A 51,430-nucleotide genomic window follows, 5' to 3' on the forward strand; every position below is an offset into this window, starting at 1 on the left:
TCTTCGACGGCGCCAGCGCCCGCGCGGGGATCGGCGCCGACCATCTGACCGGGCTCATCGCACCCACGGTGACCACCCTGCTCGATGCGGCAGACATGCGCTGATCCGCCCCGTCTTCGACCAGGATCGGCGACCGAAACGTTCAGATCCCCGCTTCCCCGCAATCGGCGGGAAGCCCGATGGCCGGAAGCCTCGTTCCTGCCTGGGCCTTCGACAAGCAGATCGGCAAGGTCAACCAGCTCGACGGCTGACACCCGCCACCTGCAAACCCGATCGCGCCGTTCATACCGGGGAGAGACCCATGTCCGACACCCCGCACTCCGCCGCCACTACCTGCCGCGCGCCGGCGATCCGCCCTGGAACGCGGTGACGTCGGCGCCGCGGCCGCGTGCCTGAGCGCGGACGTCGTGCTCGTCCCGCCGCTCGCCGAACAGTTCCACCGCGAGGGACCCGACCAGCTGCGAGACTTCCTGGCCCCCGCGTACACGGCGGTCGAGGGTATCCGCCTCCACACCCAGACCGCCGAGGACAACCCCTACACGGTGCTCCACAACGCGCGGACAGCGCCCAGCCGTTCGAGGAGGCGCAGCTGCTGCGACTCGACCACGAGGCGCACATCAAGGAGATCACGCTCTTCGGGCGTCCGATGCCGGCCCTCACCGCGATGATGATCACCCTGGGGCGGGACCTCACCCTCCGGCAGGGCCGCCGTGGCCTCGCAGCGCTCCTGCGCGCCCGCGCCGCGCCGGCGCACGCGCTGGTCACCTTCGGGAACCGCAGCGTGGTCCCGCCGCCCAGGCCGCGAGCGCGGCGGACCTGACAGGACCAGCTGCGAGCACGGCCACCAGTGATTCGATATCGATGATCCAGCGGCGGATCTCTGACTCGCCCGGGGCGATGACTCCGGCTCCGGAATCCCTCCTTTGATGCAACCAGGAAAGTAGGAGAAGGATGTCGACACGCTCACGCGCAAGTCACGGGGAGAAAGGTCTCATACGGCACAGGACTGGCCGTGTGGCCATCGCTGCCGCAGCTCTGGCAATGTGCGCGTTGCTTCAAGGTTGTGCCGGCCGACTACAGACGATTCCACGGGACACTTGTCGATGACACATCCAGCCCTGTGGAAAGACAAGGCGCAAACCTTCATGAAGTGGCTCAACGCCAACTGAGCCATGCTCCAAAGCGTGCCGATCGCGTTCGCTGCGCGGTCGAGTTCGCCAGGCCGTCGCAGGATGTGTGCGTTGTGGCAAACCGGATCTCATTCGAAGCAAGCGGCGCGGGTGATCGTTCGGACGGAGGTGCCGGTGTGGTCGTGGGCATGAAGCAACGGGCCCCTTTGCAGTGCCTGGCTGTTGAGGCCGGTCACGAGCAAGGAGACCCGTTGCCCGACCCGGCCCGGCCATAAACTCCTCCCGCCCCGCCGCGGTGAAACCAACGGTGATGCGGGAGCCGATCATGCCGTTGGCGCCGAACAGGAGGATCTTCCCGTAGGTGCTCCGTTTCCGGGGGTCTTCGCGGCAAAGGGCCGGTCACGGGCCGGCAGGCGTGGCGACCGTGCCGCGCGTGGAGTCGGCGAGCAGCTTGGTCACCAGCTCGCGCAGGATCAGCCGCTCGACGGCGGTGAGGGGTCCCATCAGGCCGGCGGTCATCTGCGGGACGTGTGCGGCGAGGGCACGCTCCAACAGGTCGTTGCCGTTCTCGGTGGCCTCCAGGAGGGAGGCCCTGCGGTCATGGACACCGAGCAGCAGGAGATCGTGGCGCGGCTGTGGGAGCGGCGGCAAACCGATCAGGAGCTGGACCCGCTCCATACAGCTGACTCGTAGTTGAAGCCCGGGGAGACTTCCACGTCCAGGCTGCTGGAGGCGCCCTTGGGCAGGTCGAACGCGTAGGTGCCGACGGAATTCTTGCGGGGCAGCAGGGTGCCGGTCAGTCCGTTGATGCCCTTGGCGCTGTCGAAGATCGACTCAGCGGAGCGCCCGCTGGCGTCCTTGGCCTGAATGGAGAGGAGATCAAGGTCGACTCTCTTGTCGGATCCGTTGGTCACGGTGACGTCGACGACCGCGGCTTTGTCGCCGGGTGTGTAGCCGGCAGCGCTGTCGGAGGGGGCGAACGGACGGGGGGCGGATACTTGCACCTGGAGGCCGTCCTGGTAGCGCTGCGTGGCGTTGAACCGGAGTGCCCCGCTGTTGGGTGTCGTGGTCCCCAGCGAGGTGGCCGTGCTCGAGGCGGGGGCGGTGGGAGCAGCGGTCTTGGTCGGGCCGATCTCCTTGGAGATGTCGTCGAAGACGTCCGCGAGGATCACAATGCCGATGATCGACATGACGATGGCGAGGCCGCCGAGGATGGCGCCGGTGATCGACATGCGTCGGTTGGTGGCGTAGCCCAGTTTGGCGCGGCGGGCGCCGACGATCCCGAGGATCAGGGCCACCGTGCCCAAGATGCCCGCCATCCAGAACAGGAGTGGGATGAGCCCGGAGACGAGACCGATGATCCCGAGGATCAAGGCCGCGATGCCCAGGCCGTTGCGCGGCGCCGTCGAAGCCGGCCTCCCCTGACCCGAGGGATCCGGGGTACTCCGACCGGGGGCATCCGGCGGAGGAGGAGACGGCGGAGGCGGTGTTCCGTTACGCGGGGGCCATTTCGGCTGGTTCGAATCTGACATCGCGGATCACCCTGCTCGTGTGGAGGAAGTTCAGCTGTGTCGGTCTGGTGCGGTGGCAGGTGAGAGGACGAGGATGCCGTTTTCCTCTGCCACTGGGACGGTGTGTCCTCGTTGGACGAGAAGCCCCCCCGCAGCCTCAACCATCGCCCCCACACGTGAAAGGCGACGCGCGGCGGTGGCCCGGTCGACATGGAACGCTCTGGCGAGAGGACGCCGGTGGTGGTCGGCGTGCTGGCAGCCGTCGCTCATGGCGCTGCCGAGCGGCTGGTGAGGTCGGTCAGCCTGGCGGGGCACCGCCGCCTTCGGTCTGTTCGCGCGCCACCGGACTCCGCCGAGTTGTTGGTCCGCACGTGACCGCAGTCGGCATCTCCGCATTTCGAATAATCGCTCACATATTCTGAATTGCCGCACATATGATTCACCACTCGAACGGGTGGCATGAGAAATGGTTTTCAGCCTGCAGAGGGCGGTTAACCTCTCCAGGAATCGATCACATTCCGTCCGGAGGGCGGATCTCAGGGCGGAGGGTAAGTGGCGGGTCGTCACGTGCCGGGAGTGCTGGGCAGGGCCCTCGTCGCTGCGGCGGTGCTGGGGATCTCGTGGGCGACGGTGGGTGGCGACGTACTCACACGCGCGGGCGAAAGGTGTGTGCGAGAGCGCGGTGCGCTGACCGTGGACGACCTGCCTGCCGGATCGTCCGTGCTCGACTGCGCGGCCGTCGGACGCCTCCTCACCCACCAGGGCGCCGGCGTCACGGTCCCCGAGCCGGGGATGAAGGTCACCGTCGACTCACTGGCGGTGGACGGCTCCCGGCACGGCTTCAGCCTCGAGGTCGGTGCCGACGGTACGGTCTCCTACGACCTGCCGGACGATGCCGGATCGGAGGAGCATGCGCACGCCGCCGGCCCTGCCGCTGTCTCCCGTGCCGCGTGCGCCGACGGCGCCTACGCACTCTCCGGCCACAAGGAGTACGGCACCTATGACTGGTGGCTCGGCGACGACGCTCTGCCCGGCAAGCTCTCCGTCGCCGAGGCCCGCCGCGCCTTCGAGGGCGCCATCGGGACCATCACCGGCACCCGCAACAAGTGCGGGTTCGGTGACGTGGTCGGGGCGCGGTCCAAGTACCACGGACGGACCCACCACGAGGCCGACGTCGACCAGCAGGCCCGCTGCACGGCCCGGGACCACGTGAGCGTCTGGGACGCCGGGGCCCTCAGTCCCGGTGTCGTCGCGACGACCTGCTCGTGGAGCCGCTCGGTGAAGGGCGGCGGCCCGGACTGGCTGAAGGAGGCCGACGTCCGCTTCAACACCCGCCACTACACCTTCACGAACCATCCCCCCGGTGACTGCAAGAACACGTACGACATCAGCAGCGTCGCCACCCACGAGGCGGGCCATGTATTCGGTCTGGCCCACGTCGGCTCCGGCCACGAGGGGCAGACCATGTTCACAAATTCGTTTGCGTGCAGCACGAGCGCCCGCAGCCTGGGGCGCGGAGACGTACTCGGATTGCGCGCCCTGTACTGAACTGCGCTCGGACCGACGCAGCCGGGTGTCAGGAAATCCATGGCATGGTTTCGATCCTGGTCCGGTCGCTGCATCGCGCATCCGAATCGATCAACGTGGCGGGCCGGGCTACTTCCTGCGGTGCGTCCTCAGACGTACAGCGAGGTGGCGGCGCCGGTAGCCGGCGATGGCCGTCAGGAGACCGGTGTAGGCGCGCTGTTCGTCCCCGTCGTCCTCGCCTGGGCGGTGATCTCTTCGATCCGGGCGTCGGGCACAGATGAAGGCCGCTCTCAACGACACTGGCCACCCGGTCCTCAAGGACCGGACGCTGCACCGCCGGCACCTGGACCCGGCCATACAGGGCACCGGCACCGGCACCGGCACCGCGAACCCCACCAACGACGAGCAGTTGCTCGTCCACCCCAAGGGCACGTGGTTCGACCGTCCCACCGCCCGCACCAAGATCCCCCATCTGTTCCTGGCCGGAGACTACGTGCAGGTGCCCGTCGACCTCGCGACGAGTGAGGGCGCCAACACCTCCGGGGGTCTGGCCGCCGACGCCCTTCTGGACGCCGGGAGGAAGTGCGGAGAGTTCGGCGGCGTCCGTGGACAGCGCGTGCACACGCGCCTCGGCGGGAGAGGGCTCGGGGAAGCTTGCCGCCCAGGCGCTCCACTATGCTCTGGTGCCGGTCGGGGAGGGGAACAGGATGGGTGCTGCGGTGGTCGAACCGGCGGTCGCAAAGCGGTCGCGGTCTGTGAAGCGTGCGGCACAGGCGGCCGGGGTCGGGCTGGTCGCGGTGGCCACGTTCGCGCTCGTGACGCGGCTGTTTCTGAACTCCAGTGCCTGCCAGGACGCGCCGGGCTATGGCTGCCTCGGCTACGCCCTCCTGTGGTCCTACCTCCTGCCTGTCCTGAACTTTCTGCTTACCTGGCCCGCCCTGCGCGTCCTGGCGGTCCGGCCGGCCTGGCTCACCGCTCTGCTCGGCACCGGCATCGGCTGGTACCTGGTCCGCGGCGTCGACACGGCCCGGTGGCTGCCCGATGGCACGCCATACGTCCAAGTCGCTTTGTGCACGGTCGCGTTCGCCGTGGCGGCTTGGTTCACCCAGTCACGCAGGCCGCTGGGGCCGCGAGCGGCCGTGGCCCTGGCCTTGGTCCTGTTGGTGCCACTCGACTCGCTGGCCACCACCGCGCTCGCCCGGAACAAGCAGAACAGCGAACTGGCCGACGCGGGTGTCCCCCTGCTAGGGCCACAACTACCCGCGGGCTACCACCTGAACGGCGCCGGCACCACCGGATCGACAGCCGCACACGAGGTGACCTTCTACTACCGGATTTCACCCGACAGCCTGGGCCAGGGCGCGAACACCACGGACGGACTCCATCAGGAGATCCAGGTGACCGTCGGCCCCATACAGCCGGGTTTCACCCCACCCTCCCACTGCGCCGCACTCACCAACGTCTACCCGGTGCCGTCACCCGCCTGCACTCCGGTGGCTCCCAGGGTGTGGCGGTGGTCGAACTACGACCACGTCCGGTACTTCACACGGGTCGGTGACGCCGTCGCTGTCCTCCAAGCCCGCACGCCCCCGGTGAGCAGCGCTGTTCTCCGAGAGCTCGCCATCACCATGCGAGTCCGCCCGCCCTCGTACTTCACGAGCGGCTGAGCAAAGGTCCCACCGGTGCTGCCGCGGTCGGCGGCTTGGCGGGCCGGAACGTCGGCACCCTCCCGGTCCCCGGCCTCCCCCGTATCTCCGCCGGGTTGTATGGGGTAACGATGTTGCCGCGGTCGGCGGCCTGGCGGGCCAGGACCACGGCATCCTCCTGCTGGAGCAGGGCTCACACCTCGTGGACCGCCGTTCGCGGCCGTTGCCGATCGGCAGGGCCTGCGACTGCCCGTCCGTGGCGGGGACGGGCATACCTCAGCGTCTTGCGCGTGAGCGTCGGCCGCTGGTCTGCCGCCGACACGTCGGTCCCGGCACCAACGGCCTGTCCGGCAGCGGTTCTGCCGGTCAGCTGAGTGATCAGCGGTGCAGGGCTGAGGGTGCTGCCGAACTTGAGGATGCTTCGTCGCTGCGGTTGGGATTCACTGCTCACAGAGAGATCCCGGGCTCATTCATCGGGTCTTTTCACGGAGGGAGCAGAAGCCACAAGCGGATGGATCTGGCCGCCGTCCGCTCCGGGACACCGACGACACTGTGGACACCGCCGCCCGCTCGGTCGGCCACAGGTCGGTTTTCACGTTCAGCCGGGCCTTTCGGCGCGCCCGCGGCCAGGCCCCCGGGCAATACCGCCACTCAACCCGTCGGCACTCCAGGAATCGGCACAGGCAGAGCGGCCATCAGCCGTCGATCGGGGGGAGGGGATCGTCGACGAGGCTTGTCGCCAGCCACTGCTCGACGGCGGTGATGTGAACAGTCGCGGCGGCGACTGCAAGCAGCGCATCGCGTGCCTGGAGCGCGCGGAGGATCTCCTCGTGGTCCTGGTGGGCACTGTCCAGCGCGGCACGGGTCCGGCTGCCTCGAACAATGCGTACCCGCTGGGTGCGAGTGGAGAGCACTTGCAAAAGCATGGAGAGCACCGGGTTGCCGACGGCTTCGACGATGCGCAGGTGGAAGGCGATGTCGTGGGCGACGAACTCGTCGACAGTGTCGGCGGAGCGGCACTGGTCGAGGATGTCGCGGAGTTCCTGGAGGTCGTGAGGTTGCAGCACGGACGCGGCCAGTCCGGTCGCCTGGGATTCGAGCAGTCTGCGGACCTGGAGCAGTTGCAGGGCGGTACGCCCCTGGGAGACGTCGGCGGCGAAGGACAGGGTTTCGAGGAGGAGGTGAGGCTCCAGGCTGGAGACGTAGGTGCCGTCGCCCTGCCGGGTGACCAGGATCCGCATGGCGGTCAGCGCCCTGACCGCCTCGCGCAGTGAACTGCGCGACAGGCCGAGCTGGCCGGCGAGTATGTCCTCCTTGGGCAGGCGGGAGCCAGGCGCCAGTTCCCCGGCGACGATCATCGCCTTGATCTTGTCCATCGCCTCGTCTGTCAGTGCCACGAAGGTGCCTCTCTGTGCGGGGAGGGGTAGCGGACTGCCACAGCTCCGCCTGGCCCTCCTCCGGGCGCCACGCGGAGCCGCCGCGAGCCTACGTCTACTCCTGCTTTTCGCCGGAGGCGAAGCGGGAGATGATCAGAGCGACGATGATAATCGCGCCGTTGAGGAACTGGTTCCACAGCGGAGGCACGCCGGCCAGCGTCATGACGTTGACGACGAGCTGAAGGGTGAGGACACCGGTCAGGGCACCGAAGACGGAGCCCCTGCCACCGTTGAGGCTCACCCCGCCGATGACGGTCGCGGCGAAGACCTGGAAGATCCAGCCGCTGCCCTGGGTGGCGGAGATCGAACCGTAGTGGCCGCTGTAGAGGATGCCGGCGAACGCGGCGAGCACGCTGCCGATGATGAGGACGATCCACACGATCCGGTCGACGCGGATGCCGGCGGTGCGGGCGGCCTCCGAGTTGCCGCCGATCGCGTACAGCGCCCGGCCGTGCCGGAGCCACGCCAGCGCGCCACCGCCCGCCGCGAACAGGATCGCGCAGACCCAGATGGCGGCCGGGGCACCCAGCCATGAGGCCTTGCCCAGGTAGGTGAACGAGGACGGCAGCTCCACGATGGACTGGCCCTCGGAGAGGGCCACCTGGAGTCCGCGCAGCATGGTCAGGGCGCCGAGGGTGACGATGAACCCGTTGAGGCGCAGCTTGAGGATGAGGAAGCCGTTGACGGCGCCGATCGCCGCGCCGACCAGGAGGCAGAGCGGGACCGCCATCCATTCGGGGAACAGCCCGAGCCCCATGAACCGGCCGCCGCTGGCGGGCAGTACGAGCCAGACGGCGATGACGGGCGCCACGCCGATGGTGGACTCCAGGGACAGATCCATCCGTCCGCTGATCAGGATGAACGTCGTGGCGAGGACCAGCAGGCTCAGTTCTGTGGACTGCTGCAGCACGCCGATGAGGTTGTCGGTGGTGAGGAAGGCCGGCGAGACGATGAACCCGATCAGCATCAGGACGAGGATGGCCGGGACCAGGGACAGTTCACGGAAGCGGCCCAGGTCGACCCGGCGACGGGCGGTGTCCGCGACGGCCGGCTCCGCCGCACTCGCTGCGGGCTCGGTGAGATCAGTGGTGGCGGACATGACTACCTTCCGTACTCGTCGGTTCGGTACCGGATGCGGTGGATGCGGTGGTGGCGCCGACGCCTTCCATGGCGGCGACGACGTGTTCGTCCTTCCAGCCGCGGTCGAACTCGGCGACCACCCGGCCGTGGAACATGACGACGACCCGGTCGCACACCCTGAGGTCGTCGAGTTCGTCGGAGACGATCAGCGCGGCCTTGCCGCCGTCGGCGATCTCCCGGATCCTGCCGAGCAGGAACTCCTTGGACTTGACGTCCACGCCGTTGGTGGGCCGGATGGCCACCAGGACATGGGGGTCGGTGGCGAGGGCGCGCGCGACGACGACCTTTTGCTGATTGCCGCCCGAGAGGGCGGAGACCGGGGTGGCGGCTCCGGGGGTCTTGATGTCGAGATCCCGGATCATGCGCTGGGCGAAGGTCCTGGTCCGGGAGGGCAGGACGGTGCCGAACGGGCCGAGCTGGTCGGTGACGGTCAGGGTGGCGTTCTCCGCCACACTGCGGTTGTTGACCAGCCCCTGGCTGTGGCGGTCCTCGGGGACCAGACCGACCCCGGCGGCGAGGGCGGACGGCACGCTGCCGGTCCGCACGGTCCTCCCGGCGACGGAGATCCTGCCGTCCTCGGCCCGGTGGAGTCCGGCGACCGCCTCCCCCACCTGCACGTTGCCGCTGGCCGCCGCTCCGGCGAGTCCGACCACCTCACCGGAGCGGACCGACAGGGACAGGCCCTGGCAGACACCGGACAGTGTGAGGTCGTCGATCGCGACCAGCTCCGCGGAGCCGGTCCGCACCACGGGAGGCCGGCTCACAACGGCGCTTCCCGAGGAGGCGGACTCGCCCGTCATGGCCTCCACCAGTTCCTGGTGGCCGAGCTCGGCCACCGGCGCGGTGAGGACGTGGGCCGCGTCACGGTAGACGGTGACCGTGCTGCAGAGGTCGTAGACCTCTTGCAGGTGGTGGGAGATGAAGAGGAAGGCGACCCCCTGGTTCTGGAGGCCTCGGAGCTTGTCGAAGAGACGGTCGATGCCGCGGGCGTCGAGCTTGGCGGTCGGCTCGTCGAGGATGATGAAGCGGGCGCCGAAGGACAGCGCCCGTGCGATCTCGACGAACTGCCGCTGCTCGACCGTGAGGTCCTTCGCCCGCGCGGCGGGGTTGACGGCCACGCCGTACTCACCGAGCAACTCCTCGGCCCGTGCGCGGAGTTGCTTCCAGCGGATGGGCTGCACCGCGCCGGCGCTCTGCCGGTTCAGGAAGAGGTTCTCGGCGACGGTCAGGTCACCGATGATCGTCGAGCGCTGGTAGACGCAGGCGACGCGGGAGCGCCAGGCGTCGATGTCGCCGACGGCCGGCGCCGCCTCGCCGGAGAAGCGCAGCGAACCGGTGTCGGGCCGCTGCAGGCCGGTGAGGATGGACACGAGCGTCGACTTGCCGGCGCCGTTGCGTCCGACCAGGGCGTGCGACTCGCCCGCAGTGATGCTGATCCGTGCGTCGCGCAGGGCGACGGTCGCGCCGAACCGTTTGCTGATGCCGGTCGCCTCGGCCACCGGGGCCGGATGCTGGGGGCCGGTCGCCCGGGCGGTCGCGGTGTCCGCCATGGTGGATACCGTCCTTCGTGTGCGGAGGGGGGCCGGAGAGTGCGGGGTGTGAAGCGGTGTGGGCAGGGGGGACCGTCCGTGGCTCCACACCGAGGCCGTGCGCCGTCGGCGGTCAGCCGACGTTGTTGCCCCACAGGGACTTGTCGTCCACGTTCTCCTTGGTCACCAACGGGGCGGGCAGCTGATCCTCCAGCCCGTTCGGGATCTTGACGATGGTGGAGCCGTGGTCGGTCGCACCCGGCTTGAAGGTCTTGCCCTCGGCCGCGGCCTGGGCGTAGTACAGGGCGTACTTGGCGTACAGGTCTGCGGGCTGGGAGATCGTGGCGTCGATCTGGCCCTTGCGGATGGCGTCGAACTCCTGCGGGATGCCGTCGTTGGAGATGATCGTGATGTGGCCCTTCTGGCCGGCCGGCTTGAGCAGCTTCTTCTGTTCCAGCAGCGCCAGGGTGGGCTGCAGGAAGACACCGCCGGCCTGCATGTAGATGCCGTTCAGGTCCGGGTGCTGGGCCAGGAGCGACTGCAGCTTGGCGGAGGCCACGTCGCCCTTCCAGTCGGTGGGCAGCTCGAAGACCTTGATCTTCGGGAACTTCGTCTTCATGCACTGCGCGAAGGCCTCGGACCGGTCGCGTCCGTTGATGGAGTCCAGGGCGCCCTGCAACTCGGCGACCTTGCCCTCGCCGCCCAGCTGCTTGCCGAGGTACTCGCAGGCATTGGTGCCGTACGCCTTGTTGTCGGCGCGGACCACCATGTAGACGTCGCCCTTGTCGGGTCGGGTGTCGACACTGACCACCGGGATCTTCTTGGCCGACAGGGTGTCGAGCGTGGAGGCGACGGCACCGGTGTCCTGGGGGGCCATGACGACGGCGTCGGCCCCGGTGTTCTGGAACACCTGGACGTTGGCCACCAGCTTGGTGACGTCGTTCTGCGAGTTGCTCCGGGGCAGTGCGTTGACGCCGTCGGACTTGATGTCCTTCTCCAGGTACTGCGCGTAGGAATTCCAGAAGTCGGAGTCGGAACGCGGCAGGTCTATACCGATGGCCGCCTTGTCACTGCCTGAGCCGACCGAGTCGGAACCTTCGCGGTTGCACGCGGTGGCGAGTGACATCGCCGCGAGGACAGCGGTGACGGCTGCGGCGGCGGAACGGGGGCGAGTGAGCTTCATGACCGTGTTCTCTCTTCGGGCAGGGCGGGGAGCCGCCGGGCGACGGTGCAAAGTGGCGTACTCGCCTGCGGGGAAGGGCGAGGCCGCCGGCCGGGCACGCTGCGGATCCGGGACAGGGCACGTGCCGGATCACGTCAGAAGGGGGCGTGAGTGGGGGCAGCCGGAGGGATGGGAGGCCTGACGGCAGCACGGTGCGAGTCGGACGCATGCACCGGAAGATGCAGGCCATTCCTCCGATGTATCTCGGACGACCAGGACGTTACGACGACGTTGCCAGCATTGACAAGAGTGCGCGGTGGCAGATTTGCGCGATGCCCGGTCAGGGAACGTGACCGGCCCGCCCCGGGACCCCGGATCGTCCGCCACAGCAGCTCCTCACCTGGCTTTATATCCCATCTCGGAGGTTCGGGGACCAGAACGACAACAGCTCACAATTCGGCAACGAAGCCACTCGGGACCACGCGGCGCGGTCCGGCGGGACACGCGCGAACGCGGTGGCCGACCCTACGAAACCAGGAGGTCCGCCAGGCACACCCCTCTCTCAACAGGGAATACGGCCGCATGACTGCACCCGCGGATTCATCAGAGAAAGGAGCCGCTTCCAGTCCCCCTTTACGGGCATAGCAGCGCATACCTGCCATCCGCATGGAGTGGATCCATCCGCCGCGACAAAATACATCCGATGTCTCCATTGCCAGTCGGCCCTCCTGTGTCTACAGTCGCCGTGCGGCCATACCTCCGATGACTGCACGGTCGAAACCCTCCAGATCCAGTGCGCTGATGGCGCCGCGGCCGGTATGACCGCTCACCCCCTCACGAACCACCCAGGCAAGGGAGTTGCCCAGTGAAACTGCTACGAGTCGGCGCGCTCGGCGAGGAGCGGCCCGCTGTCCGCACCGACGACGGCAGGCTGCTGGATCTGTCCTCTGTGGCCTCCGACATCGACGGCGCCTTCTTCGCCGGCGACGGTGTCGACCGGGCCCGTGCGGCGGTCACGGAGGGCACGCTGCCCGAACTGAACGCGGACGGCCTGCGGATCGGCGCACCCATCGCCCGCCCCGGCAAGATCGTCTGCGTCGGCCTGAACTACCGCGACCACGCCGCCGAGACCGGCACGCCGATCCCGCCTCGGCCGGTGGTGTTCATGAAGGACCCGGGCACGGTCGTAGGCCCGTACGACCAGGTGCTGATCCCCCGCGGCTCGGTGAAAACGGACTGGGAGGTCGAACTGGCGGTCGTCATCGGTCGTCGGGCGCGCTACCTCGACGGGCCGGCCGCCGCGCGGGCCGTGATCGCCGGCTACGCGGTCAGCCATGACGTCTCGGAGCGCGAGTTCCAGTTGGAGTACTCGCCGCAGTGGGACCTGGGCAAGTCGTGCGAGACCTTCAATCCCCTCGGTCCCTGGCTGGTCACGGCCGACGAGGCCGGCGACCCGCAGGATCTCGGACTGCACCTGAGCGTCAACGGCGTGAAGCGGCAGGACGGCCACACCAGCGACATGATCTTCCCGGTCGACCACATCGTGTCGTACCTGAGCCAGTACATGGTTCTGGAACCGGGCGACGTGATCAACACCGGTACGCCCGCGGGCGTGGCCCTCGGCCTGCCCGGCACCCCGTATCTACGCCCCGGCGACACCGTCGAACTGTCCGTCGACGGACTCGGCGGCCAGCGCCAGACCTTCGGCCAAGCGTGAAAGGCACTTCCTTGACTGCAACCCCCGCCCGGATCACCGCGGTCGACACCTACGACGTCCGCTTCCCGACCTCACGGGAACTGGACGGCTCGGACGCGATGAACCCGGACCCCGACTACTCCGCCGCCTACGTGGTGCTGTGCACCGACGCCGGCGACGGGCTCGAAGGCCATGGCTTCACGTTCACCATCGGACGCGGCAACGACGTGCAGGTCGCCGCGATCAACGCACTGCGGCCCCACGTGGTGGGGCGTTCCGTGGCGGAGCTGTGCGCCGACCCCGGCGCACTCAGCCGCGACCTGATCGGCGACAGCCAACTGCGCTGGCTCGGCCCCGAGAAGGGCGTGATGCACATGGCGATCGGCGCCGTGGTGAACGCCGTGTGGGACCTGGCCGCCAAGCAGGAGGGCAAGCCGCTGTGGGAGCTGCTCGCCCATGCCGCCCCTGAGTGGCTGGTCTCCCAGGTCGACTTCCGCTACATCGCCGACGCCCTCACCCCCGAGGATGCCCTCACCCTCCTGCGCGAGGGCCGCACCGGCCTCGCCGAGCGTGAGGCGACCCTGCGGGAGCGTGGCTACCCCGGCTACACCACTTCTCCGGGCTGGCTCGGCTACTCCGACGACAAACTCACCCGGCTGGCCAAGCAGGCCGTCGCCGACGGCTTCACCCAGATCAAGCTCAAGGTCGGCGCCGACCTGGCCGACGACATCCGCCGACTGCGCACGGCCCGAGCCGCTGTCGGCGACGGTATCCGCATCGCCATCGACGCCAACCAGCGGTGGAACGTGCAGGAGGCGATCGACTGGACGAAGGCGCTGGCCGAGTTCGATCCATACTGGATAGAGGAGCCGACCAGCCCCGACGACATCCTCGGACACGCCACCGTGCGCCGGGCCGTCGCCCCCGTGAAGGTCGCCACCGGCGAGCACGTGCAGAACCGCATCGTCTTCAAGCAGCTCCTCCAGGCCGGCGCCATCGACGTCCTCCAGATCGACGCTGCCCGCGTCGGCGGGGTCAACGAGAACCTGGCCATCCTCCTGCTCGCCGCGAAGTTCGGGGTGCCCGTGTGCCCTCACGCAGGCGGAGTGGGCCTGTGTGAGCTGGTGCAGCACCTGTCGATGTTCGACTACCTGGCGCTGTCCGGCACCACCGAGAACCGGGTCATCGAGTACGTCGACCACCTGCACGAGCACTTCACCGCCCCCGTGGTGATCCGTGACGGCCACTACGCCGCGCCGCTCGCTCCCGGCTTCTCCGCGACGATGCGGGCGCAGTCCATCGCCGAGTACCGCTACCCGGACGGAAGGTTCTGGGTCGCCGACCGCGCCGCACTGTCCAGCCTCTCCGGAAAGGCGGATGTGGCATGACCGACCTGTCAGGACTCAGGGCCGTCGTCACCGGAGGTGCGTCCGGCATCGGGCTGGCCACCACGCTGATGCTGGTCGAACGGGGAGCGACGGTAGCTGTGCTCGACCTCGATCCCTCCGGGGTGCCGCGTCCGGTGCTCGCCCTCGAGGCCGATGTCAGCGACGACACCTCGGTAGGCGCCGCCATGGAAGCCGCCGCCACCGGGCTCGGCGGTCTGGACATCCTCGTCAACAACGCCGGAATCGGCGCCCAGGGCACCGTGGAGGACAACCCCGACGAGCAATGGCACCGCGTCCTGGACGTCAACCTCATGGGCGTGGTGCGCACCACCCGGGCCGCCCTGCCCCACCTGCGGCGGTCCGCGCACGCGTCGGTCGTCACCACGTGCTCCATCGCGGCCACCGCGGGACTGCCGCAGCGTGCCCTCTACTCCGCCAGCAAGGGCGCCGTCCTGTCCCTCACCCTGGCCATGGCCGCCGACCACGTCCGCGAGGGCATCCGCGTCAACTGCGTCAACCCCGGCACCGCCGACACACCCTGGGTGACCCGGCTGCTCGATGCCGCGGACGACCCCGAGGCCGAGCGCGCCGCCCTCAACTCCCGCCAGCCCATGGGCCGTCTGGTCACCGCGCAAGAGGTGGCCGCCGCCATCGTCTACCTCGCGAGCCCCGCCGCAGCATCCGTCACCGGCACCGCACTCGCGGTGGACGGCGGCATGCAGGGGCTGCGGTTGCGCCCGGCGGCCCGGTCGTGAGGACCGCGACGCTCGGCGGCAGCACGGTCCGGGTCACGCAACTGGCTTTGGGGTGCGCCGGCTTGGGCAACCTCTACCATCCGGTCACCGACGAGGCCGCCCTCGCCACCGTGGAAGCGGCCTGGGACGCCGGAATCCGCACCTTCGACACCGCACCCCACTACGGGCTCGGGCTGTCGGAGCGACGACTGGGCGCCGCGCTGCGTGGCCGTCCCCGGGACACGTACACCGTCTCCACCAAGGTGGGCAGACTGCTCGCGCCGAACCCGGAGGGCGGCCTTGGCGATGACCTCGCCCACGGCTTCGCCGTGCCGGCCACCCATCGTCGGGTCTGGGACTTCAGCGCCGACGGGGTCCTACGCTCCCTGGAAGCGAGCCTGGAGCGCCTCGGCCTCGACCGGGTCGACATCGTTCTCCTGCACGACCCCGACGACCACGCCGAGCAGGCTCTGCGCGAGGCGTACCCGGCGCTGGAACGACTGCGCGCCGAAGGCGTGGTCGGGGCCATCGGCGTCGGTATGAACCAGTCGGCCCTGCCCGCCCGCTTTCTGCGTGAGACCGACATCGACGTGGTGCTGCTCGCCGGCCGCTACACCCTGTTGGACCAGGACGGCCTCGCCGACGTGCTGCCGGAGGCCGCCGCCCGGGGCCGGAGCGTGATCATCGGCGGCGTCTTCAACTCCGGCCTGCTCACCGATCCGCGACCGGGTGCCACGTACGACTACGCCCCGGCGCCCCGGCCGGTGCTCGACCGCGCGCTGCGCCTGCTGACGGTGGCAGAACGCCACGGTGTTCCGCTACGCGCCGCCGCCCTGCGCTTCCCCTCCGGCCACCCGGCGGTCGCGAGCGTCCTGACCGGCGCCCGTACCCCCGAAGAGGTACGCGACACCGTGGAGCAGCTGCGGCGCCCGATCCCGGACACCGTATGGGAGGAGTTGCGCGCCGAAGAGCTGCTGGCCCCGGGCACCCCCGTCCCCGTAGCCAGGCCGTCGAAGGAGCCGTCATGAGGATCGCCGTGCACACCAGGGTCCGTGCCGAGCGGGTCGAGGAGTACGAAGCCGCGCACCGTGAGGTCCCCGAGGAGTTGGTCGCGGCCATCCGTACCGCAGGGGTGAGCGAGTGGACGATCTGGCGCAGCGGCAGCGACCTGTTCCACGTTCTGGATGTCGAGGACTACGGGGCGATGATCGCCGCACTGGAGAAACTGCCGGTCAACATCGCCTGGCAAGCTCGGATGGCCGAACTGCTGGAGGTCGTGCACGACTACTCCGCACAGGGCGCGGACGCCTCGCTGCCGGTGGTGTGGCAGCTGTGACCTCGTCCCGGCCCGAGCAGGGCATCGTCGATGCCCACCACCACGTCTGGGACTTGTCAGTCCGCGACCAGGACTGGATCACCGGCCCGGAACTCGCCCCCCTTCGGCGCGACTTCACCCTCGCCGACCTGAGGCCGAAGGCCCGCGCCGCCGAGGTCACCGCCACCGTGCTGGTGCAGACGATCACCGTGGCGGAGGAGACTCCTGAGTTCTTGGTCCTGGCCGCGAGCAGCGACCTGGTCTGCGGTGTCGTCGGCTGGACCGACCTGACCGCACCCGACGTAGCCGATGCTCTGGCCGGTCTGCGCGAAGGCCCCGGCGGCGAATACCTGGTCGGCATCCGCCACCAGGTGCAGGGCGAGCCCGACCCCCGCTGGCTTGTGCGCCCCGACGTCCTGCGCGGTCTGACCGCGGTCGCCGAAGCGGGGCTCGTCTACGACCTCGTCGTGAAGCCCCACCAGCTCGGGGCAGCGGCCGAAGCCGCGGCACGCCTGCCGGAACTCGTATTCGCCCTCGACCACCTCGGCAAGCCGCCCATCGCGTACGGCGAGCTCGAACCCTGGGCCGAGGAGATCCGAAGGTTCGCCGCTCTCCCCAACACCGTCTGCAAACTCTCCGGCCTCGTCACCGAAGCCGACTGGGGTTCCTGGACCACGCAGGATCTCAAGCCGTACGCCGACACCGTCCTGGACGCCTTCGGCCCCGACCGGCTGATGTTCGGCTCCGACTGGCCCGTCTGCCGACTCGCCGCCGACTACGCCGAAGTCATCGCCACCGCCCGGAAGTTGACGGACCGGCTCGCCCCCGCGGAACGCCATCAGGTCTTCACCGGCACCGCCACGCGGACCTACGGCCTGACCGTCACGGGACCCCCAGGCCTTCAGGAAACCCCATGCGCATAGCTCTCTTCATCACCTGTTTCAACGACACCATGTTCCCGAGCACCGGCCGGGCGGTGACCGCACTGCTGGAACGCCTCGGTCACACCGTCGAGTTCCCGCAGGGCCAGACCTGCTGCGGCCAGATGCACTTCAACACCGGCTACCACCCCGAGACCCTGCCCATGGTGCGCCGTTTCGCCGACGTCTTCGCGGGCTACGACGCCGTGGTCGCTCCGTCCGGCTCCTGCGCCGGTATGGTGCGCGACCACCACCGTGCCGTGGCCGCCCGGTACGGGGACCACGGTCTCACCGAGGCGGTCGAGCGAGTGGTGCCGACGGTGTACGAGCTGTCGGAACTCCTCGTCGACGTCCTCGGTGTCACCGACGTCGGGGCGTACTTCCCGCACCGGGTCACCTACCACCCGACCTGCCACTCGCTGCGCATGCTGCGCGTCGGCGACCGGCCGCTCAGGCTGCTGCGCGCGGTGAAGGGCATCGACCTCGTCGAACTGCCCGCCGCCGACTCCTGCTGCGGCTTCGGAGGCACCTTCGCGCTGAAGAACGCGGACGTCTCCAACGCCATGCTGGCCGACAAGATGCGCCATGTCCTGGACACCGGAGCCGAGTTCCTCTGCGCCGGCGACAACTCCTGTCTGACGCACATCGGCGGCGGCCTGTCCCGGCTCCGTACCGGCGTCGGGACACTGCACCTGGCCGAGATCCTGGCCTCCACGGAAGGGGACGCGCCGTGAGCGGTGCCGACAACGTCGTATGGCTGGGCACACCGGCCTTTCCCGAGGCGGCGCGCACCGCGCTCGCCGACACCCGGATGCGGGCGAACCTGCGCCGGGCGACCGGCACCATCCGCGAGAAGCGGCTGGCCGTCGCCGCCGAACTGGAGGACTGGGAGGACCTGCGGGAGACGGCCGCGGCGATCAAACGCCACACCCTGCGCCACCTCGACCACCATCTCCTGCGGCTGGAGAAGGCGGTGACCGCCGCGGGCGGCACCGTGCACTGGGCGGCGGACGCCGCCGAGGCCAACCGCATCGTCTCGTACCTGGTGAAGGCGACCGGAGAGAGCGAGGTCGTCAAGGTCAAGTCGATGGCCACCCAGGAGATCGGGCTCAACGAGGCCCTCGCCGAAGCGGGCATCCGCGCCTACGAGAGCGATCTCGCCGAACTCATCGTGCAGTTGGACGGCGACCGCCCCTCACACATCCTTGTGCCGGCCATCCACCGGGGCCGCTCCGAGATCCGGGAGATCTTCCGGCGGGAGATGGGCGCGTGGGGCAGAGCGGCCCCCGAGGGACTCACCGACGACCCACGCGACCTTGCCGAAGCGGCCCGGCTCCACCTCCGGGAGAAGTTCCTCCGTGCCAAGGTCGCCGTCTCCGGCGCCAACTTCGCCGCCGCCGACACCGGCACGATCGCGGTCGTGGAGTCGGAGGGCAACGGACGCATGTGCCTGACGCTGCCGGAGACCCTCATCACCGTCATGGGCATCGAGAAGGTCCTGCCGTCCTTCGCCGACCTGGACGTCTTCCTCCAGCTCCTGCCCCGCTCCTCCACGGGCGAGCGGATGAACCCGTACACCTCGCTGTGGACCGGTGTCACCGAGGGCGACGGGCCCCAGGACTTCCACCTGGTGCTGCTCGACAACGGCCGTACGGCGACCCTGGCCGACGAGGTGGGCCGCCAGGCGCTGAACTGCATCCGCTGCTCGGCCTGCCTGAACGTCTGCCCGGTGTACGAGCGCACCGGAGGCCATGCCTACGGTTCGGTCTACCCCGGGCCGATCGGCGCCGTCCTCACCCCCCAGCTCGTCGGCATCGAGAACGCGGCCTCGCTGCCCTTCGCGTCGACCCTGTGCGGCGCCTGCTACGACGCCTGCCCGGTGAAGATCAACATCCCCGAGGTGCTGGTGCATCTGCGCGCCGAGGCCGTGCAAGCCAAACGCCGGTCCCGGGTGCTGCCCACTCCGGAGGCGCTGGCCATGAAGGCCGCCGGCGCGGTGCTCTCCTCCCCGAAACGCCTGGCAACCGCACAGATGCTGGCCGCCCTCGGGGCCCGCGTAGTGGCCCGCGACGGCCGGATCGGCTTCCTGCCGGGTCCGTTCGCCCGCTGGTCCGCGACCCGGGACACGCCTGCGCCGGCCCGGGAATCACTGCGCGCCTGGTGGCGCCGTACGAAGACGACACCCCGAGACGCAGGCCATGGGACGACGGAAGGGAAGGGACCACGATGAGCGACCGCGAGACAGTCCTCAGCGCGGTGAGGAAGGCTCTGGGAGATGTACCGGGTTCCGAGAGCCCCGACGACGTACCCCTCCCTCACGGCCTTCGTGCCGACCATGCGGGGCCGGACATCGTCGCGCTGTTCACCGAGCGCGCCGCCGAGTACCGCGCCACGGTGGTCCGTGTGCCGGCGGCCGGTGCCGCAGCCGCCGCCGGGCGCGCGCTGGCACGCACCGGAGCGCGGTCGGTGGTCCTGCCGCCGGGTCTCCCCGAGGACCTCGTCCCCGACGGGCCCTGGTCGCGGCTGGCGGACCTCCCGCCGCTGACGGTGGAGCAACTCGACGCGGCGGACTCCGTGATCACGATCGTGACCACCGCCATCGCCGTCACCGGCACGTTGGCCCTCGACCACGGCCCCGGCCAGGGCCGCAGGGCCCTGACCTTGCTGCCGGACCAGCACATCTGTGTGGTCCGGGCGAGCCAGATAGTCCCCGACGTGCCCGAGGCGCTGAGCCTCCTGGACGCGTACCGGCCGCTGACGCTCATCTCCGGCCCCTCGGCCACCAGCGACATCGAACTGGAGCGGGTGGAAGGCGTGCACGGGCCGCGCGTCCTGGACATCGTCGTGATCGAGGACGCGTAGCAGGCCCGCCGGCGGACAGCCCGAAGCCGGGCGGGTGAGCGGGGATGCCGACCGTCGGCAGAAGCCGCCCGGCCCACGTGCGCGGCGGCGCTTGTTCAGCGCCGCCGCGTCTGATGTGACCGCTCAGCTCTGTTCTTGAGCCGCTTGTGCAGCCTCCGAGCGTTTCTGGGCACGCCCAGGCCGGCGCACCGGGCACGGTGAGCTTGTTCCGCAGTGACGGACAGCACCGGTGTGGTGGTCAGGCTGCGAGCACGGCCTCGTACTCGGCAGGCGCAGGGCGGAGGCGCGCGAGCTGACGCGGACGGAATTCAACACGAGCCGCCCGGCAGGTGACGGTGCGTCACCGCTCGGCGAGCCCGGGTTGGGGCTCGAGCTTTTGGGCCAGGGCCAGCGGCTGGGCCGCATAGGTGATGCGGACGACGCCATCCTCGTGCCGGGCCGTTTCGCCTCGCACGCCGAAGACGTCGTGGAGGACGGCCGGGGTCAGGACGTCCAGGACGGGTCCGGCGGCCACCACCGCGCCCTCGTGGGGCACGACCAGGTGATCGCAGAGCCGGGCAGCCAGGTCGAGGTCGTGCAGGAAAATGATCGCGTGAGCGAGCGTCAGCATGGGTACCCGCGCCGAACGCTCGCGCGCCGGCCGCAGGCGCGGCCGGTGGGGCGGCGTGGCGGGCCGGGCGATCGCCAGCCGCAGCGGAGCGGCCGGCCATCCCTCTACCGCCCGCAGGACACGGAACGCGGCCCGCTCGCCGTGAGCCAGCCACAGGCCGCTCAGCAGGGCGGCCAGGGGGCGTGTGCGGCGAGCATGCCGAGTGACGACGTGCCGGCGTGAATGATCGCCTTCGACGGCACCGCCGACCGAACCGTGGGCTGACAGGCCGGGCCCGGCCTGTCAGCCGCCGGGCACAGCGGAGTCGTCGTGGCTCACGATGCCGACCGACCGGGCCGCTTCGCTGCCCGCATACCCGGCGCCGGTGACTGCCCAGCCCCCTTCCGCTCCGCATCCAGGTCTCGTCCGGCTGCCCGCAGTGTGCTGAGGACCGCGGTCACCTCGCGTACGGACTTCTCGGGAATCACCGACCCGATACGCAGTTCCAGCTCTTCCTCGAAGACCTTCAACGCCCCGTCCACCAGCTTCCGCCCCGCAGATGTCAACTCCACGATCGAGGAACGGCGGTCGTTCGGGTTGGCCCGCCGCTCGCACAGGCCCGCCGCCTCCAGGCGGTCGACGACTTTGCTCGTGCCGCCCACCGTGATCGAGAACGCCTCCGCGATGTCCTGGATCCGCCGCCCGGGCCTCCGCAGCAGCAGGTGCAGTACCTCGAACAAGGTCAGCGGCAGGTCGTACTCGGCCCGCAACCGCCCCTCGATGCCATTCCACAGTTCGATCTCCAGCGAGACCAGCTCCCGGTACAGCAGCTTCAGTTCAGCGTCAGCCATCATTCATCTTCCGAAGAATTATGTTCCAAGGGCTGTTAATTGTATGCCGCTGCGGTGGCCACCTACTGTCGCCCGAACAGGCCGCGCCGGGGCACGACGCCTCTCAGCACATGGGCCCGCGCAACGTCGGCGACGAGTCACCGGCGCCGTGGCGCCGCTTTGGGCGCCGACGGGGCCGGACCGGCCAAGACATCAGCCGGGTCGTCGTCGGCAGAGGCCATGCTTGCCCACCGAGAGTCCGCGTCGGCAGCGTTGAAGCCATGGCGGTCAGAGAGCTACTGGCACCGGCGGCTGTTCTCCATCGCGGCCTGGTGCGGGGAGCCGATCAGCGCCTCGACCTCGGCCTCGAGTCGCGCGGACCCCTGGGCGTTCGCAGCTCACCCCGCTGCTGCCCGGTACCGGCGATGACCGCGCCGTCACGGACGGGCGGCGCGTGGCGACGATCCTGGTGTTGCTCCCGCCCGACCCGTATGGGCATGCGTCCGCAAGGGCCCCGGTCCCCTATTCATCCGATCTATCGGACGTTTCGCATCCTGTGTCTCAGCTGCTTGATCCCGAGGCTTGAGCGTTTCATCAGCTGTTATCTCGGGATTTCTGTCGTTCCTCTAGACAGCCCATGCACTGAAGCGCCTTAATAGGTCCGATGTCACTCCGGCGAGACACACGGCGTGTGGCTGGGCTCTCTTCTGCTCGCCGCCTGAGGGTGACCAGTCCCTCCGTTCAGCCCGGTTGTTGCGCCGCAGCACCCTGCGTTGTCCGGTGAAGAGTTAGGAAGGCACGTTGTCAGAGCCCGTCAACCGTCGAAGAAGCGCTCGCCGGCATGGCGGTCCGCCGAGGGCGGACTTCGTCCTCCGTCCGTGCCCTCTCCGTGCAGGAGCTCCTGATGCCCGACGCGCCGTAGTGCTTGTGCCGGCCGCCTTCCTGAGTGTGTTCCCACTGCTCATCACCAAATTGCGCGCCCAGGCCGCTCCGTTACGTGACCCACGCATCCCGGTTTCACCGACACCGCCGACCACACCTGCCATGCAGCTTCCGGCGCCTGCCCTCAAGCGGTACGACGTCCCGCGACGCGCCCCTTTTCGAGGCGACGTCGGCGCGAACCGGCCAGGGGCACCTGGCAGCTGGCAGCTCTGACCTGCACCTTTACCGCTCAACGCCGAGGCGATTACGCCTCCCACAACAGCCCGGTCGCCAACTTGGGCGGTCACCGCCCACTTGATACCCGCTCAGCCGGCTGGTTCCAGCGGAGCACCATTTCACAGCCACTTCGACAATCCCTGCATGCCCCGGCACCCAGGCCGACGTCGACTGCCACCTGGGATGTCGTCACCGCAATCAATGCCATCGATCCACAGGAGTGTGCCATGTCCTCATCAGGAATGAAGCGCCGTACGTTTCTCGGCGCCGCGGGTGCGGCGACCGCCGCGACCGCCCTGCCGATCGTCCCCGGCTTCTCCGGCCTTCTGTCGCAGGCGGCCGCCGCGGACACACAGACCAACCTGAGCAAGATGGTCGACATGCGGTTCGGCATGTTCAACCACTTCAGCCTGGGCACGTTCACGAACCAGGAGTGGGCCGAACCCAACCAGAGCCCCACCATCTTCGCTCCCCCGAGCGTCAACTGCGCACAGTGGGCCGACGCGGCGGTCGCCGCGAAGATGAGTTACGGCATCCTGACCACCAAGCACCACGACGGCTTCGCCCTGTGGCCGAGCGCCTATGGCACCCAGAACGTCGCGAACAGCTCCTACAAGCACGATGTCGTCCAGGCGTACTGCGACGCCTTCCGGGCAAAGGGGCTGAAGGTCGGCTTCTACTACTCGATCTGGGACCGCACCTTCGGCGTCGAGGCATGGGAGAGCCGGCACAAGGTCACCGGGCTCGAAATCACCGATGCCATCCAGCCCGGCGACATGACCTTCATGCTCGGTCAGATCACCGAGTTGCTCACCAACTACGGCACCATCGACATGTTCATGACCGACGGTTACGCATGGCAGATGGGGCAGCAGGCCGTCTCCTACCAGAAAATCCGTTCGCTGGTGAAGCAACTGCAGCCGGACTGCGTCATGATCGACATCGGCGGAGTGACCGAGCCCTTCCTCAGCGACGCGATCTTCTTCGAGGAGCCGCTGGGCATCACGGCGCCGGCGGGCAACACCTACGCCGGTATGCAGGGGCAGACCATCAGCAACGGCTGGTTCTGGCACCCCTCCACCCCGACCGAGGGCCTCATGAGCAAGGCCGCGATCCTGTCGCACCTGACCGACCTGGAACCGAAGTACACCTCGTTCATCCTCAATTGCCCGCCCAACCGCAACGGCCTGCTGGACACCAACGTCGTCAACCGGCTCGCCGAAGTGGGTGCTGCCTGGAGCCCGAACACCTCCCGGCCACCGCTGCCCACTCAGCCACTGCGCGCCGAGTACCCGGTCACACCGGTCAACGCGTACGCGACCGCCTTCCGCACCGGCGAGGGACCGCTCAACGCCATCGACGGACTCAGCGACGTCCGCTACGAAACCTGTTGGTCGACCTGGAGCCTGCCGCTGCCACAGTCGATCACCATCGACCTCGGCGGGGTGTGGAGCAACGTCTCCACCCTGGAGTACCTGCCCAAGCAGTGGAACCGCAGCAACTCCACCGACGGCGACATCACCTCGTACACCATCCACACCAGCACCGATGGCGTCACCTTCACCCAGGTCGCCACCGGCACGTGGGCCGGCAACGGCAAGTACAAGGTGGTCGAGTGGCCCAACCGGAACGTGGGCTTCGTACGGATCCAGGTCAATGCGGCCACCGGCGGTTACGCCAACATCGGCGGCGTCAGGATCGGAGGCCGCTCGGTCAAACCGGCGCTGGTATCCACCACACTCCCCGGTGACGGCACCGTCTACCGGCTGGTCGCCAGGCACAGCGGCAAGGTCGCCGACGTGGAGGGCGCGCGCACCGCCAACGGCACCAACGTCGACCAGTGGCCATGGCTCAACCAGGCGAACCAGAAGTGGACCTTCACGAGCACCGGCGACGGCTACTACAAGATCAAGGGTGTGGGCAGCGGCAAGCTTCTGGAGGTCGCGGGTCTCTCTCGCGCGGACGGCGGCAACGTCGGCATCTGGGGAGACGCCAGTGCCCCCCAGCAGCACTGGGCCGTCACGCCCACCGGTGACGGAAACTACTTCCTCATCAACCGCTACAGCGGGCTTTCCCTCGGCGTCGACGAGGGCAGCACCAGCGACGGGGCCAATATCGAGCAGCAGCCGTACGCGTCACAGACGCGGCAGCAATGGCAGATCATCCCGTCCTGACCTGCCCTGCCCTGCCCTGCCCTCCGTCTCTCTCCTCCTCTACGACCTGCTGTCGAGGAGGAGAGGCGAGGGTCGCCTGCGGCTGAACAGCCCGTCAAATGGACTACGAAACCCGCAGCCAAGCCGCTGTCAGCGGTTGAAGGACGTTTCTTGGCCGAGGGCTTCCCAGACGTGACCGGCCGCATCTCGAAGCACCCTGGTGGCCGCTGACCGAGCGGTGCCGCTTCTTCCACGCGGTGATCATCCATGGGGTGGTCTCCTGGGTGGTGCGGTCGCGGTGACACTGATCGGCGATGCCGCGGGCGCCGACCATGGCGGGGCTCGGTGCGCCGGCGGCCTCGGCGTGGAGGCGAGGCGCCTTGGTGATCAGTGCTGCGGTGTGCGCGATCGCGCTGGTGGGTGTACGGAGAGCCCGTCGTCGCCGCCTGCCGGTCATTGCCCCGGGATGGGGCAACTCCCTCGGGACGGGCCTGGAGCCGTCACTCTGGGCCCGGCCTGCCGCGAGCGATCGAAGGGCACGGTCGACGTGCTGGTCCGGGTCGCCGCCGGGCGCCCGGGAAACCTGGACAATCCATTCCTTGTGGCACACCAAAAGAATCATATACATTACTTGGAAGCAACTTCTGAGGATTGATTCTATGGGTGCCGGGTCGCTGGCGAGCCCGCAGATGCCATTGGAGCGAGAAACCGATGACGCACAGCAGCGCGGGCGATGCAGTAGCCGGGCCGACCGAGGCCGAGGACGCGGGCACGGGGGACTCTCCCCTGGCGATCCAGGTGCGCGGGGCAAACGTCCACAACCTCAGGGACATCGACGTGACGGTGCCACTGCGCCGACTCGTCGCGGTGGCAGGCGTGTCCGGCTCCGGCAAGTCCTCGCTGGCAATGGGGGTCCTGTACGCAGAGGGGTCACGCCGGTATCTGGAGGCGCTCTCCACGTACACCCGCCGGCGCATGGCGCAGGCACCGCGCGCGGCGGTGGACGGTGTCGAGCATGTGCCCGCGGCGCTCGCGCTGCGGCAGCGGCCCGGTGTCCCCGGGGTGCGCAGCACCTTCGGTACGTCGACCGAGCTACTGAACGTCCTGCGCCTGTTGTTCTCCCGCCTGGGAGCACACCTGTGCCCCAACGGCCACCGGCAGGACCCGACCATCGACGTCGCCGCAGGGCTCACCCTGACCTGCGCCAGGTGCGAGGTGACGTTCTACCCGCCAGGCGCGGAGTCGCTGGCCTTCAACTCGGACGGCGCGTGCCCTCGGTGCAGCGGTACCGGCATGGTGCGCGAGGTCGACGAAGCGGCCCTCGTCCCCGACCCGCAGCGCACGATCGCGGAGGGGGCGGTGGCGCCGTGGTCGATGTTCGGGCTTTCGGTGATGCCGCAGGTTGTTGCGGAGTTCGGAGTGCGCTCCGATGTGCCGTACACGGAGCTGACGGCCCGCGAGCGGGATATCGTCATGCACGGCCCCGCCGAGAAGCGGCACATCAGCGTGCGGTCCAAGAACGGCAAGCTCTTCGAGCTGGACTTCACTTATCGCAACGCCCGCCGGGCGGTCGAGGAGGCCTTGAACAACGCCACGACCGAGCGCGGCCTGAACCGGGTGAACAAGTTCATCAGCGCCCAGACCTGCCCTGACTGCGGTGGCACTCGGCTCAGCGAGCAGGCCCGCGCCACCCTTGTCGACGGCATCAATCTTGCCGAGGCCGCCGCGAAGACCCTTGACGACCTCCTCGTGTGGGCCCGTGTGCTCGCTGACACCCTGCCACCGGAGATGCGACCGATGGCCCAAAACATCGTCGCCACTCTGCTGGAGGCCGCCCGCCGCCTGGTCGAACTCGGCCTGGGCTACCTCACCTTGGACAGGGCCGGCTCAACCCTGTCGACCGGTGAACGGCAGCGTGTCCAGCTGGCCCGCGCGGTGCGCAACCAGACCACTGGAGTGCTCTACGTCCTGGACGAGCCCTCCATCGGCCTGCATCCCTCGAACGTGGACGGCCTGCTCGGCGTGATGCGCGATCTTCTGCGCGACGGCAACTCCGTCGTGCTCGTCGACCACGACGTCCAGGTCCTGCGTGAAGCCGACTGGCTCATCGAAATCGGCCCCGGCTCAGGCACCGAAGGCGGCACCGTCCTGGCCGTCGGCGACGTCAGCGCCCTCGGCAACGACCCCGGCTCCCTGATCGGCGGATTCCTCGTCGGCCGCGAACCCGCCCTCGTGCGCGACCGAGCCGACCGCGATGCGATGTTCGACCAGGGCCGCATCCACCTGGACACCCGCCCCTTGCACACCGTGCACGCCCTGAACGTCGACGTCCCCCAAGGGCGTCTGACCGCCGTGACCGGCCTGTCCGGATCGGGCAAGACCACGTTGATCCTCGACAGCCTCGTCCCCGCCCTCCGGGCGCAAGCCGCCGGCCGCCCGCTGCCCGGCCATGTCTCACAGGTGGACGCGCAGGGGATCACCCGGGTGAACGTGGTCGACGCCACCCCCGTCGGCGTCAACGTCCGCTCCACCGTCGCAACCTACAGCGGCGTCCTGGACGACCTGCGTCGTGCCTACGCCGCCACCGGCTCAGCCGGACAACACGGCCTGACCGCAGCGGACTTCTCGTACAACACCGGCTCCCTGCGCTGTCCCCGCTGCGAAGGCACCGGCCAGATCTCCCTGGACGTGCAGTTCCTCCCCGACGTCGATATCGCCTGCCCGGCGTGCGACGGCGCCCGCTACGCTCCCGAAGCCGCCGACATCCTCCGTCCGACCCCCAGCGACCCTGACGGCGGGATCAGCCTGCCCGACCTGCTCGCTCTGACCGTGCGGCAGGCCATCGAGCAGGTCGGAGACATCCGGCGGGTGCGTACCCGGCTCCAGGCCCTCATCGACCTCGGCCTCGGCTACCTCACCCTCGGCGAGGACACCCCTGCCCTGTCCGGCGGAGAGGCCCAGCGGCTGAAGCTCGCCACCGAACTCACCCGCAACCAGTCCGACGCCCTCTTCGTCCTCGACGAACCCAGCGTCGGACTCCACCCCCTCGACATCCGCACCCTCCTGGACCTCCTCCAGCGTCTGGTCGACAACGGCGCCACCGTCATCGTCATCGAGCACGACCTCGACATGATCACCAACGCCGACCATGTCATCGACATGGGCCCCGGAGGCGGTGCCGCCGGGGGCACCGTCGTCGCCACCGGGACCCCCGACGACATCACACAGCACCCGCACAGCGTCACCGGCCGCTACCTCGGCAAGCACCTCACCTGACGATGTGCGTCCGTGCACAGGTCCCGGGTGCGCGACGGTCAAGAGAGGGCGACATCACCTGGTTGTGGAGGACAACCCCTCCCCGCCGGTGCGGGGGAAACATCATGTCGTTGAATCAGGTGATGCGAGAGCTATGCGCAGGGTGTTTCCTGAGCAGCCGGGGAGCCGGTGACGGTCAGGCCGTAGGTCCGCAGGGCGGTTCTGGTGAAGACCTCTCGGCGTTCGGCAGGATGGATTGCTGCCGTCAACTCCTGCGCGACGGAGACGACTTCGGCGTAGGTGGCGGCCAGCCGGCAGACGGGCCAGTCGGAGCCGAACATCAGCCGGCGTGGTCCGAAGGCATCCAGCACTGTGTCCGCGTACGGCCGGAGGTCCTCGACGCTCCACTGGCCCCAGTCGGCCTCGGTCACCATGCCGGAGAGTTTGCAGACCGTGTTGGGCAGCGAGGCCAGCAGGCGCACCGCGTCCGCCCACGGCCGCAGCTCGCCCAAGGCGATGGGGGGCTTGCCCGCATGATCGAGTACGAAGGTGAGGCCGGGAAGCAGTCGGGCCGTTTCATGGGCGGCCGCAAGCTGGTGGGGTCTGACAACCAGGTCGTACACGAGCCCTGCCTCGGCCACCGCGGCGAGCCCACGCAGCACGTCCGGCCGCACCAGCCAGCGAGGGTCGGATTCGCCCTGCACCTGGTGGCGGATGCCCACCAGGTGCTCGCCACCCGGCCCTTCCCGCAGCGCCGCGAGCGCGCGGGCGACATCCGGGGAGGTCAGGTCGGTCCAGCCCACGACGCCGGCCACCAGTTCGCTGTCCCGGGCCAGGGCCAGGAACTCGGGCGTTTCCTCCGGTACACCGATCGTCTGGACCAGGACCGTCGCGGTGACGCCGGCTGCCCGGGCCTCCGGCTCCAGGTCGGCGAGCGGGAAGTCGCGGCGCAGCGGGGCGAGTTCCCGTCCGGTGATCCAGTCCTGATCACGGAGGGAGAGGTCCCACACGTGGTGGTGTGCGTCGATGACGCCCTCAGTGTTCGCCTGCATGTCCATGGCGGTCACCTCCACAACTCCTCCTTCGGCCGATCGGCTTCGTCGAGGGGTGCGGCGGCAGGGACGGGGACGTGCGGGGGCAGCAGCCCCTCGGTACGCAGTCCGTCCCAGACCGCGGCCGGCATCGTTCGCCGTAGCTGGTCCGCTGTGTCGCGAACCTCCTCGGCGGAACGCGCGCCGGACAGTACACTCGCGACCGCGGGATGGCCGAACGGGAAGCGCAGAGCGGCTGCGCGCAGCGGTACGCCGTGGCGTTCGGTGACCGCCTTCATGCGCAGCGCCCGGTCCAGCACCTCTACTGGGGCAGCCGCATAGTCGTACATGGCCCCGAGCTTCGGGTCGGTGAGCAGACCCGAGTTGAACACCCCGCCCACGATGACACTCCTGCCGCGGGCGGCGGCCTCCCGCAGTACTTCAGCGAGCCCCTCCTGTTCCAGCAGGGTGTAGCGGCCGGCGAGCAGCACCACGTCGATGTCGGTCTCTCGCAGGAAGCGGGCGGGGAGCGCGCACTGGTTCACTCCGATACCGATCGCCTTGACGACGCCTTCACCGCGCAGCCGTTCCAGCGCCGGATACGCCTCGGCGAGGGCCTGCTCGGCGTGGTGGTCCGGGTCATGCAGCAAGGCGATGTCCACACGGTCCAGGCCGAGGCGGTCCAGGCTCGCTTCCAGGGAGCGCAGGACTCCGTCGCAGCTGAAGTCCCAGACTCGCCGGTAGGTGTCGGGCACGGCGAAGCCCTGGGCGAGGTCGTCGCCGCGGCCACCCTCCGGGTTGGGTTCGAGCAACCGCCCGACCTTGGTGGAGACGGTGAACGTGTCGCGGTCGCGGTCGCGCAGCGCGGCACCCAGGCGTCGCTCGGACAGCCCGAGTCCGTAGTGCGGGGCGGTGTCGAAGGTACGTACGCCCGCGTCCCAGGCCGCCTCCACCGCGGCGAACGCGGCCTCGTCGGTGACCGGGCGGAAGAGGTTGCCGATGCCGGCGGCCCCGAACGACAGCTCGGTAGCCCTGACGCCGGTGGTGCCCAGCGTGGTCGTTCTCATGAGCCGGCCGCCGGGCGCAGCCGGAGCCCCTGCATGCCACCGTCGACGGCGAGGGCGATGCCGGTGACGGAGGCCGCGGTGGGGCTCGCCAGGTAGACCACGGCCGCCGCCACCTCGTCCGCGGTGACCAGGCGGCCCAGGGGCTGGCGTGCGTCGAGGGCGGCGCGTTCCGCCTCCGGGTCGTCTGCGGCGTCCAGGAGCCGGGTCACCCAGGGTGTGTCGGCGGTGCCCGGGTTGACGCAGTTGACGCGGATGCCCTCACGGACATGGTCCGCGGCCATCGCCAGGGTCAGCGACAGCACCGCACCCTTGCTCGCGGAGTACAGGGCGCGCTGGGGAAGGCCCGCTGTGGCCGCGATGGAGCACGTGTTGACGACCGCCGCATGCGAGGAGCGCCGCAGATACGGCAGGGCTGCCCGGGTGGTGCGCACCGTACCCAGGACGTTGACATCGAGGACGCGGTGCCACTCCTCGTCCGGGTTGTCCTCGACGGTGCCGACGGCGGCGATGCCCGCGTTGTTGACCAGGATGTCCAGGCCACCGAGCTGCCCGGCGGCGGTCTCCACGGCGACGCGTACCGAGGCGTCGTCGCCGAGGTCGGCCGTGATGGCGATCAGCGGTTCGGGGGCGCCGGAGGGGTCGAGGTCGAGGACGGCCACTGTGGCGCCGTGCTCGGCCAGCATCCGGGACGTGGCCAGCCCGATACCGGACGCGCCGCCGGTGACGACGGCCTTGAGCCCTGACAGGCCGCTCGTGCTGCTCAAAGAGATGCCTTTCACGCTTGGCCGAAGGTCTGGCGCTGGCCACCGAGGCCGACGACGGAGGGCTCGACGGTGTCGCCGGGGCGGCCTACGGGTGCTCCGATCCGTACACCGTCAGCGTCCAGTTCGGGCAGTGCGCCCGCCGCGACCGCCACCCAGGCCCGGGCGACACCGTCCGAGGCGAGGAAGGCGCCGTCGATGTCGGAGGTCACGGAGGACAGATCCAGCAGTCGGCCATCCTCGGTGCGGACGGCGGGCCGCTCCTCGCCGGGCGGGCCCACTCGTAGGAGTCTCACTGTGCGTCTCCTTGCCATGAGTGGTTGTCAGGTGTCTGTCGCCGAGGGAGAGACGCGCGGCCTGCAGCCGTCACCGCACGTCGAGCCGGTCGATCACCGGCACGGGCGAGGGCGACGCCGACGACCGTCACGGGGTGCCGGGATCGCTCAGATGCCAGATCTCGGTCAGGTCCGACCAGCTGCCCCCGGTGCCGGTATCGGCCCAGGGATCCTGGCAGGGGTCGGTGAGCTTCCACCAGGCCTGGGTGGCCGCGTCGGCGCCGATCGCGGCCATGTCGGCCTCGAAATCGTCGCCGTGGTACTCGAAGTAGCCGAACAGCGTGTCCTCGCGCAGAAAGATGCTGTAGTTGCGGATGTTCGCGGCCCGTAGCGCGTCCTCGACGTCCGGCCGGACCGCGGAGTGCAAGCGCAGATACAGCTCACGGTGCTCGGGCCGCAGGCGGATCGTCTGGGCAACCCGTTTCATCGGGCTCCTTCCGGTGAGGGTGTGTGAGCGTGGGCGGCGTTGCCGGACGGCCCGCCACAGGCCTGCCTGGTGACGCTGGCGTGGCCGTCCGCACGGCGGGGCTTGGCACGACGCCGACGCAGGGGAACGCCGGTTGAATACGGCGGCGGCGCCAAGGGTGCCACTGCCGCCCTCACTCCTTTGTCGCGCCGGCGAGCATGCCGGACACGAGAGCGCGCTGGGAGAAGAGGAACACGATCAGAACAGGGACGACGGTCACCAAGGTGGCCAGGGCCAGTTCCGGCCGCATGATCTGGTTTCCCGCGCCGCTGGAGGTGTTGAACAACGGCGAGGCGGCAAGCAGGTTGTTCAGCCCCACCTGGGCCGGATATTGGGAGCTGTCGGGCAGCATCACGAAGGGCAGGAAGTAGTTGTTCCAGTTGCCGACGAAGTTGAAGAAGCCGACCAGGGCGATCACCGGCTTGGCCAGCGGCATGGCGATGAGACGGAAGACCTGCCACTCCGAGCAGCCGTCGATGCGCGCCGCGGCGAGCAGGTCGGAGGGGACGTTGGAGGAGAAGTAGATGTAGGTGAGGTAGACCCCGAAGGGGAAGAAGGAGAAGGGCAGGATGACCGACCAGATCGTGCCGTCCAGGTGCACGGCGTTCATCCCCAGGTACAGCGGCAGCACCATCGCGGCCGTCGGCATGAGCATCACGAGCATGGTCATGGTCAGCAGCATCCGTCGCCCGATGAACTGGGTGAGAGCCAGCGCGTACCCCGCGGGGATCGCCGTCACCAGGGTCACGGCCAGCGCGCCGAACGCGTAGAGCGCCGAGTTCAGCAGCCAGGTGAGGATGGCGCCGTCCTGGAACGCGTAGAGGTGCTGCCAGGTGTCGGCGACCGCGCCGAGAGAGCCGAAGGAGAACGGGTTGTCCCGCACGATCTGTCCGTCGGTCTTGGTCGGGGCCAGCAGGAGCCACACCACCGGCACGCAGAAGAACAGCGTGGCCACACCCATGACGATGAGCCAGGCCAGCCGGGCGGCCAGTGACCTCGGGCGGCGCTTGTGGCGCATGGGCTTCCTCGGGCTGGTGCGGGCGCCGGCGGTACGGGGCGGCGGGGTTCGGCGGGCTGTCGTCGTGGGAGCCGTGGTCATCCTTCGTCCCTGTCGAACAGGCCGGTGCGGAAGACGACGAGCGCCGCGCAGGCGAGGCCCAGGATGAGGAGGTCGACAGAGAGCGCCGCCGCGCCGTTGAAGTCGCCTGCCTGGAAGGCGTACTGGTAGGAGAGCTGGTTCGGTGACCAGCTGTCGGGGATCATGCCCCAGCTGGCGAGGGAGACCAGTTGCGGTTCGACGAAGAGCTGGGTGCCGGCGGCGAAGGCCAGGATCAGCATGTACGCGATCCATTTGGTGATCATCGGGATCTGGATGCGCAGGGCCATCTGGAGCGTGCTGGCGCCGTCGATGCGAGCGGCCTCCAGGATTTCGTCGGGGATGCTGTTGAGCGCGCCGTACATGACCACGATCCAGCCGCCGGCCCCGGTCCAGAAGGCGATGACGGTGAAGAGCACCGGCAGGTGACCGGGGGCGTTGACCTCGGCGAGGGTGTTCCAGCCGAAGCCCTTCAGCAGCCAGCCGACGGGGCTGGCCGCCGGGTCGAGGAGGATCAGGAAGAGCAGTACGCTCGCCACCCCGGCGAGGGCACCCGGCAGGTAGAACAGGAACCGCAGGCTGGTGGAGGCCCTGCGCATGCGGCCGTGCAGCATCAGGGAGAGCAGCACCACCAGGATCATCAGGCTGGCCAGCCACACCACCAGGTAGAGGCCGATGTGGAGGAAGGCCGGACCGAAGCGGTAGTCGGTGAATGTCCGGGTGAAGTTGCCGATCCCGACGAGCTGGTTGCGGGAGTTGGACAGCGCCAGCCACACCGCATAACAGGTGGGCAGGACGCCGAAGGCGAACAGGAGGAGGACATAGCCGGAGACAAAGACGTAACCGGCGCGTCCGACCGGGTTGCGGGCCGAGCGGCCGCCGCGGCGGCCGCTCCGCTCCGTTGCGAGGTGGGTGGTCATCTGTCCCCTTCGCTAGTTGACGGTGTATCCGAGGGACTTGGCCTTGTCGGTGATGGCCGTCTCCCAGGTGTCCAAGGTGTCGGTGAGGGTCTTGCCGGAGTTCAGGGCCGGAATCACGGTGGAGGAGTAGATCGCCTCCTGGCTGTACTGGGTGGCGGACCAGCCGGGCCAGATCAGTTCCGCGGCTTCCTCGAAGACGCGGCTGATGTCGTTGGCGAAGTAGCCCGAGTTGCGCTGGCCGGCGAGCCATGCGGTGGCCGCCGGCTTGTACGCGGGGTAGGTGGCCGCGGTGGCCTGGTAGTCGTTGGAGGTCGTCATCCAGGTGACCAGGTCGGAGGCCGCCCTGAGGTTCTTGCTGTGGGAGGAGACGAACCACAGACCACCGCCGACGTTGCCGGTGTAGTTCTTGGCCTCGCCCTCGAACTTCAGCGGTGAAGCAGCGGCGATCTGCCCCTTGGGGGTCTTGAACGTGGAGTTGAAGAGAACCTGGCCGAACCAGGACGGGCCGGGGAGCATGAGCACCTTGCTCGCCTGGTTCTTGATGAAGCCGGCGCTGAAGACGGTGTCCTTGGAGACCGATCCCTTGGCGATCAGAACGTCGAGCAGCTTGGCCATCCGGGTGCACTTGGGGTCGCGCAGGTTCACGGTGACCTTCCTGGCACCGGTCGTGGTGCTGGCGGTGCACTGGCTCGCCCAGAAGTACACCTCAGGAGTCCAGGCGTCCCCGGCGGTTCCGACCAGGTATCCGGGATGTTCCTCGGCGACCTTCTCGCCGAGAGCCTGGTACTCCTCCCAGGTGGTCGGGACGGAGTAGCCCCAGTTGTCCATGAGCTTCTTGTTGTACCAAAGCACGTTCTGGGCCAGGTCGTTGCGCAGGCAGTAGGTGTCGCCGCCGAATACGCACGGTTCCAGGGCGCCGTCGGAGAAGCCGTCGAGGGTGGTCTTCGCGATGATGTTCCGGTTGACGGGGGCGGCGTAGGGCGACTTGCCCTGGGAGGCCCAGGTGCCGTCGTTGACGTTGGCGCTGAAGGCGACGTCGGGCCACCCACTGCCTGCCCGGTCGAACAACTGAACCTTGGTCTGCAGGTCGTTGGCGCCGTTGGCGTCCCCGCTGTACGTGACGATCTTGATCTTCACGTCAGGGTGCGTCCGCTGGTACGCCTGCACTCCGGGCACACGGGCGGCGTCCGCCCAGACCGTGATCTCGCTGCCCTGCTGCTGAGCCACGGGCTTGAAGGCCGCCGGGGCGGAAGCCACCGGGGGTATGGGGTCCGCGCTGCCGCAGGCGGCGAGCACGAGCAGGGAGACGGCGCCCAGGACGGCGACGGCCGTGTGCCTGAGCCGGCGGCGGGAGGAAACCGGAACGTCGTCGTTCATGACTGACCTCAGATCTTGGGAAATGGCGCACGGCGGTGAGAGGCGCCGCGTTCGGGGTGTTCGGGACAGGCCGTCGGGCCCGGGGCTCCGTCATCAGGCCCGCGGCGGGGTGACGGTCTCCTTGTCGACGAATGCCTGAAGCGCGGGAGGGTAGTCCAGGCCCGCCGGAAGGGCGACGCCCGGACCGGTGGGGGCATGAACGAGGCCGTGGGCGTCGATGCCGCTCTCGCGGCTGATGGGATTGCCCATGACCAGCGACTCGTAGTAGGTGGTGTTCGAGATGGCCATGCACAGGTGCCGGTTGGGGATCTCCGGCCCGTGCACCTCGGCGCGCAGCCGGTAGGCGTCGGCCAGGTGGGCGGTGCGCATGGCGCCGGTGAAGCCGCCGCGCAGTTGGGTGGAGGCGCGGACTCCAAAGGTGGCGGCGCCGGCCTGGATGAAATCGGCCGAGTTCATGTGTGCCCCGTCGGAGGTCTCGGCCACGAGGAGGGGAACGGCCACCGCGTCGGCGAGGCGCTTGTACGCGGTGACACTGAACTCCCTCATCGGCTCCTCGTACCAGAGGTAGTCGGCGTCCGAGAGAGCGTGCCCGAGGTACACCGCGTCGGGGAGGTCGAAGCCCGCCGACCCGTCGAACATCAGCGGGATGTCGTCCCCCACATGTTCGCGCAATGCCACCGACAGGCGGGCGTCGCGGCGGGCGTCACCCCAGGCGTGGAGCTTGATGGCGGGGTAGCCGAGCTCCAGGGCCTGGTCGGCGATGTCCAGGTACTCCTCGACCGAGGAGTAGGTGACGGTGGAGGCGTAGGCGGGTATCGATGTGCGGTAACCGCCGAGCATCTGCCAGGTGGGCCGGTCGGCGAGTCGTCCGGCCAGGTCCCACAGCGCGGTGTCGACCAGGCCCAGCAGGTAGAGCGGGAGTTCCTCCGTGCGGTCCAGCTCCCACATGCGGTGCCAGAGCCACTCCCGCTGCAGGGGGTCGTGCCCCACCAATTCCTTGCGCAGTACGCGGTCCAACAGGTCCGCCAGGATGACACCGCTGCCCCGCCGGGGGGACATCGCCACCCCCTCGAACCCTTCGTCCGTACAGATGCGCAGCACCGCGGCCTCGCCCTCGGACGGGCTGCCCAGGAGTCCGTCCCGCCAGACGAAGGGCGGACTGACTCCCGGCACCCGGACCCGATAGCACTCGACTTCGGTAATGCGCACGCCTGCACCCCTTGCACGGGAAAGTACTGCCGCGAAATTTTCGTGTAACGTAAGTCGTCATACGAATGCTGTCAAGGAGTTCCGCGCAGTAGACTCGCCGTCATCCGCATCAGCAAGGGGGCATGCATGGCCAAGGACAGTCCCGGCAGAACGGGAGAGCCGCCCGTCCTCAAGCCCTGGCCCAAGCGTCCGGCCCGACTGGCGCAGGCCGTCGTGGAGAGCCTGACCGACACGATCGTGTCGGGCGCCATTCCTCCAGGATCGACCCTGCCGGTGGAACCCGAACTCTGCGAGACGTTCGGCGTCAGCCGGATCACCATCCGCGAGGCGGTCAAGTCCCTGGAGGCCAAGGGGCTGGTCCTCGCCCGGCAAGGCTACGGCACCACCGTCACCCCACCCGAGGAATGGAACCTCCTCGACCCCGTCGTACTCGCCGCGACCGTCCAGCATGACGACCAGCTCGTCGTCCTCGACCAGTTGGTCGACATCCGGTCGACGCTGGAGGCCCAGATGACAGCCCAGGCCGCGGAGCTGGCCACCGACGACGACCTGAGAGCCATCGAGCGGCTGCTCGCCCGGCTCGACGAGGAGATCACCGTCCCGGCACGCTTCATCGAGACCGATGTGGCCTTCCACGACCGGATCCTGCAGGCATCCCACAACAGGCTCGGCCGTTCCATCATCCGGATCCTGCACGCCCAGGCGCGCACGACGTTCCTGTACAACGGCACACCGGACGCGACCGCATGCGAGCAGGCCAACGCGGAGCACCGCGCGGTCGCCGAGCGGCTCCTGGCCCGGGACTCCGAGGGGGCCGCGCAGGCCATGGCAGCGCACATCCAGACCGCCTGGACCCGGCGACGCCTGCCGAACATCGACGCGCCCGCCTCCTGAGGGCACTCCCACCGACTCGCCCCCGCGCCACACAGGCCGGGGGCGTTCGCATGCCCGCATGCTCGATCTATTGACGAAATTCATATGACGTCTAATGTTACATCCCTATCACCCCTTCCCCTCTTGCCGCTGGGCTCTCCCCTGCCCGCCAAGAACACCACGGGCCCCCTGAACCTCCCGGAAGGTGTCACATGCGAACAACCCGCATACATCCCACGGTTCCCCACCGTTTCAGGTCATGGCTGGCCGCAGCCGCCGTCCTCACCGCCTCGACCGCCACGGTCCTCGTCCAGGCCGGCCCCGCCTTCGCGGCCGGCACGACGCTCCACGTCTCACCGAGCGGCTCCGGGACCGTCTGCTCCGTGAGCCGACCGTGCTCCGTCACCCAGGCCAAGGCCAAGGTGCGGGCGACCAACAACTCCATGACAGGTGACATCACCGTCGAGCTCGCCGACGGCGCCTACCGGCTCTCCGCGCCGCTCGCTTTCACTTCGGCGGACTCCGGCGCACGCGGCTACACGGTGACCTGGAAGGCCGCGCTGGGCGCCCGTCCCGTCATCACCGGAGCCCAGAAGGCCACCGGCTGGACCGTGCAGGACTCGGCCAAGAACATCTGGAAGAGCAACGTCGGTACCGGCTTCGACACACGCCATCTGTCCGTCGACGGCGTCATGGCCACCAGGGCCCGCGCCGAGGTCGCCCGCTCCCACCTGACCGCGACCACCAGCGGCTACACGTTCACCAACAGCTCGCTGAGCTACCTCAACAGCCTCGCGCAGCCCGGCCGGACCGAGATCCACGGCATCGGATCCTTCACCGACCGCTACGCCCCGGTGACCGGCATCAGCAGCGGCACCATCACCATGGCCCAGCCCTCGTGGAACAACAACACCTTCGGCTACGACACCCTGACGAGCCCCTTCCGGTCCGGCCCCCTCTACATCGAGAACGCGTACGAACTGCTCGACACGGCCGGCGAGTGGTACCTCGACACCGCTACCGGCACCCTGTACTACAAGCCGCTCACCGGGCAGGACATGAGTGATGCCGACGTCGAGGTGCCGAAGCTGGAGTCGCTCATCAGCGTCGGAGGGACGTACTCCTCCCCCGCCACCCACATCGCCTTCTCAGGGTTGCAGTTCTCGGGCACCAGCTGGCTGGACCCCACCACCCACGGCTACGCCAGCCAGCAGACCGGCGCGTACCTCTCCGGTACCTGGGACCGCCCGCCGGACGCGCTGACCTCGTGTCAGAGCGGCTGCCCGCTCTTCGAGGCGGCACGCCCTCACTGGAAGCAGATGCCCTCCGCCGTCCAGGTCTCGGCCGCCGACCACATCGCGTTCACCGGTAACCGGTTCACCCAGCTCGGACAGAACAGCCTCGGCATCGGCAACGACGCCAACGCCCACAGCACCGGCGTGGGACTCGGCGCCCGCAGCATCACGGCGACCGGCAACGTCTTCACCCAGGACGCGGGCGGCGGCATCGCCGTCGGCGGCGTTCGGGCGGACGCGCACCACCCCGGTGACAGGCGGATGACCAACCGGGACATCACGCTGAGCAACAACCTCATCCATGACGTGGCGCTGGAATACCGTGACATGTCCGCCATCCTCGTCACCTACGTGAACGGCGCGACCGTCTCGCACAACGAGGTGTACAACCTGCCCTACTCCGGCCTCACCATCGGATACGGCTGGGGCGCCAACGACATCGGCGGCAGCCAGGACTACGTCAACCGGGGCCTGTACAACTACCAGCCCACCTACACGACCGCGACCACCGCCGCGAACAACCACGTCACCGACAACTACATCCACGACCTCATGCAGCAGATGACCGACGGCGGCTGCCTATACACCCTGTCGGCGTCACCGGGCAGCACCTTCGAACGTAACTACTGCCACAGCAACAACGGTTGGTTCGGCTTCTACCACGACGAGGGCTCCCGGAACTTCACGGACACCAACAACGTCTTCCGGAACACCGGAGAATGGGGGCATGAGAACAGCAACGCGACCAACAACACCGGCGCCCTGACCCTGACCGACAACTGGACGAGCAACAGTTCCGCGAACATCACCAACACCAACGGCCGCGGTGACGTAGTCAGCGGCACCGTCGTCGTCAGTGACGGCAACTGGCCGTCGGCCGCCAAGACGGTCATGAACGAGGCTGGTATCCAGCCCCTGTACCGTCCGATGACCACCGACCCCGTCAGCTCCCCCTACAGCGCCTACTCCTCCACCCCCGCCAACACCGGCCAGAACGGCGGCCACTTCACGATCACCGACGCGGGCGAGGACATCTGGGGTGCCGGCGGACAGCACGAGGACGAGTACGGCACCGTCTTCCGAAACGGGGCAGCCGTCGACGGGACATCGGTGACCGCCCGGGTCGACAACCTGGACAAGACCAGCGGCTGGGCCAAGGCCGGCGTCGTCCTGCGCAACGACCTCACGGACGACGGCTCCTCCCCCGGATACGCGGCTGTGGTGGTGACCCCGAACAACGGCGTCAGCTTCCAGCGGGACTCCAACGCCGACGGCTACCTCGACCAGCTCACGAACACCGCCGCCACCGTCAAGGCCCCGGTCTGGCTGCGGCTCACCCGCACCGCCACCCAGGTGTCCGCCTACTACTCCACCGACGGATCCACCTTCACCCAGGTCGGCTCGACGGTGACCCTGCCGTCCATGGCGACCACTCAGGATGCCGGTGTCATCCACACCGCCCACAGCACCACCGCCGGCAGTGCGACATTCAGCAACCTGCGCATCGTCACCTCGCCCTACAAGGCATACGGTTCGATCCCGGCCGCCGTCAGCCAGAGCGGCGGAGTGACCTCCCTGACCAGCGCGGGCATCGACACATGGCGCTCCGGCGCGATGTACGACGACGAGTATGCCGCCGCCTACCAGACGGGGGCCGCCGGAACGTCCTCGACCGTCACCGTCCGCGTCACCAGTCAGGACAAGACCAACAGCTGGGCCAAAGCCGGCCTGATGCTGCGGAACAACATCGCCTCCGCCGGCTCGTCGACCGGGTATCTCGTCCTCGCCACCACCCCCGGCAACGGAATCGCCCTGTCGCCGGACTCCAACGGTGACGGCTACCTCGACACCAACACCATCAAGACCGGAAGCAGCGCCATCGCCCCGGTCTGGCTCCGCCTGGTCAGGAGCGGCACGTCGGTCACCGGCTCCTACTCCGCCGACGGCACCACCTGGACCACTGTCGGCACCGCGACACTGACCGGGGCGAACAGCACCCTGGACGCGGGCATGTTCTCCACGGCCCACGCCGGAAGCATCGGCACCGCGAACTTCAGCCAGTTCTCCGTGAGTTGACGAAGCGGTTCGGGCCACCGTCTCCGAAGCGAGCTCCGCGTGCCGGTGCGACCTCCGCACCGGCACGCGGAGCGCCGTGATGTCCGGGCCGACCTGCGTTCGACATGGCAACACGCACGCGGCATCGACGGTGCCGCACGCACCCCACACGGCGAAGACCTGCGCGACGTCATCGATGCCATGGCCCGCTGGGCACTGTCGATCCCGGATCCCAACCCTGAGACCGTCGCGTGAAGCTGGCTGCCGGGGGTCGATCGGCGCAGGCGGTGGGGGCCGACGATTGCGGGTTCCTCCAGGTGTCTGCGCCCCGGCCACCCGCCTCTCCGGCAGGAGCGGTTGGCGCCACCGACTCACGCGGCTTCGGCCCACTCTCGGCTTCGCCGCTCTTCAAGGGGCAGCGGATGCGGTCCGCACCACGCCCGCGCATATCCACCGAAGCAGCCGACAGCGTCCCGGCGTTCCTGATGACTGCCGGGATCGCCGACATCCCCAGCGCTGCCCACGCCGGGTGATGCCGGTGGCCGACGGCCTGTGGCGGCTCAGGATGCGGCCCCGGCGGTCGATACAGAGGACCGCCGGGGCCTGATGTCGCCCGGGGGGACGGGGGAAAGTCACCGGGCGACGGTCTGGACGAAGAATCCGGTCAGGATTCTGTCGTACGTCGCGAGTCACCGAGATGCCGCGATCGGCTCGGCCCGGACCCCGAAGCCGGCTCGGCGGCCGGGCCGCCGGTGACGAACGCGGCGGGCCGGACTTCAGGAGTTGTCGGCGGGCGGCCACGCCTCAACGCGACCACCCGCCGACGCCCCGGGGCCCGGGCCGTTCTCTACTTCCCCCAGAAGGCGTCCTCGGCCGCCTGGTCGGCGGAGAACAGCCACATCTCGACGATCTTGCCGTCCTCCAGGCGCAGCACATCCACCCCGTCCATGCTCATGGAGGCGTCCCCGCGCCGCCCGGCGAAGTGGATCGAGGCGGCCACCATGTCGCCGTTGCCCATCAGGGCGTGGACCGCGTCGATGGCGAAGCTGCCCTGACTGGCCTCCATCATCCCGCCGAGCATCGCGAAGACGGCGTCGCGCCCCCTGCGCTCACCGGAGAACTGGTTGCCGCCCGGCTGGTGCCAGACGACCTCGTCCGCCAGAAGCTCGCCCACCCGGGCCAGTTCACCCTTCTGGATCGACTCGAAGTACTCGCGGGCGATGTCGACGTTGCTGCTCATGACCATTTGCTCCTTACGTCCCGGATATCGGGACAGAACGACACTGGTGTATTTGCACGTTGGATTCGCAACCCGGCCGGCGCCATTCGGGACCGGCCACATGCCGCACTCGGCATGTCCCGGGCCTCACCGGAAGCGGTCGGCATTCAGCGCCGACCGCTTTACCGCAGGGCGGTAGAGGCGGCCCTCTTCTCTGGAGGGGGCCACCCTCAGGCGGCACCCCAGAAGGCGTCCTCACCGCCCTGGCCCGCGGAGAAGAGCCGGACCTCGGCGATCCGGTCGCCCTCGACCCTGAGGAGGTCGACACCGTTCATCCCCGCGGTGACTGCCGGAGAACTGGTTCCTGCCCGGCTGATGCCACACGACGTCGTCGGTGAACCGGCGCGTGACCGCGGCGAAATCCCTGGCCGATACGGCGCCGGCGTACTGGCGGGCGACGCTGAGTACGGTGCTGGCCTCCATCGTCGCCCTCTCCCTCGGTGAGTTCGTTCCGATGGCACCCATGCTCACCGCCAGTAACCAGTCACCTCAACGTAACCAATGGCAAGACGTGTCGCACATCACACTTATAGGTGCGCACCCGACCAACGGGGCCGACAGGGAGTCCGCCGCTCGTCTGTCCCCTCGGCCGAGGCCGAGGGGACACGCCGTGCCAACCGACACTTCTCAATCGTGCTGCCGAACGTGGCGATCTCCGATCTGGTCAACGCGCATGCCCGCCTGGACATCTCGCAGGCGTAAAAGTGACCTTCGAGGCTGCGAGCCGGCTGCAAGGCTGGTGGTGGCAAAGCCGGGGAGGGGGCACCGACGGGCCGGAGTGTCTTCCGTCTACCTTGCCGCTGTCACTCCTGGGCGCCGGAAGTCATCGGCCGCGACCTCGTGCCGTTCACGCTGCACTTCGCACGCAGCGGGCGGATCAAGGCCCGCACGGTGGTGGTCCGCCCGGGCATGGGCGGGACGTGACCGGCGGCCTGCCCGGTGGACTCGACGCGGATACGGCAGTGTTCGGGATGCTGTGCGTGCTGCCCGCACGGATCGTGACTGCGCAGGCAGGTGATGAGGCACGCTGCCCCTGCGCGGCGAGCAGTCCCGGCCGCGGGCGCTGCGCATCGGCCGTATGCAATCGTGCGGCCGTCTCCCCTTGCCTCGATGGGGCAGTCGGCGTGCCATGGGGGAACGCCACAAGCTACTGACGTGCACTCGCCGAACGTCTGGCCGCCCGGAGCGTGCTCGGGGTGGCGGCGAGCCTTTCCTCCGCCAAGTCCTGGACCCGGCACTGCTTGCGCCGTGCGAGCGGCCGCATCACCTCGAACAACGCGAGCTGAAGGTCCAGCCGCCACCGCCACACCCCGGTATCACTGCCGCAGGCCCCGCGCATACGCCTGCACGACCTGCCACGACGGCAGCCGCTTTCCAGCCTGATACGACGGGCCCCGCAGCCCGCACAACTCGTACGCGAAACGCTGGACGGACCCGTCCCGGGAGTCAGGGGCTTCTCGGGGCGCCGAGGAACTCTCCGACCGCCGGCCGCGCCGCGGTGGCTGCCGAAGAAGCGGTGGGCACCCGCTGACGCCAGACCTCAGCCGGGTTCGGTCGAGCGCTGCCCGCCGAGGCCCCCTACACTCACCATCGACAATCAGCCACCCCAACGGAACCAACGAGGGGATGACGCATGCCACAGCTTCCGGCCTTCGATGTCATGACGGCGACCTGCCCGTCCCGCACCTCACTCGCTCGCATCGCCAACAAGTGGACGGCCATGGTGGTCATCGCCCTCAGTGCCGACCGCATGCGCTTCCGCGACCTGCGCGCCACCGTCGACGGCATAAGCGCCAAGGTCCTCACCGAGACTCTCCGAGACCTGGAACGCGACGGGCTCGTCACCCGGCACATGTACGCCGAGGTACCCCCCAGGGTCGAATACGAACTGACCCCACTGGGGCGCACCCTGCACGCCCCGCTTCATGCACTGGGCCTCTGGGCCGAGGAGCACATGACCGAAGTACTCACGGCACGCGAGAGCTACGACGCCCGCCAGTGACCGTGGTTGGTCACCAGAGGTGAGCATGTGGCGTCAGCAAGGACCTCGGTCACCGCGGCGTTTAGTACCGGACGGTCGGCATGAGCGCCGTCATGGCATCCGTGGGCGCCGGCACGACGATCATTCGCGGTACAGGCACGGACTGCCTGATCTGGCGCAGCCTGCGCGACACCATCCAGAGGGAAGCGGCGCCGTGGCGGCCGCCACGGCCCGCGCGCCCGGAGTCGAGGCCTGCTGCCGCCGGTCGCCTGGTAACCCACGCCACAGGCCGTCCAGCACGGTACCGCGGTGCCGGACGGCTTCCGACGGGGAAGGGTCCGGGCGGCTTACCGCCCCCAGAAGGCGTCCTCGGCCGTCTGGTCGCCGGAGAACAGCCACATCTCGACGATCTTGCCGTCCTCGAGGACTTCGCCGGTCTGCGCCCGCTGCTCACCGTCCCCCAACCCGCACTGGTCCGGGCTCGGCTGTGCCGCACGGCGGCCGGGCAGATGGCCGGGGTGACCGCGATCGGGGTGACCGCGATCGTCTAACACGACCTGGGCAGCCGCCGGGAATCCCGCGCCTGGTTCAACACGGCCGCCCGGGCCGCCGCCGAATCCGGCGACGACCAGCTGCACGCCTGGGTCCTCGCCCGCGAGGCCATCGCGAAGGGCCTGATCACCTGGGACGTGAGCGTGGACTCCACGATCGCGCAGGCCCACCAACATGCTGCCGGGGCTCGTAAGAAGGGGTCGAGCAGAAGGAGCCTCCTGGTGGCGTCGAGACCGAGCCCGACAACCATGGCCTGGAGCGCTCGCGCGGCGGGCTGACCACGAAACTGCATTTGAGCTCGCCGTCAGATACGAGGCAACCGTGCTGGTCGCAGCCATCAACGAGTGGCTGTGACCACTCACACGGCACGCTCCATGCACACCAGTTGATCACGTTCCTCCCACGATTGGACGACGGTGAAACCGAGCCGCTCGTACAGAGCGATGGCGCCTTCCCGCCACTTCCATACCGACAGCCGTACGGTGCTGACGCCGCTCTCGGCGGAATGCGCAAGCGCGGCGCCGACCAGGCCGGACGCGATGCCCCGGCTCCGGAATGCCGGGTCTGTCCAGAGCCTCTTGACCTCTGACCGGCCGCCGACGGGGGCGGTCACCACCAGGCAGCCCACGGCTGTGTCGCCGCTCAGAGCCAGCAGCACGACATCGCCGGCGAACGCGGCCCGCGGGTCCAGGATTTCTGCCCGGTAGCGGTCCGGCAACCCGTCCACATCAACAACGGCCTCGCCCTTCTCTGCCTCCGTCCGCAGATGGTAGGCCGCCAGCAACTCGGCCAAGCGATCCACGGAAGGGCCCTGACCTGGCCAGCGGACGATGACAACCTCGCGTTGATCAGTCATTGCGCCAGCATCACACGACCCGTACCGGACACCGAAAAGACCTCGTTCTCAATGTGATCGCCGACGCGCCGGGCGAGACAACCGTCGGCGGGCTTGCCGCCGAGATGGGCGTCGCCCAGTCGGTGGCCAGCCGGACCTCGCCGCCTGCATAGCGGACGGGCTGCTGCTCCGGGCGGCATCCCAGTCCGCCGGACGCCGCACCGTGCCAGAACTCAGCGGTAGGCGGCGAGGAAGACGCGCGTGCCGGCGGCTGCGTAGCGGTCGAGATCTGCGTCGGTGTCCTGGGACCGGCCGGTGAACATGGCCTTGTTCACGGGGATCCACAGCAGTACGCCGGAGAAGTGGTTCGCGGCCAGGAGGGCGTCGTCGATACGGAGCAACCCTTGGTCGGCCAGGCGCTGGAAGGTCGCCGCCAGCGTGGCTAGCCCTCGTTCAAAGCCCCGCTCGTACCACTCAGTGCCCAGGTCGGGGAAGACATCGGCGTTGGCGATGATCAGACGCCGCAGCTGGATGACCTGGGGGTGGGTGAGGGCGGTCAGGAACCGGCGGGCGAGTCGGGTCAGGTTCTCCTCCAGGTTTGAGGCGTCGGTCGGGATGTCGGTCAGCAGGTCGATCGTGGTGTCGAGCCGGTCGGTGGTGGCCAACACGATCTCGGCGAACAGCTTCTCCTTGTCCTCGAAGTGCTTGTAGACGGTCTGCTTGGACACCGCGGCCAGCTTCGCGATGTCGTCCATGCTCGTCCCCGCGTAGCCCTTGTCCAGAAACACGCTGGTCGCAGCCTCCCGGATTGCCTCGTGCTTGCGCGCTGAACGGCTGTCCATCATCAGCTCCTTCTCCATCCGTCTCGCCCCCGCCAAGAGAGTACTGGACTGACCAGTACTCAAGTGGGTACTGTACCGTCCAGTTCCGAAGAGGAGTGCTTCCCCCTGCCTACCGCACAGACATTTGGAGTGATTCCCCATGGAGAAGGTGTTCTCTGCCGACGGCACGGTCATCGCCTACGAGCAGCAGGGCACGGGCCCTGCTCTCGTGCTCGTCGGCGGCGCCTTCATGACCCGCGGCGCTTCCGCCGAACTCGCCGCCCTGCTGGCCGAACACTGCACCGTGATCACATACGACCGCCGGGGCCGCGGCGACAGCGGAGACAGCCCGGAGTACGACGTGCAGCGCGAGGTCGAGGACCTGGACGCGCTGATCGAGCACGCAGGCGGTGAGGCCATGGTCTTCGGCATGTCCTCCGGAGCCGTACTGGCACTGGAGGCCGCGGCCCGGGGCAGCGCCGTGACCCGGCTTGCCGTGTACGAACCGCCCTTCATCACCGACGACAGCCGCCCTCCGCTGCCCGCCGACTACGTCGCCCACCTGACGGAACTCGCGGAGCAGGGGGCGTACGGCGATGCCGTGGCCTACTTCATGACGGCGGCCGTGGGCCTGCCCGCCGAGGCCGTCGCCGGAATGCGCCAGGCCCCCTTCTGGGCCGACCTGGAGGCCACCGCCCGTACCCTGCCCTACGACGGCCAGATCATGGGCGACACCATGTCCGGCCAGCCCCTGCCCACCGACCGCTGGCACTCCGTGACCGTGCCCGTCCTCGTCGGCAGCGGGGACGCGGGCGCACCACAGATGCTCACCGGCGCACGGGAACTCGCCGCACTGGCCGACAACTTCACCCTGCACGTCTTCCCCGGCCAGGAGCACAACATCGACCCGCAGCTCCTCGCCCCCACCCTGACCAGCTTCTTCACCACCAGCTAGCAGGCATTGTGGTCAGACGCGTCGCTGACCTGGGGATTCTGACCGCTGGCGGGAAGATCCGTCAGTGGGACGTCGGCCGTGAGCACCCGGCGTACGGGACCCGATATCAGCTGGTCGGATCCGCGAGCGCCGGCTCGCTCGCTGCGTGTCGGGCGCCCACACGGCGATGTGGGTGGTCGGCGGACAAAAGGGCGTCCCGGACGTGGCGACCGGGCTCCGCCGCATCCACGACCACCGTCCGAGACACCCGTGTCCGGGGACGAAGGGCAGGCGCCTCCCTCACCCCTTCCGGTCATGGGCTCGCATCAAGGATGGGGACACCACCTGACCAGCGCAGGAGCAGACCAGACTCGAAAAAAGGGTTCGTTCACGTGCACAGGTCCTGCCCCGCGGAGTGAACGGTCACTCCATTCATCGGGGCACTCCGATACCACCGCGCCAAGGTCGACGGGGCGCTGATGCTGCCGCGGTCGGCGGCGCGGTATTTGAGGTGCCGGGCCCCCTGCAGGCGCTGTCCGTCCTGGCCGAGTCCGTACCGGCACCCAGCACGCCGCCTCGGCAGTGAGCCGCACAACCCGCACCGGGTGAGCCGTGTCTCACAGCGACAGCGTTGCTGTGCAACGAGGTGCATAGCAGGATCATGCCATGGCGCTCGAGCACGCGATCCTCGTCTCCCTGCAGGAAAAGCCGGGCTCCGGCTACGAGCTGGCTCGTCGGTTCGAGCGATCCATCGGATACTTCTGGACCGCCAGTCACCAGCAGATCTATCGCGTGCTCAAACGCATGGAGAGCGACAGCTGGGTCGACGTCCGGGACGTGCCGCAGTACGGGCGTCCCGACAAGAAGGAGTACTCCGTCGCCGGGCCCGGCCGGGACGCGCTCTCCGCGTGGCTCCGCGAACCCTCCGAACCCGAGAGCGTGCGGCACGACCTCGCAGTGAAGATCCGGGGCGCCGCGTACGGCAATCCGGCCGCCCTGATCAGCGAGGTCGAGCGGCACCGCCAGACGCACACGGACCGCCTGGCCCACTACCTCGCAGGTGAAGCCCGCGACTTCGGGGAACCCCCCGCTGCTGACAGTCCACTCGATGCCGAACGCGAGCTCCAGCACGTCGTCCTGCGCGGCGGTGTCGCGTACGAACGGATGATGATCGCCTGGCTCGACGACGTCCTCGCCACGCTCGCCGGCTTCCATACCGGTCACTGACCGGCCGAGCAGGCCCTCGGGGACCGTGCCCGGGCCCACCCCGCAACCCTCCCAGCCGAAAGGCGGCACCCATGGCCGACGCGCTCCTCTTCAACCCGCGGACGTACGATCCCGGGCACTTCGACCCGGAGACCCGCAGGTTGCTGCGCGCCACCGTCGACTGGTTCGAGAACCGCGGCAAACGTCGGCTGATCGACGACTACCGAACCCGCGCCTGGCTCGGCGACTTCCTCGACTTCGCCGCCAAGGAAGGACTCTTCGCGACCTTCCTCACCCCCACCTCCGCCGCCGGAGAGGGGGAGGGCGACAAGCGCTGGGACACCGCCCGCATCGCCGCCCTCAATGAGATACTCGGCTTCTACGGCCTCGACTACTGGTACGCCTGGCAGGTCACCATCCTCGGCCTCGGTCCCGTCTGGCAGAGCGACAACCCCGCCGCCCGGGCCCGGGCCGCGGAACTGCTCGCCCAGGGCGAGGTGTTCGCCTTCGGCTTGTCCGAGAAGGCTCACGGAGCGGACATCTACTCCACCGACATGCTTCTGGAGCCGGACGGCACGGGCAGCTTCCGGGCGACCGGCTCCAAGTACTACATCGGGAACGGTAACGCCGCCGGGCTCGTCTCCGTGTTCGGTCGCCGCACCGACGTCGAGGGTCCCGACGGCTATGTCTTCTTCGCCGCCGACAGCCGCCACCCGGCATACCGCCTGGTCAAGAACGTCGTCGACTCGTCGAAGTTCGTCAGCGAGTTCCGTCTCGAGGACTATCCCGTGGCCGCGGAAGACGTCCTGCACACCGGCCGCGCCGCCTTCGACGCCGCCCTCAACACGGTCAACGTGGGCAAGTTCAACCTGTGCACCGCCTCGATCGGCATCTGCGCGCACGCGATGTACGAGGCCGTCACCCACGCGCACAACCGCATCCTCTACGGCCGCCCCGTCACCGCCTTCCCGCACGTACGGCGCGAGTTGACCGACGCGTACGTCCGGCTCGTCGGAATGAAGCTGTTCAGCGACCGCGCCGTCGACTACTTCCGCACTGCGGGCCCCGACGATCGCCGCTACCTCCTTTTCAACCCGATGACGAAGATGAAGGTGACCACCGAGGGCGAGAAGGTCATCGACCTGATGTGGGACGTCGTCGCCGCCAAGGGCTTCGAGAAGGACAACTACTTCGCCCAGGCCGCCGTCGAGATCCGCGGCCTGCCGAAACTGGAAGGCACCGTCCACGTCAACCTGGCGCTGATCCTCAAGTTCATGCGCAACCACCTCCTCGACCCGGTCGCCTACGAGTCCGTCCCGACACGCCTCGACGCGGCCGATGACGACTTCCTGTTCCGCCAGGGCCCGGCCCGCGGCCTCGGCTCGATACGTTTTCACGACTGGCGGCCGGCCTTCGACGCGTACGCCCATCTGTCCAACGTCGTCCGGCTCCGGGAACAGGCCGAGGCCCTCTGCGAATTCGTGCGCACAGCCGCCCCTGACGAGGAACAGAGCCGGGACCTCGACTTGCTCCTTGCCGTCGGGCAGCTCTTCGCGCTCGTCGTCCACGGGCAGCTGGTCCTGGAGCAGGCCGCCCTGACCGGCCTCGATGAGGACGTACTGGACGAGCTGTTCGCCGTCCTCGTGCGAGACTTCTCCGTACACGCCGTCGAGCTGCACGGCAAGGACTCCGCGACCGAGGTGCAGCAGCTCTGGGCGCTCGGTGCGGTCCGGCGCCCGATCGTCGACGGGGCGCGTTCGGAGCGCGTCTGGCAGCGCGTCGAGGCCCTGTCGGGGGCGTACGAGATGATGCCCTGACGCCTCGAGGCGGCCTCGGACCGCCTCACGGTGTACGCCCGCGCCGCCATACACCGCGAGGCGCTCGCCGGTGAGCGCGACCGGGCAGGCGGAGAATGTGATGCGGCGAGCTTCTTCTACGACAAAGACCGGCCCCTGCGCGCCGAGGAGATCGCCGACCCCTACCGGCGCGACATGCTACTCACCGCCCGCGCCACCAGCCGCGCCGAACGGACCTGGCTGCGCGAGACCCTCGGCGAGAAACCGCCCGCATTCGACAACACCGGCACCGAGAGCGATCCGCGTCCGCCCGCCGCTCCCGCGAGCTGACTGCCCACGGAGGTATTCCATGCTTGCTTCCTGGTACGACGACCAAGGCCCCGCCGCCGATGTCCTGCACGTCGGCGAACTCCCCGATCCCCTCCCCGGTCCCGGCGAGGTCCGCGTCCGCGTCACCGTCTCGGGCATCAACCCGGGCGACACCAAGAAGCGGCGCGGCTGGCTCGGCTCCTCCATGCCCCACCCGCGGGTGATCCCGCACAGCGACGCCGCCGGAGTCATCGACGCTGTGGGCTCCGGCGTCGACGCCCGCCGCGTCGGACAACGGGTCTGGGTGTACGGCGCCCAGTCCTACCGCCCCTTCGGCACCGCCGCCCAGTACACCGTCGTACCCGACCACCAGGCCGCACCCCTGCCCGGCCACCTCAGTGACGAGCTGGGCGCGAGCCTCGGCATCCCCGGTATCACCGCCCACCGCACCGTCTTCGCCGACGGCCCGGTCGACGGCCGACTGGTCCTCGTCCACGGGGTCCTCGGCGGCGTCGGCTCCCTGGCCGCCCAGCTCGCCCACTGGGCCGGCGCCACCGTGATCGCCACCGTCCGCCGCACCGCGGACCTCGACCACGTCGACCCGGCCGTCGTCTCCCACGCCATTGCCCTGGACACCGGCGACCCCGCCGCGGCCATCCGCTCGTACGCGCCTCGGGGCGTCGACCGGATCATCGAGGTCGCGCTCTCCGACAACGTCGACCTCGACAACGCCGTCGCCGCCAACGAGGCCGTCATCGCCGCCTACGCCACCCGCACGGACCGCACCGAGATCCCCTTCTGGCCTCTGCTGTTCAACAACGTCACCCTGCGGCTGCTCGGCAGCGACGACTTCCCCGCCGAGGCCAAGCGCCAGGCCGCCCGCGACCTCACTTCCGCAGCCGCCGTCGGCGCCCTCACCGTCGCCGTCGGCGACCGCTACCCGCTGGACGACATCGCCAAGGCCCACGACCACGTCGACGCCGGAGGCGGCCACGGCCGCATCCTGCTCACCATCCCCCGATAGCGCGGCGTTCGTCGTCAGCCAGTCCTCACGGTCACGGTGGAGGTGCTGACGCAGCCGGGCATCCTCGGGCGCGGCCGCTGCCTCGGTGGCGGTCATGCCGGTGGCGCGCCGGCGGATCGAGCTGCGGCCGGCCCTCGCCTGGGCGACCGATTGGCGGGGCGCGGCCGCCAGTCGCGGAAACGCGGGGAGGACGGGACGGTCCGCAGCCCGGCCAGGGGTGAAGGAGG

General features: G+C 69.1%; 41 protein-coding genes and 8 pseudogenes. 26 read left to right on the plus strand and 23 right to left on the minus strand.

The window, feature by feature from the left end:
- Positions 1-104 (plus strand): annotated as a pseudogene (locus P1P75_RS09985) (TetR/AcrR family transcriptional regulator); the annotation flags it as partial.
- Positions 105-407: 303 nt separating this feature from the next.
- Positions 408-524 (plus strand): annotated as a pseudogene (locus P1P75_RS41990) (hypothetical protein); the annotation flags it as partial.
- Between the two features lie 11 nt (positions 525-535).
- Here the strand turns inward: P1P75_RS41990 and P1P75_RS09995 are convergent.
- The 3 genes from P1P75_RS09995 to P1P75_RS10005 form a co-directional block, all read right to left on the minus strand.
- Complete coding sequence (locus P1P75_RS09995) at positions 536-754, minus strand: hypothetical protein (protein ID WP_319253685.1); 219 nt, start codon at positions 752-754, stop codon at positions 536-538.
- 775 nt (positions 755-1,529) lie between these two features.
- Entirely contained in the window at positions 1,530-1,808 is a 279-nt protein-coding gene (locus P1P75_RS10000) for a hypothetical protein (protein ID WP_319253687.1), read from the minus strand.
- Positions 1,787-2,503, minus strand: coding sequence for a DUF4190 domain-containing protein (locus P1P75_RS10005; RefSeq protein ID WP_319253689.1), 717 nt, complete (start codon positions 2,501-2,503; stop codon positions 1,787-1,789). The genes P1P75_RS10000 and P1P75_RS10005 overlap by 22 nt, the downstream gene beginning before the upstream one ends.
- An 831-nt stretch (positions 2,504-3,334) precedes the next feature.
- Between P1P75_RS10005 and P1P75_RS10010 the strand changes: the two genes are divergently transcribed.
- The 3 genes from P1P75_RS10010 (at position 3,335) to P1P75_RS10020 (ending at position 6,582) form a co-directional block, all read left to right on the plus strand.
- Complete coding sequence (locus P1P75_RS10010; RefSeq protein WP_319253691.1) at positions 3,335-4,189, plus strand: matrixin family metalloprotease; 855 nt, start codon at positions 3,335-3,337, stop codon at positions 4,187-4,189.
- A 734-nt stretch (positions 4,190-4,923) separates the two neighbouring features.
- Positions 4,924-5,835: a hypothetical protein gene (locus P1P75_RS10015; RefSeq protein ID WP_319253693.1), complete on the plus strand. Its 912-nt coding sequence runs from the start codon at positions 4,924-4,926 to the stop codon at positions 5,833-5,835.
- A gap of 531 nt (positions 5,836-6,366) precedes the next feature.
- Positions 6,367-6,582, plus strand: coding sequence for a hypothetical protein (locus P1P75_RS10020; RefSeq protein ID WP_319253695.1), 216 nt, complete (start codon positions 6,367-6,369; stop codon positions 6,580-6,582).
- On the opposite strand, the gene P1P75_RS10025 is transcribed toward P1P75_RS10020, so the two are convergent.
- The 4 genes from P1P75_RS10025 to P1P75_RS10040 form a co-directional block, all read right to left on the minus strand.
- On the minus strand, positions 6,510-7,211 hold the full coding sequence (locus P1P75_RS10025; RefSeq protein WP_319253697.1) for an FCD domain-containing protein: 702 nt from the start codon (positions 7,209-7,211) through the stop codon (positions 6,510-6,512). The two genes, P1P75_RS10020 and P1P75_RS10025, sit on opposite strands and share 73 nt — an antisense overlap.
- Positions 7,212-7,305: 94 nt before the next feature.
- Positions 7,306-8,349, minus strand: a complete 1,044-nt coding sequence (locus P1P75_RS10030; RefSeq protein ID WP_319253699.1) for an ABC transporter permease — start codon at positions 8,347-8,349, stop codon at positions 7,306-7,308.
- Positions 8,333-9,940, minus strand: a complete 1,608-nt coding sequence (locus tag P1P75_RS10035) for a sugar ABC transporter ATP-binding protein (protein WP_319253701.1) — start codon at positions 9,938-9,940, stop codon at positions 8,333-8,335. Before P1P75_RS10035 ends, P1P75_RS10030 begins: the two co-directional genes overlap by 17 nt.
- Positions 9,941-10,052: 112 nt before the next feature.
- Positions 10,053-11,102, minus strand: a complete 1,050-nt coding sequence (locus P1P75_RS10040; RefSeq protein ID WP_319253703.1) for a sugar ABC transporter substrate-binding protein — start codon at positions 11,100-11,102, stop codon at positions 10,053-10,055.
- A gap of 844 nt (positions 11,103-11,946) precedes the next feature.
- Between P1P75_RS10040 and P1P75_RS10045 the strand changes: the two genes are divergently transcribed.
- The 9 genes from P1P75_RS10045 to P1P75_RS10085 are packed head-to-tail and all read left to right on the plus strand — an operon-like array spanning position 11,947 to position 19,996.
- A complete protein-coding gene (locus P1P75_RS10045; RefSeq protein WP_319253705.1) occupies positions 11,947-12,798 on the plus strand; it encodes a fumarylacetoacetate hydrolase family protein in 852 nt (283 codons plus the stop codon).
- A gap of 11 nt (positions 12,799-12,809) precedes the next feature.
- Positions 12,810-14,165: an L-fuconate dehydratase gene (locus P1P75_RS10050; RefSeq protein ID WP_319253707.1), complete on the plus strand. Its 1,356-nt coding sequence runs from the start codon at positions 12,810-12,812 to the stop codon at positions 14,163-14,165.
- Positions 14,162-14,920 (plus strand): SDR family oxidoreductase, encoded by a 759-nt coding sequence (locus P1P75_RS10055; protein WP_319253709.1) that lies wholly within the window; start codon positions 14,162-14,164, stop codon positions 14,918-14,920. Before P1P75_RS10050 ends, P1P75_RS10055 begins: the two co-directional genes overlap by 4 nt.
- Positions 14,917-15,927: an aldo/keto reductase gene (locus P1P75_RS10060; protein WP_319253711.1), complete on the plus strand. Its 1,011-nt coding sequence runs from the start codon at positions 14,917-14,919 to the stop codon at positions 15,925-15,927. Before P1P75_RS10055 ends, P1P75_RS10060 begins: the two co-directional genes overlap by 4 nt.
- Positions 15,924-16,235, plus strand: coding sequence for an L-rhamnose mutarotase (locus P1P75_RS10065; protein ID WP_319253713.1), 312 nt, complete (start codon positions 15,924-15,926; stop codon positions 16,233-16,235). The genes P1P75_RS10060 and P1P75_RS10065 overlap by 4 nt, the downstream gene beginning before the upstream one ends.
- Positions 16,232-17,137 carry an amidohydrolase family protein gene (locus P1P75_RS10070; protein ID WP_319253715.1) on the plus strand — a complete coding sequence of 302 codons (906 nt, stop codon included), beginning with the start codon at positions 16,232-16,234 and terminating at the stop codon, positions 17,135-17,137. The genes P1P75_RS10065 and P1P75_RS10070 overlap by 4 nt, the downstream gene beginning before the upstream one ends.
- The gene (locus P1P75_RS10075; protein ID WP_319253717.1) at positions 17,128-17,868 is read left to right on the plus strand and encodes a (Fe-S)-binding protein; all 741 of its coding nucleotides are present in this window, start codon (positions 17,128-17,130) and stop codon (positions 17,866-17,868) included. Before P1P75_RS10070 ends, P1P75_RS10075 begins: the two co-directional genes overlap by 10 nt.
- Positions 17,865-19,364: a LutB/LldF family L-lactate oxidation iron-sulfur protein gene (locus P1P75_RS10080; protein ID WP_319253719.1), complete on the plus strand. Its 1,500-nt coding sequence runs from the start codon at positions 17,865-17,867 to the stop codon at positions 19,362-19,364. Before P1P75_RS10075 ends, P1P75_RS10080 begins: the two co-directional genes overlap by 4 nt.
- On the plus strand, positions 19,361-19,996 hold the full coding sequence (locus P1P75_RS10085) for an LUD domain-containing protein (protein ID WP_319253721.1): 636 nt from the start codon (positions 19,361-19,363) through the stop codon (positions 19,994-19,996). Before P1P75_RS10080 ends, P1P75_RS10085 begins: the two co-directional genes overlap by 4 nt.
- A gap of 340 nt (positions 19,997-20,336) precedes the next feature.
- On the opposite strand, the pseudogene P1P75_RS10090 reads toward P1P75_RS10085, so the two are convergent.
- The 3 genes and pseudogenes from P1P75_RS10090 to P1P75_RS10100 form a co-directional block, all read right to left on the minus strand.
- Positions 20,337-20,576, minus strand: a pseudogene (locus P1P75_RS10090) (ABC transporter ATP-binding protein); the annotation flags it as partial.
- A 6-nt stretch (positions 20,577-20,582) separates the two neighbouring features.
- Positions 20,583-20,818: pseudogene (locus P1P75_RS10095) on the minus strand (hypothetical protein); the annotation flags it as partial.
- Positions 20,819-20,920: 102 nt separating this feature from the next.
- The gene (locus tag P1P75_RS10100; protein ID WP_319253723.1) at positions 20,921-21,436 is read right to left on the minus strand and encodes a MarR family transcriptional regulator; all 516 of its coding nucleotides are present in this window, start codon (positions 21,434-21,436) and stop codon (positions 20,921-20,923) included.
- A gap of 1,364 nt (positions 21,437-22,800) precedes the next feature.
- Here P1P75_RS10100 and P1P75_RS10105 point away from each other — a divergent pair.
- Both P1P75_RS10105 and P1P75_RS10110 read left to right on the plus strand, forming a co-directional pair.
- Complete coding sequence (locus tag P1P75_RS10105; protein ID WP_319253725.1) at positions 22,801-24,747, plus strand: alpha-L-fucosidase; 1,947 nt, start codon at positions 22,801-22,803, stop codon at positions 24,745-24,747.
- Positions 24,748-25,437: 690 nt separating this feature from the next.
- Positions 25,438-28,002, plus strand: a complete 2,565-nt coding sequence (locus P1P75_RS10110; protein ID WP_319253727.1) for an excinuclease ABC subunit UvrA — start codon at positions 25,438-25,440, stop codon at positions 28,000-28,002.
- Between the two features lie 131 nt (positions 28,003-28,133).
- On the opposite strand, the gene P1P75_RS10115 is transcribed toward P1P75_RS10110, so the two are convergent.
- From P1P75_RS10115 to P1P75_RS10155, 9 genes and pseudogenes are all read right to left on the minus strand, one after another.
- A complete protein-coding gene (locus tag P1P75_RS10115; protein WP_319253763.1) occupies positions 28,134-29,039 on the minus strand; it encodes an amidohydrolase family protein in 906 nt (301 codons plus the stop codon).
- Between the two features lie 5 nt (positions 29,040-29,044).
- Positions 29,045-30,079: an aldo/keto reductase gene (locus P1P75_RS10120; protein WP_319253729.1), complete on the minus strand. Its 1,035-nt coding sequence runs from the start codon at positions 30,077-30,079 to the stop codon at positions 29,045-29,047.
- Positions 30,076-30,843 carry an SDR family oxidoreductase gene (locus P1P75_RS10125; protein WP_319253731.1) on the minus strand — a complete coding sequence of 256 codons (768 nt, stop codon included), beginning with the start codon at positions 30,841-30,843 and terminating at the stop codon, positions 30,076-30,078. The genes P1P75_RS10120 and P1P75_RS10125 overlap by 4 nt, the downstream gene beginning before the upstream one ends.
- A gap of 74 nt (positions 30,844-30,917) precedes the next feature.
- A pseudogene (locus tag P1P75_RS10130) lies at positions 30,918-31,136 on the minus strand (2-hydroxyhepta-2,4-diene-1,7-dioate isomerase); the annotation flags it as partial.
- A 127-nt stretch (positions 31,137-31,263) separates the two neighbouring features.
- Complete coding sequence (locus P1P75_RS10135; protein ID WP_319253733.1) at positions 31,264-31,602, minus strand: L-rhamnose mutarotase; 339 nt, start codon at positions 31,600-31,602, stop codon at positions 31,264-31,266.
- Between the two features lie 172 nt (positions 31,603-31,774).
- Positions 31,775-32,602, minus strand: coding sequence for a carbohydrate ABC transporter permease (locus P1P75_RS10140; RefSeq protein ID WP_319253766.1), 828 nt, complete (start codon positions 32,600-32,602; stop codon positions 31,775-31,777).
- Positions 32,603-32,736: 134 nt separating this feature from the next.
- Entirely contained in the window at positions 32,737-33,657 is a 921-nt protein-coding gene (locus tag P1P75_RS10145; protein WP_319253735.1) for a sugar ABC transporter permease, read from the minus strand.
- Between the two features lie 12 nt (positions 33,658-33,669).
- Positions 33,670-35,034, minus strand: a complete 1,365-nt coding sequence (locus P1P75_RS10150) for an extracellular solute-binding protein (protein ID WP_319253737.1) — start codon at positions 35,032-35,034, stop codon at positions 33,670-33,672.
- Positions 35,035-35,127: 93 nt separating this feature from the next.
- Positions 35,128-36,243 (minus strand): enolase C-terminal domain-like protein, encoded by a 1,116-nt coding sequence (locus P1P75_RS10155; protein WP_319253739.1) that lies wholly within the window; start codon positions 36,241-36,243, stop codon positions 35,128-35,130.
- A gap of 126 nt (positions 36,244-36,369) precedes the next feature.
- On the opposite strand from P1P75_RS10155, the gene P1P75_RS10160 reads away from it, so the two are divergent.
- A complete protein-coding gene (locus P1P75_RS10160; protein ID WP_319253741.1) occupies positions 36,370-37,137 on the plus strand; it encodes a FadR/GntR family transcriptional regulator in 768 nt (255 codons plus the stop codon).
- Between the two features lie 191 nt (positions 37,138-37,328).
- Positions 37,329-40,487, plus strand: coding sequence for a DUF1349 domain-containing protein (locus P1P75_RS10165; protein ID WP_319253743.1), 3,159 nt, complete (start codon positions 37,329-37,331; stop codon positions 40,485-40,487).
- Positions 40,488-41,313: 826 nt separating this feature from the next.
- On the opposite strand, the gene P1P75_RS10170 is transcribed toward P1P75_RS10165, so the two are convergent.
- Positions 41,314-41,712, minus strand: coding sequence for a nuclear transport factor 2 family protein (locus tag P1P75_RS10170; RefSeq protein WP_319253745.1), 399 nt, complete (start codon positions 41,710-41,712; stop codon positions 41,314-41,316).
- A 1,666-nt stretch (positions 41,713-43,378) separates the two neighbouring features.
- Between P1P75_RS10170 and P1P75_RS10175 the strand changes: the two genes are divergently transcribed.
- Complete coding sequence (locus P1P75_RS10175; RefSeq protein WP_319253747.1) at positions 43,379-43,747, plus strand: helix-turn-helix domain-containing protein; 369 nt, start codon at positions 43,379-43,381, stop codon at positions 43,745-43,747.
- A gap of 326 nt (positions 43,748-44,073) precedes the next feature.
- Here P1P75_RS10175 and P1P75_RS10180 read toward each other — a convergent pair whose 3' ends face one another.
- Positions 44,074-44,364: a hypothetical protein gene (locus P1P75_RS10180; RefSeq protein WP_319253749.1), complete on the minus strand. Its 291-nt coding sequence runs from the start codon at positions 44,362-44,364 to the stop codon at positions 44,074-44,076.
- A 21-nt stretch (positions 44,365-44,385) separates the two neighbouring features.
- Between P1P75_RS10180 and P1P75_RS10185 the strand changes: the two are divergent.
- Positions 44,386-44,576, plus strand: a pseudogene (locus tag P1P75_RS10185) (IS5/IS1182 family transposase); the annotation flags it as partial.
- Between the two features lie 60 nt (positions 44,577-44,636).
- Here P1P75_RS10185 and P1P75_RS10190 read toward each other — a convergent pair.
- A complete protein-coding gene (locus P1P75_RS10190) occupies positions 44,637-45,134 on the minus strand; it encodes a GNAT family N-acetyltransferase (protein ID WP_319253750.1) in 498 nt (165 codons plus the stop codon).
- 35 nt (positions 45,135-45,169) lie between these two features.
- Here P1P75_RS10190 and P1P75_RS10195 point away from each other — a divergent pair.
- Positions 45,170-45,351, plus strand: a pseudogene (locus P1P75_RS10195) (MarR family transcriptional regulator); the annotation flags it as partial.
- On the opposite strand, the gene P1P75_RS10200 reads toward P1P75_RS10195, so the two are convergent.
- Positions 45,347-45,955, minus strand: coding sequence for a TetR/AcrR family transcriptional regulator (locus tag P1P75_RS10200; RefSeq protein WP_319253752.1), 609 nt, complete (start codon positions 45,953-45,955; stop codon positions 45,347-45,349). The pseudogene P1P75_RS10195 and the gene P1P75_RS10200 overlap by 5 nt on opposite strands.
- A 139-nt stretch (positions 45,956-46,094) precedes the next feature.
- Here P1P75_RS10200 and P1P75_RS10205 point away from each other — a divergent pair, with 139 nt between their 5' ends.
- The 5 genes and pseudogenes from P1P75_RS10205 to P1P75_RS10225 all read left to right on the plus strand — a co-directional run bounded on the left by P1P75_RS10205 (position 46,095) and on the right by P1P75_RS10225 (position 51,203).
- A complete protein-coding gene (locus P1P75_RS10205) occupies positions 46,095-46,889 on the plus strand; it encodes an alpha/beta hydrolase (RefSeq protein WP_319253754.1) in 795 nt (264 codons plus the stop codon).
- Between the two features lie 645 nt (positions 46,890-47,534).
- Entirely contained in the window at positions 47,535-48,095 is a 561-nt protein-coding gene (locus P1P75_RS10210) for a PadR family transcriptional regulator (protein ID WP_319253757.1), read from the plus strand.
- Between the two features lie 71 nt (positions 48,096-48,166).
- On the plus strand, positions 48,167-49,891 hold the full coding sequence (locus P1P75_RS10215; RefSeq protein WP_319253759.1) for an acyl-CoA dehydrogenase family protein: 1,725 nt from the start codon (positions 48,167-48,169) through the stop codon (positions 49,889-49,891).
- A 105-nt stretch (positions 49,892-49,996) separates the two neighbouring features.
- A pseudogene (locus P1P75_RS10220) lies at positions 49,997-50,200 on the plus strand (PadR family transcriptional regulator); the annotation flags it as partial.
- A gap of 19 nt (positions 50,201-50,219) precedes the next feature.
- Positions 50,220-51,203, plus strand: coding sequence for an NADPH:quinone reductase (locus P1P75_RS10225; RefSeq protein ID WP_319253761.1), 984 nt, complete (start codon positions 50,220-50,222; stop codon positions 51,201-51,203).
- The last annotated feature ends 227 nt before the right edge of the window (positions 51,204-51,430 follow it).

This window comes from Streptomyces sp. ID05-39B (assembly GCF_033794725.1).
In the GTDB taxonomy this organism is placed as follows: Bacteria; Actinomycetota; Actinomycetes; order Streptomycetales; family Streptomycetaceae; genus Streptomyces; species Streptomyces bobili.

What these genes read in the sequence shown, in the direction of transcription:
- P1P75_RS10000 (WP_319253687.1), bottom strand. Translation starts at nt 1,808, where the DNA reads ATGGAGCGGGTCCAGCTCCTGATCGGTTTGCCGCCGCTCCCACAGCCG.
- P1P75_RS10030 (WP_319253699.1), bottom strand. Translation starts at nt 8,349, where the DNA reads ATGTCCGCCACCACTGATCTCACCGAGCCCGCAGCGAGTGCGGCGGAG.
- P1P75_RS10035 (WP_319253701.1), bottom strand. Translation starts at nt 9,940, where the DNA reads ATGGCGGACACCGCGACCGCCCGGGCGACCGGCCCCCAGCATCCGGCC.
- P1P75_RS10040 (WP_319253703.1), bottom strand. Translation starts at nt 11,102, where the DNA reads ATGAAGCTCACTCGCCCCCGTTCCGCCGCCGCAGCCGTCACCGCTGTC.
- P1P75_RS10055 (WP_319253709.1), top strand. Translation starts at nt 14,162, where the DNA reads ATGACCGACCTGTCAGGACTCAGGGCCGTCGTCACCGGAGGTGCGTCC.
- P1P75_RS10065 (WP_319253713.1), top strand. Translation starts at nt 15,924, where the DNA reads ATGAGGATCGCCGTGCACACCAGGGTCCGTGCCGAGCGGGTCGAGGAG.
- P1P75_RS10075 (WP_319253717.1), top strand. Translation starts at nt 17,128, where the DNA reads ATGCGCATAGCTCTCTTCATCACCTGTTTCAACGACACCATGTTCCCG.
- P1P75_RS10085 (WP_319253721.1), top strand. Translation starts at nt 19,361, where the DNA reads ATGAGCGACCGCGAGACAGTCCTCAGCGCGGTGAGGAAGGCTCTGGGA.
- P1P75_RS10100 (WP_319253723.1), bottom strand. Translation starts at nt 21,436, where the DNA reads ATGGCTGACGCTGAACTGAAGCTGCTGTACCGGGAGCTGGTCTCGCTG.
- P1P75_RS10105 (WP_319253725.1), top strand. Translation starts at nt 22,801, where the DNA reads ATGTCCTCATCAGGAATGAAGCGCCGTACGTTTCTCGGCGCCGCGGGT.
- P1P75_RS10110 (WP_319253727.1), top strand. Translation starts at nt 25,438, where the DNA reads ATGACGCACAGCAGCGCGGGCGATGCAGTAGCCGGGCCGACCGAGGCC.
- P1P75_RS10115 (WP_319253763.1), bottom strand. Translation starts at nt 29,039, where the DNA reads ATGGACATGCAGGCGAACACTGAGGGCGTCATCGACGCACACCACCAC.
- P1P75_RS10120 (WP_319253729.1), bottom strand. Translation starts at nt 30,079, where the DNA reads ATGAGAACGACCACGCTGGGCACCACCGGCGTCAGGGCTACCGAGCTG.
- P1P75_RS10135 (WP_319253733.1), bottom strand. Translation starts at nt 31,602, where the DNA reads ATGAAACGGGTTGCCCAGACGATCCGCCTGCGGCCCGAGCACCGTGAG.
- P1P75_RS10140 (WP_319253766.1), bottom strand. Translation starts at nt 32,602, where the DNA reads ATGGGTGTGGCCACGCTGTTCTTCTGCGTGCCGGTGGTGTGGCTCCTG.
- P1P75_RS10145 (WP_319253735.1), bottom strand. Translation starts at nt 33,657, where the DNA reads ATGACCACCCACCTCGCAACGGAGCGGAGCGGCCGCCGCGGCGGCCGC.
- P1P75_RS10150 (WP_319253737.1), bottom strand. Translation starts at nt 35,034, where the DNA reads ATGAACGACGACGTTCCGGTTTCCTCCCGCCGCCGGCTCAGGCACACG.
- P1P75_RS10160 (WP_319253741.1), top strand. Translation starts at nt 36,370, where the DNA reads ATGGCCAAGGACAGTCCCGGCAGAACGGGAGAGCCGCCCGTCCTCAAG.
- P1P75_RS10165 (WP_319253743.1), top strand. Translation starts at nt 37,329, where the DNA reads ATGCGAACAACCCGCATACATCCCACGGTTCCCCACCGTTTCAGGTCA.
- P1P75_RS10170 (WP_319253745.1), bottom strand. Translation starts at nt 41,712, where the DNA reads ATGGTCATGAGCAGCAACGTCGACATCGCCCGCGAGTACTTCGAGTCG.
- P1P75_RS10175 (WP_319253747.1), top strand. Translation starts at nt 43,379, where the DNA reads ATGCCACAGCTTCCGGCCTTCGATGTCATGACGGCGACCTGCCCGTCC.
- P1P75_RS10190 (WP_319253750.1), bottom strand. Translation starts at nt 45,134, where the DNA reads ATGACTGATCAACGCGAGGTTGTCATCGTCCGCTGGCCAGGTCAGGGC.
- P1P75_RS10200 (WP_319253752.1), bottom strand. Translation starts at nt 45,955, where the DNA reads ATGGACAGCCGTTCAGCGCGCAAGCACGAGGCAATCCGGGAGGCTGCG.
- P1P75_RS10205 (WP_319253754.1), top strand. Translation starts at nt 46,095, where the DNA reads ATGGAGAAGGTGTTCTCTGCCGACGGCACGGTCATCGCCTACGAGCAG.
- P1P75_RS10210 (WP_319253757.1), top strand. Translation starts at nt 47,535, where the DNA reads ATGGCGCTCGAGCACGCGATCCTCGTCTCCCTGCAGGAAAAGCCGGGC.
- P1P75_RS10215 (WP_319253759.1), top strand. Translation starts at nt 48,167, where the DNA reads ATGGCCGACGCGCTCCTCTTCAACCCGCGGACGTACGATCCCGGGCAC.
- P1P75_RS10225 (WP_319253761.1), top strand. Translation starts at nt 50,220, where the DNA reads ATGCTTGCTTCCTGGTACGACGACCAAGGCCCCGCCGCCGATGTCCTG.